Origin of the sequence: Verminephrobacter eiseniae EF01-2 (genome assembly GCF_000015565.1) — a bacterium.
Lineage (GTDB): Bacteria > Pseudomonadota > Gammaproteobacteria > Burkholderiales > Burkholderiaceae_C > Acidovorax > Acidovorax eiseniae.
The window spans coordinates 1,644,333-1,701,127 of sequence record NC_008786.1 but is presented as its reverse complement, the minus strand read 5'-3'; the positions used below and the strand labels follow the sequence as shown (position 1 = coordinate 1,701,127).

The following is a 56,795-nucleotide window of genomic DNA, read 5'->3' as shown; positions in this document are numbered from 1 at the left end:
GGTCACGGACAGCGGTGGCGCGGGCAAGAACCGTGGCGGCTGCGCCACCGTCTGGGAGGTCGAGCCCATCGACCACGCGATGACGGTCATCAGTTTCGGCGAAGGCCGCCACTATCCGGCACTGGGGGCGCAGGGGGCGCAGGGGGCGTCGGGTGGGGCAGCGCATGCCGGCTGCAAGCTCGGCCGCATCGAGCGCAAGCAGGGCGACGCAGTGATCGAGGTGCTGCGCAAGAACACCATCCTCAAGATAGCGCCGGGAGAGCGGGTGGCCACCGTGAACCCCGGTGGCGGTGGTTGGGGCCCGGCCTTGGAGCGCGAGATCGGCAAGGTCGTCCATGACGTGCGCAACGGCTATGTGTCGCTGGCCGCTGCCGAGCAGGAGTACGGCGTGATCGTCGATGTCGAGCGCTGGACCGGCCGGCGCGCCGGTGCGCGTCACCCGGCGCCCGGCGTCTGATTTTCCGGAGAGCAAGGCATGAACTATCGACTCGGCGTGGATGCAGGCGGCACTTTCACTGATTTCGTGCTGGCCGACGGCAGCGGCAATGTCCACCTGTTCAAGACCACCTCGACCCCCGAGGACGGCACCCGGGCGATCGCCGAAGGCTTGGCGCAGATTGCGCAAAAGCTGGGCCTGCCGATTGCCGACATCCTGGGCCAGACCGAACTGTGCGTGAACGGCACCACCGTCGGGCTGAACGCGCTGATACAGCACCAAGGCGTCAAGACCGGCCTGATCTGTACCGCAGGCCATGAGGATTCGCTGGAGATACGCCTGGGTCACAAGGAGGAAGGCTACCGCTACGACGACGCCTATCCGCCGGCGCAGATCCTGGTCGAGCGCCATCTGCGCGTGCCGGTGCGCGAACGGGTGCTGAGCGACGGGACGGTGCACACACCGCTCGATGAGCAGGATGTGCGCAATGCCTGCGAGTCGTTCCGGCGCGAGGGCGTGCAGGCGGTGGCGGTTTCGTTCCTGTGGAGCGTGGCCAACGATGAACATGAGCGGCGCGCGGCGCAGATCGTGCGCGAGCTGTTGCCCGAGGCCTATGTCTCGGTGGGCATCGAGGTGTTCCCGCAGATGCGCGAGTACACGCGCACTTCGACCGCCGTGCTCAACGCTTACCTGGGCCCGGTGCTTGGCGCCTATGCGACGCGCATCGACAAGTTCTTTCAGGACAGCGGCCTGCGGGTGCCGGTGCGCTACTTCCAGTCCAACGGCGGCATGGCCTCGCGGGCCGTGATGGTCGCGCGCGCCGTCAACGCGATCAACTCCGGGCCGGCCTCGGCGCCAATGGCGGGCCGGCATATTGCGCAGCCGCTGGGCTTGGCGAATTTCATCACCGTCGACATGGGCGGCACCTCGTTCGACATCACGCTGACGCACCAAGGCCAGACCCAGGTCACCAAGGACAACGATTTTTTGCGCTACCGCATCGGCACCCCGATGATCCAGGTCGAATCGCTGGGTGCCGGTGGCGGCTCGATCGGCTGGATCGACAGCATGGGCCTGCTCAATGTCGGCCCGCAATCGGCTGGCGCAAGCCCAGGGCCGGCCTGCTACATGCGCGGCGGCACCCGGCCCACGGTGACCGACGCGAATGTGGCGCTGGGCTACCTCAACCCGCAGGCGCTGCTCGGCGGGCGCCTGGCCATCGATGCTGCGGCCTCGCGCCAGGCGATTGCGACGCAACTGGCCGGGCCGTTGGGCATCACGCCGGAGAAAGCCGCATACGGCATCTTCAGCATCGTCAACAACAACATGGTCAACGGCATCCGCCGCGTGTCGATCGAGCGCGGCTACGACCCGCGCGACTTCGCGCTGATCGGCGCCGGCGGCGCGACCGCGCTGCACATCACCGCGCTGGCGCGCGAGATCGGCATCCGCACGGTGCTGGTGCCGAAACTGGCCTCGGGCCTGTGCGCCTTCGGCCAGATACTGTCGGACGTGAAGTACGACTACATGGCCTCGGCCCCGATGCGGCTCGACGAGCGCGCCGACATCGCGCTGCTGGAGCAGCGCTTTGCCGCGCTCGAGCGCCAGGGCGCGGCCGTGCTGCACCAGGAGGGCATCGCGCGCGAGCGCATCGCCTTCAGGCGCAGCCTCGATATGCGCTACGTGGGCCAGGTCCATGAATGCCCGGTGGACATTGGCACGCTGGCGCTTGGCGCGGCCAGCCTCGCGGCCATCAAGACCGCATTCCACCAAATGCACCGGCAACTGTTCACCTATGACGAGCCTGACAGCCTGATCGAGATCGTGAATATCGAAACCACCGTCCTGGGCAAGACCGAACCGCTGCGCCTGGCGCAGTGGCCCCGGGGCGGACAGCCGTCGGCGGCGATCAGGACGCACCGGCCGATGGTCTTCGGGGCCGATGCGGCGGCGCTCCAGACCCCCGTCTACGACGGCACGCGGCTTGGCGCCGACGACCTCATCGACGGCCCCGCCGTGATCGAGGAGCCGACCACGACGATCGTGCTGCAATCGGGCTGGCAGGCGCGGCTCGACGCCAGCGGCTGCTACGTGCTCAGCGCGCAGCAATGAGCATGGCCCGGGGGGGGGATTACTTGCCGCTGCGCGCTGGCCGTGATGAGCGCAGCATCTCGCTGGGCGCATGGCCGAACTTCTTGCGAAACGCATGGCTGAATTGGGCCTGGTCGCCAAAGCCCGCGCCATAAGCGATCTGCGCCACCGTGGTCTGCCCGTTGGCGCGGCTGAGCGCTTCATGGGCCGATTGCAGGCGCAATTCGCGGATCCATTGCGCAACCGATTGGCCGGTGTCCTCGAACAACTGGTGCAGATAGCGCAGCGAAATGCCGCTGGCCTGCGCAATGCTCTGTGGTGACAAAGCCGGGTCGGACAGATGCCGGTGCACATGGGCCTCGATGCGCGCCAGGTGCGCATCGCGCACTGCGGAGTGCGAGGACTGCAGCGCATCCGGGTGCTGCTGCAGGCTGAGCGCCAACAGGTCGATCAGCTGGCTTGCCATCAGCGACCGCACATGGCTGCCATGGTCTGCCCGGCAGTGGCGCGCGACCAGTTGCAGGTAATCATGGAACAGCCGGCCCAGGCCCTGCAGGCTGTCGTACTGGCGCGCGCAAAAACGGCTCGGCTCCCCGATGCGCGCCTTCAGCGCCGCGACCGGCAGCTTGAGCACCCACATCGCGTTGTCCTGGCCATGGCCGAAGTCATAGGGTTCCTCGCTCGATTCGAGCAGAAACTGGCCCGGCGCGCAGCGGGTGCTGCGGCCGAGCTGCGTGAATTCGACCTGGCTCTGGAACGGCATGGTCACCAGCATCTGGCGCTCTTGCGCGCGGCAATGCTGGCGCAGGCGGCGATAGGCCAGAGCGCTCGATTGCAGCAGCGATAGCTCGACGGTGCCCAGATCCCAGATGTCGATCTGCCCGTCGAACCGATGCTCGTCGCCAAAGGACAACTGGAGGTCGAAATAGGCATTGGCGATGGCCTCGCGCCAATAACCGGGTTCATGCTCGCGGGTGCAGAAGCGCTTGTGCATCGTGGCTCTCCGCCGGCCATGTGCTGCGGGGGTGCACGGCCGTGGCGGCATTGTGCCGCACCGCGCGATGCGTGCCCGGGCGGCCGGGCTGGTAGTAACCCGGGGCCGTCGGGGCGGACAAAGCGTGCCGGAAGGCGCCGGGTTCACCGCTAAAATCGGCGCATGTCTTTCGCCTCAGCGTCCATCAATCTGACGCATCATTTCCTGATCGCGATGCCGGGTCTGGAAGATGCCGCTTTCGCGCGCAGTGTCGTTTACCTGTGCGAGCACAGCGAACGCGGCGCGCTCGGGCTGATCATCAACAAGCCCACCGACATCACGCTCAAGGGGTTGTTCGACAAGGTCGATCTGTCGCTGCGGCGCGAAGACTTGGGCCGCGAGCCGGTGTTCCAGGGCGGGCCGGTGCAGACCGAGCGGGGTTTCGTGCTGCACGAGCCCATGCCCGACGAGGGCCGCAGCGCGACCGACGGATCGGCCTATGCGTCGACCATGGTCATCCCGGGCGGGCTGGCGATGACCACCTCCAAGGATGTGCTCGAAGCCCTGTCCACCGGCGCCGGGCCGCGCCGGGTGCTGATCACGCTCGGCTATTCGTCCTGGGGCGGCGGGCAGTTGGAGTCGGAACTGGCCGAGAACGCCTGGCTCACCGTGGCGGCCGACCTGTCGGTGATCTTTGACACGCCGGCGCCCGAGCGCTACGACCGGGCGCTGTCGCTGCTGGGCCTGGAGGTCTGGATGCTGTCGCCCTCGGCGGGGCACGCATGACCGGCTTGCCCGCTCAGCCCGCCGTTCAGACTGCCATTGCGCCCGCCATTCCTGCTGCCGCACCTGTTTCTGCACTCGCCCCTGCGCTCGTCCCGGCGCATGTGCGCACCTTTCTGGCTTTCGACTTTGGCCTCAAGCGCGTGGGCGTGGCCAGCGGCAACCGCCTGTTGCTGCGGGCGGCGCCGCAATCGACCATCGCGGCCGTGGGCGCCGCTCGCTGGGCGCAGGTGGCGCAGCGCATCGGGCAGTGGCAGCCCGATGCGCTGGTGATCGGCGTGCCCTTGCACCCCGATGGCGCAAGCCACGAGAACACCGCCTTGGCGCTGCGCTTCGGGCGCCAACTGCGCGGCCGCTTCGGTCTGCCGGTGTTTGAAGTCGATGAGCGCTACAGCACCACCGAGGCCATTGCCGGCGGCGCCAAGGATGCCGATGCCGCTGCGGCCTGCATCATCCTGGAGCAGTTTTTGAGGAGTCTCGAGTGAGCACGGCCGAACCTTCAGCACTGTCGGGAAGTTTGGTGCTCGATGCCGAGGCGCTGTACCGCGAACTGCTGCGCGGTGTGCGCGGTCTGCGCACCGACGGCACGCGCCTGGCGGGCATTGCCTCGGGCGGCGCCTGGCTGGCCGAGCGCCTGCACCAGGAACTGGGCTTGGCCGGGGCGCCCGGCGTGCTGTCTTCGGTGCTGCACCGCGATGACTTTGCCCAGCGCGGCCTGTCGGCTGGCACGCAGACCTTGCTGCCATTCGATGTCAACGGGGCCGATGTGCTGGTGCTCGACGATGTGCTCTACACCGGCCGCACCCTCCGGGCCGTGCTCAACGAACTGTTCGACTACGGGCGCCCGGCCAGCGTGCGCCTGGCCGTGCTGGTCGACCGGGGCGGTCGCGAACTGCCGGTGCAGGCCGACTTTGCCGCCGCCCGCGTGAGCCTGCCGGCGGCGCAGTCGCTGGCGCTGGCACGCGACGGCGGCGGCCGCTTTCACTTGCGGCTCGAAGGGGGCTAGAGCGTGCAGCACCAGCGCAACCCGCAGCTCAACGGCCAGGGCGAACTGATACACCTGCTGTCCATCGAGGGCCTGCCGCGCGACATCGTCACGCATATCCTCGACACGGCCGCCAATTTCGTCAGCGTGAACGACCGCGAGGTCAAGAAGGTGCCGCTGCTGCGCGGCAAGAGCGTGTTCAACCTGTTCTTCGAGAACAGCACGCGCACCCGCACCACCTTCGAGATCGCGGCCAAGCGCCTGTCGGCCGATGTGTTCAACCTGGACATCACGCGCAGTTCGGCCAGCAAGGGCGAATCGCTGCTCGACACCATCGCCAACCTGTCGGCCATGGCCGCCGATCTGTTCGTCGTGCGGCACAGCGAATCGGGCGCGCCGTACCTGATCGCCCGGCATGTCGCGCCCCATGTGCATGTGATCAATGCCGGCGACGGCCGCCACGCCCACCCGACGCAGGGCTTGCTGGATTTGTACACCATCCGGCACTACAAGAAGGATTTCAGCCAACTCACCGTGGCCATCGTCGGCGACATGCTGCACTCGCGCGTGGCGCGCTCGGACATCCATGGCCTGATCACGCTCGGTTGCGCCGAAGTGCGCGCAGTCGGCCCGCGCACGCTGGTGCCGGCCGACATGGCGCAGATGGGCGTGCGCGTGTGCCACCAACTCCAGGAGGGGATCGAGGGCGCCGACGTGATCATCATGCTGCGCCTGCAAAACGAGCGCATGAGCGGCGCGTTGCTGTCTTCGAGCCAAGAGTATTTCAAGAGCTTCGGCCTCACGCCCGAGAAACTGCAACTGGCCAAGCCCGACGCCATCGTCATGCACCCGGGGCCCATCAACCGTGGCGTGGAGATCGACTCGGCCGTGGTCGATGGCCGGCAGAGCGTGATCTTGCCGCAGGTGGGCTTCGGCATTGCGGTGCGCATGGCCGTGATGTCCATCGTCGCCGGCAATGAAGCCTGTGGCCATTGACCCATGCCTGCTATTGAACAGATGGCCGCCGGCGCAGATGCATCATGCGCCAATGGCCGCATTGGTGCCCCATCATGAAGATACTGATCCGGCATGGCCAGGTGCTCGACCCGGGCGCGGGCTTGGCGCAGGGCTGCGACATCGCGCTGGCAGCGGGCCGCATCGTGGGCCTGAACCGTGTGCCGCCGGGCTTCGTGCCCGACCGGGTGCTCGACGCCGATGGCTGCCTCGTGCTGCCCGGCCTGGTGGACCTGGCTGCGCGCCTGCGCGAACCCGGCCATGAGCACGCCGGCATGCTGGCGTCGGAGATGGCCGCCGCCGTGGCGGGGGGCGTGACCAGCCTGGTCTGCCCGCCCGACACCGACCCGGTGCTCGACGAGCCGGGTCTGGTCGAAATGCTCAAGTTCCGCGCCGGCAAGCTGCGGCAGTCGCGCCTGTTCCCGCTGGGCGCGCTCACGCGCAAGCTCGCCGGCGAGGAACTGACCGAGATGGTCGCGCTGACCGAATCGGGCTGCGTCGGCTTTGGCCAGGCCGAGGTGCCGCTGGCCAGCACCTTGGTGCTGCAACGCGCGCTGCAATACGCCGCCACCTTCGGCTACGGCCTGTGGCTGCGTCCGCAAGAGCTGCACCTGGGCCGGGGCGTGGCCGCCAGCGGCCCGCTGGCCACGCGCCTGGGCCTGCCGGGCGTGCCGGTGGCGGCCGAGACGATTGCGTTGCACACCATCTTCGAGTTGCTCAAGACCACCACCGGCGCCCGCGTGCACCTGTGCCGCATCAGCAGTGCCGCCGGGGTGCAACTGCTGCGCAGCGCCAAGGCCGAGGGCCTGGCCGTCAGCGCCGACGTGAGCATCAATTCGCTGCACCTGTGCGATGCGGACATCGGCTTCTTCGACAGCCGGGCCCGCCTGTCCCCCCCGCTGCGCCAGCAGCATGACCGCGATGCCCTCCGGGGCGCGCTGGCCGACGGCACCATAGACGCGCTGGTGTCCGACCACAACCCGGTCGATGAAGACGCCAAGACCCTGCCTTTTGCGCAAGCCGAGCCGGGAGCCACCGGGCTGGAGTTGCTGCTGAGCCTGGCGCTCAAATGGTCGCAGGACAGCGGCCTGCCCTTGGTGCGCGCACTGGCCAGCGTGACCTGCGGGCCTGCGCGCGTGCTCGGAGCGGCCCTGGGCCAGTGGCAAAACAGCCTGGGCCGGATCGTCGAAGGCGGCGTCGGCGATCTGTGCATTGTCGATCCGCAGGCCGTCTGGACGGTGCAGGACCAAGCCCTGCACAGCCAGGGCAAGCACACGCCATTTTCCGGCGACCGGCTGCCGGGCCGCGTGCGCATGACGCTGGTCGGCGGGCAAGTGGTTTTCGAGCGTCGCTGAGCCATGGTGCTGCCCAAGCGCAGATCATGGGTGCCGGGGCCGTTCGACAGGGCCTGGCCGATGCTGCATCTGCTGCGCGCCGGCTGGAAATATCCGCGCGCCGGCTGGCGTGCGCTGCGCCTGCTGGGCCATGTGCTCAAGGGGCTGTGCATCGTGGCGCTGCGCTTTCCCGCCCTGTCGCCGGAGCGGCAACATGCGCATGTGCAGGCTTGGTCTCTGCAACTGCTCACGCATGCCGGCGTCAGCCTGCGGATCGAGGGACAGCCCCCGCTGGGCGGGCCGGTGGTGCTGGTGGCCAACCACCTCTCGTGGCTCGACATCCCGGTGCTGCATGCGGCGTGCCATTGCCGCTTCGTCGCCAAATCCGACGTGCGGGCCTGGCCGCTGATCGGCCGGCTGGCAACGGCTGCCGGCTCCCTGTACATCGAGCGCAACTCGCGCCGCGATGCGTTGCGCATGGTGCGCTCGATGCAAACGGCGCTGCAGCAGCGCGAGGTGCTGGCCGTATTCCCCGAAGGCACCACCGGCGACGGCCGCGAGATGCTGGCGTTCCACGCCAATTTGTTGCAGGCCGCAGTCATCGCCCGGGCACCGGCCCAGCCCGTGGGCCTGCGCTTTGCCGACCAGGCCACCGGCACCATCAGCTTTGCCCCGAGCTACATCGGCGACGAAACCCTGCTGGGCTCGATCTGGCGCACGCTGTGCGCGCCGCCGATCGTCGCCATGGTGCGCTACGGCCAGCCCGAGCATGCCGGCGGGCGCGACCGGCGCGCCTGGACCGGCCAACTGCGCGCCAGCGTCGACCGCTTGCGGCGCTGAAACGCCGGGCGTGCCCTGCGCCCGCGCTTGTGGGCGCTTGTGGGCGAATCGCTGATCGATTCGCTGATCGCTGCGACTGCCCTGGAACAGGGTTGCATCGTGGTCACGCGCAATACAGCCGACTTCGCTCGCGCGGGGGTGGAAATCCATGGCCCGTGGGTGTCGGGCACTGCGGGCCGCTCGTCGATGGGCCGCAGCCCTTGGCGCCGGCAAGCCCGATGCACGCGCGGCCATGGCGCGCCCTCCCGAGCGCCCGGCGCCGTGAATTTCGGCGGACATATGGCTTGATATCCACCGGCGCTTGGTATATCTTCCGGTACATACTCACCCAACCACCTGCCTGCCGGAGGGGATCACATGCAGACCATGCGCACCTTGGCCGATTCCATGCGCGTCTCGTCGGCCTTCGGCGCTCCGGCTTGGCGGGCATCGAGGACATCACCATGACACGGACAGCCAAAATCTTCACCACAGGGCGCAGCCAGGCCGTGCGCCTGCCCCTCGAATACCGCTTCGACGAGAAGGAGGTCTACATCCGGCGCGATCTGGCGACGGGCGACGTGACCCTCTCGCGGCGGCCTGCGTCCTGGGCAGGCTTGTTCGCGCTGGATGCGACGACGGACGTTCCGGCCGACTTCATGGGCCAGGCCGATCGCAACCAGGGCGAGAACCTGCGCGACCCCTTCGCTGAGGCTTCGGCGTGACGACCTACTTGCTCGACACGAACATCGCAAGTCACATCATCAAGGGCGACATCCCGCGCGTGCGCGAGCGTCTCGTCGCGGTGCCCATGCACTGCGTTGCCGTGTCCGTGGTGACGCAGGCCGAACTGCTGTACGGCGTGGCCAAGCGTGGCCAGCCCCAGGGCCTGGCCACTCGCGTTCGTGAGTTCCTGGCCCGTGTGACGGTGCTTGCATGGACGCCTGAGATCGGCCAGATCTACGGCGCGCTGCGGGCCAGGTGCGAAGCCGGCGGGGTGCCGCTGGCCCCGATGGACATGATGATCGCGGCACATGCGAAGGCCCTTGAAATGGCGGCTGCGCGAGTGCAAGACAAGGCCATCCTCATCACCAGGGATCTTGCCTTCTGGCGCGTTCCCGGTGGACTGGTGCTGGACGATTGGACGCAGGAGGCTGCGCCGTGAAGCACGCTCGCCGCGCTGCCGACGGCATTCGGGGCCAGGCCGGCCTGCAAGAGCCACTGGCCAGGCCAGACCACAGGCGCCTCGGGGTGTGTTTCATGGCGCCCGTGGAAAAGTCACCACATGGTCTACCTGCGCGCGGATGCCGATCCACTCGCCCAATGCGTGGTCGTGGTGGCTGGGCACATGGGCCAGCAGGTGCTGGCCGCTGGCCAGGCGCAAGGTGTACAGAAACTCCGCGCCCCGGAACGACTTGCGCATGATCTGCGCCTGCAGCGGCGCCCGGTCGTCGTGCACGATGTCGTCTGCGCGCAGCAGCACATCGCATGCGCCCGGCGATGTCTGCGCCGACCGTTCGTCCAGTGGGGTGGGTGTTTGTGCCACCGAGTCGCCCAGTGGTGTCTGCGCCACCAGATCACCCAATGGTGTCTGCGCCACCAGATCACCCAGTGGTGTCTGCGCCACCACGTGCCCCCCGCGTTGCACCAGCGTCGCCGGGGCCAGCACGCCATGGCCGATGAAGTCGGCGACAAAGCGCGTGGCGGGGCGGTGGTACAGGGTGTAGGCGTCGGCCCACTGGTGCAATTGGCCTTCGTGCATCACGCCGATCACATCGCCCAGCGCAAAGGCCTCGAACTGGTCGTGCGTCACGAGCAGCGCCGTGGTGCCCGCCGCTTTCAGAATGCCGCGCACCTCGTGCGCCAGGCGCTCGCGCAGGTCGACATCGAGGCTGGAAAACGGCTCGTCGAGCAGCATCAGCCGGGGGCGTGGAGCCAGCGCGCGCGCCAGCGCCACGCGCTGCTGCTGCCCGCCCGAGAGTTCATGGGCAAAGCGGTTCTCGCAGCCATCGAGCCCCACCAAGCGCAGCACCTCGGCCACGCGCGCGGCCTGCTCGGCGCGGGGCAACCGGTGAATGCCAAAGGCCACATTGCGGCCAACGCTCAGGTGGGGAAAGAGCGCATAGTCCTGAAACACCATCCCGATGCGCCGCAGTTCGGGCGGCACGCTCAGCGCGGCACTGCCGACCAGGCTCCCGCTGAGCCGGATCTCGCCGCCGGACACCGGCGTCAGCCCCGCCACGGCGCGCAGCAAACTGGTCTTGCCGCAGCCCGAGGGGCCGATCAGCACACCGATATCGCCTGCGCGCAGAGCCAGCGTGAGCGCTTGCACCGCCGCCTGCGCATGGCCTGCATGGCGCACTTCGAGGCGGGACAACTCAAGAAACATGCCGGCATTTTATGGCCCCGGTTCGGCCGCAGGATGGGCTGATGCGTAGAATTCGCATTCTCACCCGCAAACGATCCCGCCCGCACCACCCGCATCCCCGAGCATGGCCCGGGGGCTGTCCGGGGCAGGGATGCACTTCGTTCCTTCCGAACCGCTTTCTGCCTTGCGCCGCACGCCCTTCGTCTTTCGCACCCTGGCGCTGCTCCTGTGCGCCGGCTTTCTGGCGTTGCCGGTGCTGGCGCTATTGGCCTCGTGGTTGCCTTGGCTGCCGGCAGATCAGGGCGGCGCGCAGGCGGGCGCGATCTTGCGCGCGATGGCGGCCACGGTGCTGCCCGGTTACCTGTGGACCACGCTGTGGCTGAGCCTGCTGGTGGCGCTGGGCGCGGCCTGCGTGGGCGCCGGCACGGCGCTGGTCGTGAGCTTGTTCGACTTTCCCGGCCGCCGCAGCCTGGAATGGCTGCTGCTGCTGCCGCTGGCCATGCCCGCCTACGTCACCGCCTATGCGTACACCGATTTCCTGCAATTCAGCGGCCCGCTGCAACAGGGCCTGCGCAGCAGCCTGGGTCTGCAAGGCCGCTTGCTGCCCGAGGTGCGCAGCCTGGGCGGCGCGGTGTGGGTGTTCATTTTTTCGCTCTACCCCTATGTGTACCTGCTGGCACGCACCGCCCTGGGCGAGCGCACCGCGCACCTGATGGAGGCGGCGCGTCTTCTGGGCGCGCCGCTGCCGCGCCGCATCTGCGCCGTGGCGCTGCCGTTGGCACGCCCTGCGGTGGCCGCTGGCGTGGCCCTGGTGCTGATGGAAACCCTGGCCGACTTTGGCGTGGCCAGCTACTTCGGCATTCAGACCTTCAGCACCGGAATCTATAAAGCCTGGCTGGCCATGGACAACCGCCTGGCGGCTGCGCAACTGGCCAGCATGCTGCTGGTGCTGGTGCTGGCGTTGCTGCACATCGAGCAGCGCGCCCAAAAGCGGATGCGCTTTGCCTGCGGTGACGCGCCCGCCGGCTCGCTGCAGGCCCGGCCCCTGGCGTTGCGCGGCGCGCGCCGTTGGGCGGCATGGGGGGCTTGCACGCTGCCGGTCGTGCTCGGCTTCGTCGCGCCGGTGGCCTTCATGCTGCGGCCTTTGCTGGCTGGCGGGGCGGATCTGCCCTGGGAGCGCTTTGGCGCATGGGCCTGGCACAGCCTGCGCTTGAGTGGCATCACCGCCGCGCTGGCGGTCGCGATGGCCTTCGTGCTGGCCTTTGCCGTGCGCCGCCAGCCCGACGCCGTGACGCGGGGCGTGGTGCAACTGGTCAGCGTGGGCTATGCCGTGCCGGGTGCCGTCATCGTGGTCGGGCTGCTGCTGCCTGTGGGCTGGTTGCAGGCCGTGGCGCCCCAGTGGGGCCTGGGCACGCTGGTGACGGCCACGGCTTTCGGGCTGGTGTGGGCCTATCTGGTGCGCTTTTGCGCAGTGGCGTTGCAGACCATGCAAAGCGGCTACGCGCGCATTGCGCTCAGTCTGGACGATTCGGCCCGCATGTTGGGCAGTGGCAGCCCCGGGTTGATGGCGCGCGTGCACTGGCCGCTGCTCAAACGCTCCAGCGCCGCAGCGGCCTTGCTGGTGTTCGTCGATGTGATGAAGGAGTTGCCCGCCACCATGGTGCTGCGTCCGTTCAACAGCGATACCCTGGCCGTGGTGACCTACCAACTGGCGCGCGACGAGCGCCTGGGCGAGGCCGCCTTGCCAGCGCTGGCGCTGGTGGCCGTGGGCCTGGTGCCGGTCATCCTGCTCAGCCGCGCGCTGCGTGGCAGGCAATGATCCTGCTGCCGACGACAGCGACGGGGCACTTGCGGGCCGGCGCTGGCGATGTTCCAATCAGGCCCCTTCGGGGGCAAGGGGGTTGCTCCCGCCGGCCCCGAAGGGGGTAACTCCAGACGCGCATTGCGGGGCGTGCGGGGCGCAAGGCGTTGCAGGTGGCACCGCCATGCGGCATTGCTTGCGGCGGGCGCTCCGGCCAAGGCATATTCCGGTGTGTTGCAATCGGGCAAGTCCGGCCCGCTGTGGGCTGGTCCTGGCGGCCTTCGCGGGCCATGCCGCAGCCTCGGTGCAAGCCGTGGCCCTGCGCTGCAGGAAATCGTTGCCTGGGACGCAGTTGGCGCCATGGTGGCGACGAATGCGTTCTTTCACGCCATTGGCACTTTTCATTTGAAGGACTTTATGGACTTCCTGGCTTCGCCTGAATTCTGGCTCGCACTCGGCCAGATCATCATCATCGACATCCTGCTCGGTGGCGACAACGCGGTGGTCATCGCGCTGGCCTGCCGCAAGCTGCCGCCGGCACAGAGAACCAAGGGCATCATTTGGGGCACGGCCGGGGCGATCGTGCTGCGCGTGATCCTGATCGCCTTCGCAATGACCTTGCTGGCGCTGCCCTTCCTGAAGCTCGTCGGCGCGCTGCTGCTGCTGTGGATCGGCGTCAAGCTGCTGGCCCCCGATGAGGACGGCCACGGCAATGTCCAAGGCAGCGACAAGCTGCTGGCGGCGATCAAGACCATCATCGTGGCCGATTTGGTGATGAGCGTGGACAACGTGATCGCCATCGCCGGCGCGGCCCAGAATGCCGGCGACCATTCGCTGCTGCTGGTCGTGCTGGGGCTGTTGATCTCGATTCCGATCATCGTCTGGGGCAGCCAGTTGGTGATCAAGCTGATGGAGCGTTTCCCGATGATCATCACGCTCGGCGGCATGCTGCTGGGCTGGATCGCCGGCGGCATGCTGGTGACCGACCCCGTGCTGGCCAATCCCGATCAATGGCAGTGGATGCCCAAACTGCCGCTCGACGACAGCAGCCGCGAAGTGAGCGCATGGGTCCGGTACGGCGCCAGCGTGGCCGGTGCGCTGCTGGTGTTGCTGGCCGGCCGGATCATTCTTGCGCGCCGCGCCGGCTCTGCGGCGGCTGGGTCTTGACGGCCGGAGCGGGCCATTGCACCCGCACCGTGCAGCCGCCGCCGGGCACGGCGCTGGCCGTGATCGCGCCCCCATGCCGCTGCGCAATCGCACGGCACAGCGCCAGCCCGGCGCCCAGGCCGGCAAATTCGCTCTCGCCGTGCAGGCGCTGGAACAGGCCGAACAGCAGGCCGGCCTGCGCGGGATCGAAGCCGACCCCGTTGTCCTGCACGGCAAATGCCACATGGCCGACCGCAGCGGGCAGGGCCTGCACGCTGATGCGCGGCTGCGCGCTCTGGCGTGTGAACTTGATGGCATTGCCCAGCAGTTGCGCCAGCAACTCTTGCAGCAGCGCCGGGTCGGCATGCAGCGTGGGCAGATCCGCGTGCACCTGCCAGTCGATGGCGCGGCCGCCGGTCTCGGCGGCCATCGGTCCCGCGCACGCCCGGGCCACGGCCTGGGGCAGCGCGACGGGCTGCACGCACAGCGGGGCGCAACGGGCGTGCAGCAGCGCCCGCAGAGTGTCGATCATCAGCCCCATGCGCCGGGCGGATTGGTCCATCGTGCCGACGAAGCCCAGCGCCTCCTGCACCGTGGCGGACTGTAGTACCGCAGGCGGCAAATCGCCCAACTGCTCGCGCACCAGCGCGCCGTAGGCGGTGACATGCCGCAGCGGTGCGCGCAGGTCATGCGCGACGGCGCGCAGCAACTCCTCCTGCGCGGCGGCCATTTCGGCCAGTTGCTGCTGGCTGCGGGCCAGCGCGGCGCGCAGCGCATCCAACTGCTGATGCGGCTCCTCGGCGGGTGTCATGGCTTGGCCTGCCGGGTCGGGCGCACCCAATCGGCCAGGCTGATCTGCTTGCCGCGCACCACGCTCAGCGCGCCAGCGGCGGTGCTTTTGGTAATGGTGCTGCCAGCGCCCACCGTGCCGCCAGCGCCAATGGTGACCGGCGCTACCAGCACGCAGTTGCTGCCGATGTGCGCATCGGCCTCGATCACGGTGCGGTGCTTGTTGGCGCCGTCGTAGTTGGCGGTGATGCTGCCCGCGCCGTAGTTCACGCGCTCGCCCACGGTGGCATCGCCCAGGTAGGCCAGGTGGTTGGCCTTGGCGCCATCGGCCAGGCGGCTGTTCTTGACTTCGACGAAGTTGCCGACATGCACCCGACGGCCCAGTTGCGCGCCGGGGCGCAGGCGCGCAAACGGGCCTACCAGCGCGCCCTCGCCCACCGTGGCACCGGGCTGTTCGCCGTCGATATGGGTGTAGGGGTGGATCACCGCCCCGGCGGCAATGCGCGCATTGGCGATGCAGCAATGCGCGCCGATCTGCACGCCTTCGCCCAGCTCGACGCGGCCGGTGAAGATGCAGTTCACGTCGATCTCCACATCCTGCCCGCAGAGCAACTCGCCGCGCACACCGCTGCGCGCATCGTCACGCAGGTCGAAGCGGGCCGGGTCGGCCAGCCGCAGGCCCTGCTCCATCAGCGCCCGGGCCTGGCGCAACTGGTACGCGCGCTCGAGCTCGGCCAGTTGCACCGGGGTGTTCACGCCGGCCACCTGCACTGTGTCGCTGATGTGGTGGGCCACCACCGGCACGCCGTCGGCCGCGGCCATGGCCACGATGTCGGTCAGGTAGATCTCGCCCTGGGCGTCGTGCGGCCCCAAGCGGGCCAGCCAGCCACGCAGCAGTGGCGCGGGCACGGCCATGATGCCGCCGTACACCTCGGTGATGGCGCGCTGGGCCTCAGAGGCGTCCTGGTGTTCGACGATGCCCTGCACGGCGCCAGAGACGCTGCGCACGATGCGGCCGTAGCCTGCGGGGTCGGGCAGCGTCACGGTGAGCAGGGCCAGTTGCCCGCCCTGGCCGCCGTGGCCGGCCGCGACTAACGCGACCAGTGCGCGCAGCGTGTCGGCCCGGGTCAGCGGCACATCCCCCGACAGCACCAGCACCGTGCCGTCATCGCGCAACTGCGGCAGGGTCTGCTGCACTGCGTGGCCCGTGCCCAGTTGCTGCTCCTGGCGCACAAACCCCAGATCGAGATGGCTGCCGGCATGGATGGCCTGTGCGCTGGCCGCTCGAACTTCTGCAGCGCCATGGCCAGTGATCACGATCACGCTGCGCGCTTGCAAATGCAGCGCCTGGTCCAGCACATGGAGCAACAGCGGGCGCCCGGCCAAGCGCTGCAACACCTTGGGGCGGCGGCTCTTCATGCGTGTGCCTTGGCCGGCCGCCATGATGAGGATGTCGATGGGGGTCATGGAATGTCCGGTTTCCGTGCGCGACGGGTCACGGGTCAATGGTTCGGCAATTATCGGCGAGCGCGGGCCGCACATGGAATGCCGTCCCGGACAGCTACGCAAACCATAGCGTAAAACATATATCAGCACAGCGCCAGAACCTCATTGACATATATCAGCACAGCACCAGAACCTCGTTGTGCGGCCCGGGGCAGGGTGGGATCGAGGCATCGGAATCGCCTGCCGGGCGATGAACGTCGCGCACTTATGTGACAGATGAAAGACCAAATTGGAGGCACAATTGGTAACTAAAGAATCAGATTCGCACCCGGAAAAATGCCCAAGCGACAAGCTGCAACGCATGACGCGCCGCAGGCCACCCCCCCTGCCGGCAGCGTTTGCTTTCGATGATGAAACACCAGCCACCACGATGGACTGCCATTGAATGATCCCGATGTCCGCATTCGCCTTCAGGAAGAACACCCCCGGTGTTTCTCGGCCCCGCATGCCCTGGTGGCGCAGACGACTTCTTGCGGCCGGGCTGTTGCTGCTCCTTGCCATCGCCGCTTCCTGGGTGAACGTAGGCGGTGAAACAGCGCCCGCCATCCCGGCGATCGATCTGGCCAGCACACCGCTGTATGCAGCGGTGGCGGTGGAAAAACCCGCCTTGGCGCTGGCGCTGGCGACAAATTATGCGGTCACGGGCGCCCAATACAACTTCCAGGAGGGCGCCAGCGGCACCGATGCCAGCTATACGACGGCCAAAGAGTATCTGGGTTATTACGATGAAAACAGTTGCTACCGGTATAACGATGCGCCCACGGAAACCCCCGTGGCAGCACAGACCCTGGCCGATTACAAGCGCTTCGACCGCATTGGCCCGGCCAGCGGTCGCCAATGCAGCGATGCATTCAGTGGCAATTTTCTGAACTGGGCGTCCGGCGCTGCCATCGACATGTTTCGATTGATGTTGACGGGTGGCGACCGATACATCGACACCCCGGCACTGACCATTTTGCAGCGCGCCATGTTGCCCGATGTCAAGGGTCAAGTCTATGCAGACCGTTGCCAGTGGAATACCCGTGATTTTCCGGCCAAACGCCTGCCCAGGAATGGCGGCGGCACGGGCAGTTATTGGGGCGCAGTCCCTGCCGCAATGATCACTGCGGCCAATGGCAACGATATCTTCGTTGCCAACACATTGGCCCGCATCTATTTCGGAACTTCCAGAACCGGCAACTGCGGCTATACCTTTGCCCACACCCTGGGAGCCATGCCCCGCGCCATCGGCCCGATACGCGACGCGCGTTTGCCACCTGCAGGCGCGGTGCATTGCGCGAAAGACCAGGAAGCCTGTGATTTTTCCGGTATCAAGGAAGTCTGGTATGGCGCAGGAAAGCGCTGGAAGGTGGCCGCAGTCTCGGTGGGCATTGCCTGCAGTGCCAAGGCATTTGGCGACCCGGGGGTTGCACAGCCCAGGAACTGCCTGGTGGCGGATTACTCCGGCGCCTGGACCCCGCCCGCGCCATCCATCGGCCCGATCAGCGACACGACGCAGCGCCTGCTTCCGCCAGGCACCAGGTATTGCGCCGGCGAAGATGAGCTGTGCAGCTTTTCGGGCATCCAGGAGATCTGGTATGGCAAAGGCAACCAATGGAAGGTGGCCGCAGCCTCGGACGGCGTTTTGTGCAGTGGCGCGGTATTTGGCGCTTCGGCGCTGCTGCGGCCCCAGGGACCCGGCCAGCAATGCCATCTGCGTGATTACACGGGAGCCTGGTCCCCGCCCGGGCCAGCGACCTCGACAAAATATCTCAATTCCGATGGTTTCTTTTACGCCCGGGTGCAGGTGTGCGCGGCCATCGCGGGGCGCTTGCAGGATCGGCGCAGTTACGACTTTTGCCAGCCATATCCAGCCGGCAACTACAAACCCGTCGGGGTGATTCAAAAATACAGCAATCAAATGCGCCTGGCCGTCTTTGGCTATTTGCTCGATCAATATGTCAACCGGGGCCATGAGCGCTATGGCGGCGTATTGCGCGTTCCGATGAAATATGTGGGCGCCAAAACCTACGATATCCACGGCCGCGACGACACCGCTGCCGGCGGCAACCCGAAGGCGGAATGGGACCCCCGCACCGGTGTGCTCCATCCCAACCCGGATGCGAATGCGGTGTCGGTCCATCGCGGCATCGGCGGGAGCGGAGAAGTCAGCGGGGTGATCAATTATCTGAACCAACTCGGCCGCGCCGGCCCCGAGCCCGGCGTGTACAAGTGGCTGAACCCGTTGGGCGAACTGTATTACGAGACATTGCGCTATTTGCAGGGACTCGGGCCCAGCCCCCATGTCATCAAAGGCACCATCACCAAGGCGATGGCCGGGGGCTTTCCGTATTACATGCGATGGCCAGACCCGTATGGCGCCGGGCGCACGAATGCGATGGATTACTCCTGCGTCAAAAGCAATATCCTGATCATTGGCGACAGCAACGCGCATGACCGATATCCTCTGCCGACCCCGGACGCCGGCAACAACATTCCCGACATCGCTGGCTGGCGCGACATCGTGCAGAAGTTCGAGCGCAACAGCGGCGGTACTTATGTCGATGGCCAGGGCAAAACCCGGGACATTGCCAATCCGAATACCCCGAACCGCAGCTTGCCGGCCTGGCCCGAGCAAAGCCAGATCATGGGTACGGCGTATGGGGCCCGGACGCATGATATTCGTGGCGCGGGCTGGACGGCGCGGCCCGGCAAGCAGCGCCCGGGACTGCGGGTGAACACCTTTGTTTTCGATACCAATTTCAGGGGCTATCAGAATGACGCTGCCGAACGCCGCAGCAAAAATCATTTGTTCATGGCCGCCAAATATGGTGGTTTTGCCACTGCCCCCGATCTTTCCGGTCGCCAGCCCCATAATACTTGGGGCAATCCGTTCAAGGACCAGAACGGCAATGACGACAATGATGTCTGGCAAAAAGCCGATGAGCCGGGCGAGGCCAGCAGCTACCATTTCGTCGACAGCGCCAAGGCGGCGCCCGCGCGTGGCCTGTTCCGCGCTCTGGATGGCATTTTCAGCCAGGCACCGAGCCGCATGCGCCATGTCGCCGGCGGCAGCCTGAACACGGGCCACCGGCTGACCCGGGATTCGGTGTCGTATTCGGCCAGCTTCGACACCAGCACCTGGAGCGGCGACGTGCTGGCAGAACCGATCCGCCAGAACGCACGCCATGCGCTGGTGGTCGGCGCGCCGCTGTGGAGCGCGGCGCAGCGGCTCGACGCCAGGCCCGCGCCAGCCACCGGGCGCCGGATTTTCGTCGGCAAGACCGATGCCACTTCCGGCCCTGCGGCGACCGAATTCATTTGGGATCAGATCGAGCCGGCATTGCAAGCGCATCTGAACCGGGCCAGCGCGTCGGCCGCCCCCGACAACCGGGGCGCCGAGCGCCTGGCTTACCTGCGCGGGGATCGCAGCCAGGAGGGCGCGGCCCGGTTCAGGGTGCGCGGTTCGCTGCTGGGGGATATCGTCAACTCCAATATCTCGTATTCCGGCGCGCCCGCCAAAGCCTTCAGCGGCGCCGGGTATGCGGCTTTTCGCCGCGCCCATGCAGCACGCAGGCCGGCGGTGTTTGCCGGCGCGAATGACGGCATGCTCCATGCGTTCGATGCCGGCACCGGCGATGAGCTGTTTGCCTACATTCCCAGTTGGCTGGGGCGCAATCTGTCTGCGCTGACAGACCCCGGTTTTGCCAGCCAGCACCAAAACTACGTCGATGCCCCCTCGGTGGTCGCACCAGCGCAGGTGGCCCATACCGGAGGCGCCAGCGATTGGAAAACGGTGCTGGTCTCCGGCACGGGCGGCGGCGGCTCGGGCCTGTTTGCGCTCGATGTGTCGGACCCGGCGCGTTTTGACGCCGCCCATGTGCTGTGGGAATTCACGCGCGCCGATGACCCGGACATAGGCCAGGTGGTGGGCGCGCCCAAAATCATGAAGTTCAAGACCGGCGGCCAGCACGCCGGCGACACCTACCGCTGGTTTGCCGTGGTCGGCAGCGGCGTGAACAACTATCGGCCCGACAGCGACAACCGCTTCAACCGTGACGGCCAGCCGGCGCTGTTCCTGTTGGCGCTGGACAAGCCCGTGGGCCAAGCCTGGGTGCGGGGGCGCAATTACTTCAAGCTGTCCGTGCCCACCGACTCCCGATTGGCGGCGACCCATGCCCCGGGTTTGGCCAATTTCAGCGCGCTGCACGGCGCTCAAGGCGAGGTGACGGACATCTACTTCGGCGACTTGCACGGGGCGCTCTGGCGGCTGCATTTCGCGGGCAAGACGACAGCGGACTGGAGCATGGACCAGTTGTCGTTTTTCTACCGCGGCACAGCAGAAAATCGCCGCGCCCATCCGCTGTACCTGGCGCGCACCGGCAAGTCCGAAGTGCAAGCCATTTTTGCCGCGCCGGCGCTTTTTGCCGGCCCCACCGTGCAGGGCGTGGAATCGTTCCATGTGCTGATCGGCACCGGCAAGTATCTGGAGCCGGCGGACAACTTCTCGAACACCACGCAAAGCGTGTACCTGCTGCATGACGACAACGACTCGGCGGGGGCCGCTTCGGGTCTGCCCGCTGGCAGTGGCAGCAGTGTCATCGGTGGGCGCGCACGCCTGCGTCGGGGGCGTGTCGATCAGGCCAGCCGGACAGTGACGGTCAGCGCCGCCGAGCGCGGGCATCCCGCTTCCGGCGCTGCTGCCGGGCGCTCGGGCTGGTACTTCGATTTGCCGCAGGCCGGCGAGCGCATCGATCAGGCGGCGCTGGATGTGGGCGCGCTGTCAGCGGTCATGCATTCCAAGGTGCCCGCCGTGACCGCCGCCGGCACCAGGGTCTGCTCGGGAATGGGCGGCGGCAATCAGTACCATCTGAACATCGCCGATGGCGCCGGCAACTATCTGCCTTCCGGCTCGGGCCTGCCGGGGCCGCCGGTGTTGCTGTCCAGCGATGCCGAAACCAGGGAGTCGTCGAGTGCCGGCCGGCGGATCCGCACCCGCACCTGGTATCGCTTGACGCAAACGCAGTCCGGTATCGACACCAGCGCCGCGCCGATCCGCCACGGCGAGCCGCTCGGACGACCGGGCAGGGGGGCCATTTCGGGCGCCAGGGAGCAAAAAAATGCCCGATCAGGGCCTTGAGGCTCGGGGGATGGTTCTTGTCTTGCCGGCTGCCCGCGCATCAGATTCATGCGCCCGGGCCTGCGCCCGGCCTCTCAGAACGGCATCCTGGGCAGGCCGTTCATGCCGCCCATCGTCTTCATCATTTTCATCAGCCCGCCGCCCTTCATCTTCTTGACCATGCCCTGCATCTGCTCGAATTCCTTGAGCAGGCGGTTGACCTCCTGCACATGCACGCCGGCGCCATGGGCGATGCGCCTTTTGCGGGTGGCCTTGATGAGTTCGGGCTTGCGCCGCTCCAGCGGCGTCATGCTCTGGATGATGCCTTCCTTGTGCCGCAGGTCCTTGTCGGCCCGGTCCATGTCCAGCGCGCCGGCCTTGGCCATCAGTTGCGCCGGGAGCTTGTCCAGCAGGCTGGACAGGCCACCCATCTGCTTCATCTGCCGGATTTGCGACAGGAAGTCATTCAGGTCGAACCCGTTGCCGCTCTTGACCTTGGCGGCCAGTTTCTGCGCCGCCTCGATGTCGACGCCGGCCGTGACCTGCTCGACCAGCGCCACGATGTCGCCCATGCCCAGGATGCGCCCGGCATGGCGCTCGGCATCGAACACATCCAGGCCATCGAGCTTTTCCGACACCCCGGCGAACTTGATCGGCACGCCGGTGATCTGCCGCACCGACAGCGCCGCGCCGCCGCGCGAGTCGCCGTCGAGCTTGGTCAGCACGATGCCGGTCAGCGGTAGCGCCTCGCGGAAGGCCCGGGCGGTGTTGATCGCGTCCTGGCCCTGCATGGCATCGACCACGAACAGGGTTTCGACCGGGTTCAGCGCCGCGTGCAGCGCCTTGATTTCTTCCATCATGGCCTGGTCTATGGCCAGCCGGCCGGCGGTGTCGACCAGCAGCACGTCGAAGTAATGCTTTCTGGCATGGTCGAGCGCGGCCAGGGCGATGTCCAGCGGCTTTTGCTCAGGCAGGCTGGGAAAGAACGCGCCGCCGGCCTGCCGGGTCACCGTCTGGAGTTGCTCGATGGCCGCCGGGCGGTACACGTCGCCCGAGACCGTCAGCACCTTCTTCTTGCGCTTTTCGATCAGGTATTTGGCCAGCTTGGCCGTGGTGGTGGTCTTGCCGGCGCCCTGCAGACCGGCCATCAGGATCACGGCCGGCGGCTGGGCGGCCAGGTTGATGTCGGCCACGCCCTGGCCCATGGTCGCTGCAAGCTCGCGGTTGACGATGCCCACCAGCGTCTGGCCGGGCTTGAGCGAGCCCAGCACCTCCTGGCCCAGCGCCTTGTCCTTGACGCGGGCGATGAAATCGCGCACCACGGGCAGGGCCACATCGGCTTCGAGCAGGGCCATGCGCACCTCGCGCAGCATGTCCTGCACGTTCGATTCGGTGATGCGGGCCTGGCCACGCAACTCCTTGACGAGGCGCGTGAGTTTGTCGGCAAGGGCGGAGGCCATGGCAGATGTTCCGGTAGGGCGAAGGGCTAAACTGTGCGCCATGATTTTACCCGGCGCTTCCCCCGTCAGTTGGCTGCTGGCCCTGGCCGCAACCCTGGCCTACGCCGTGCCGGCCGCGCTGGCAGCGCGCAGGAACATGGCTGCGGCAGCGCTGCTGGTGGCCTGGATACTGCACGGCGCGGTGCTGGTAGGGGGCCTGTGGGGCGACAGCCCGCGCTTCGGCTTTGCGCCCGTCTTGTCGATGACGGCCTGGCTGGTGCTGACGGTGTATGCGGTGGAGCAGCAATTGTTCCCGCAGTTGCAGGCCCGCTGGGCGCTGGCCGGCCTGGGCGCTGCGGCGATCTTGCTGGCCATGCTGTTTCCGGGCCAGCCCCTGCATGTGACGGCCTCGGCCTGGCTGCCGCTGCACCTGGCCCTGGGCATTGCCTGCTACGGCTTGTTTGCCGCTGCCGTGGTCCATGCCTGGCTCATGACCCGCGCCGAGCGCCATATCCGCCAGGGGCAGGACCCGCACGGCGGCCTGCCGCTGCTGACGCTGGAGCGGCTGACATTCCGTTTCGTGGGCGCCGGCTTCGTGCTGCTGACGGCCACGCTGCTGGCCGGCTGGCTGTTCGGCGAGGCGCTGTATGGCCGCGCCTGGCGCTGGGACCACAAGGCGGTGTTCTCGCTGCTGTCGTGGCTGACCTTTGCCGCCTTGCTGCTGGGCCGGGCACTGTTTGGCTGGCGCGGACGCAATGCGGTGCGCGTGCTGTACACCGGCTCGGCCTTGCTGCTGCTGGCCTATGCAGGTTCGCGCTTCGTGCTGGAAGTCGTTTTGGGCCGCAACACATGAAGTACCTGGTCTTGTTGCTGGTTCTGGCGCTGGCCATCATCATCTGGCGCAGCCGCCGCGCGCCGGATGCCGCTGCGCCCAAGCCCGGGCCCGCAGCGCAGGCGCCGCCGGACATACTCGCCTGCGCGCACTGCGGCCTGCACATTCCCCGGGCCGAAGCCCTGATGCTCGGCGACCAGGCTTTTTGCTGCGCGCAGCACCGGCAGCAGCACCAGGGCCCGGTCTGAAGCCATGCCCATGTCCGCCGGCCATCCTTCGTCCATGGTGGATGCGCCGTTCGTGCGCCTCTGGCACGGCTTTCTGACCGGGCGCGTGATGGTGGCGCTGGCGCTGCTGGTCCAGCAAGCCGCCGGGCAGGTCATCCACCAGGGCGTCGAGCCAGCGGTGCTGGCGGTCTGCGCGGCCTATCTGGTGGCCACCGTGCTGCTGCGCGCGCTGGCCCGGTGGGGGCCGCCAGCACCCGGCGCAGGCATCCAATGGCTGCCGACGATCGGTGTGGATCTGGCAGCCATCACGGCGCTGCAACTGCTGCACGCGGGCATGATGAACTACACGCCGCTGTTCGGCCTGCCGATCCTGATGGCCGCCGTGCTGGGCACGCTCACGCTGGCGCTGGGCACCACGGCGGGCGTGACCTTGCTGCTGCTCGGCTGGGCCTGGTGGATGAGCAACGGCAGCGCCGGTGACGACGTGCAGCGCTACCTGCAAAGCGCGCTGACAGGCTCCGGTTACTTCATCGTCAGCTACCTGGTGCACCAACTGTCCATCCGGCTGGCGCGCGAGCAGGAATTGGCGCAGCAAAACCGGATCGCCGCCTATGTGCAGACCCAGATCAGTGCGCTGGTGATACAGAACCTGACCGATGGCGTGCTGGTGGTCGATGAAAACCACATGGTCCGCGTTGCCAATCCGGCCGGGCTGCAACTGCTCGGCCGTGGCGCGCTGCCCGGACGACTGCCCTTCATGCTGGCCGCCAGCGCCCCCTGGCAGCCCTTGGCCACGCTGGCGGAGCGCACCTTTCGCAGCGAACAACCGCAGACCGCAGAAGCGGACCTGCTGCACCCGGGCCAAAGCCCTACCGGTCTGTATGTGCGCACCTGGCTGACCTCGACCCGCAAAGCCGCGCAGCAAACGCGCACCGAGCGGCTGTGCGTGATGTTTCTGCACGATTTGCGCGAGATGCATGCGCGCCTGCGCACCGAAAAGCTCGCCGCCATGGGCCGCATGTCGGCCGCCGTGGCCCATGAAATCCGCAACCCGCTGGCGGCCATCGTGCAGGCCAATGCGCTGCTCGAAGAAGACCTGCACGACCCGGCGCAAAAACGCCTGGCGCGCATGGTGCAGCAAAACGCCGACCGGCTGGCGCGCATTGCCGAAGAAGTGCTGGACATTGCCCGCGTCCAGCACCAGATCAGCCATGCCCCGACGGCCACCGTGCCGCTGGATGAAACCGTCGCCCAGATATGGCAGGACTGGCAGGCCCAGGACCCGGTGCTGCGCCGCGCGGTGGTGACGCTGGCCACGCACGACACCCAGGTCGAGTTCGACGCCGAGCATCTGCGCCGCGTGCTGGTCAACCTGCTGGACAACGCCTTGCGCCATATGGGGTCGGCAAGCGACTCGCTGGCGATCACGACGCGCGTTACCCGGGTGGGCCAGGCCAGCCTGCAAATCTGGAGCGACGGCGCACCGATGGACAAGTCCGTGCAACGCCACCTGTTCGAGCCTTTCTTTTCCTCGGAGAGTCGCTCCAGCGGACTGGGCCTGTACATTTGCCGGGAGCTATGCCAACGCCATGGGGCGGCCATCAACTACCAGCGGGTCAACCGCAACACCTTGCGCGGCGAGATCGGCGGCAACGCCTTCATCGTGGGTTTTCGCCGCACCACCCGCCCCGCCGACACCTCCACCTTGTTCGACACCATCGTGGTCTGAACCGCATCGCCATGAACGCCCCGACTGCTTGCATACTTGTCGTAGACGACGAACCCGATCTGCGCACCCTGTACGAACTGACCCTGCTGCGCGAAGGCTATCGCGTCGAGACCGCCGCCAGCGTGCAAGAAGCGCGCGAGCAGATCAAGGCCAATCGCTTCGATGTCGTGATCGCCGACATGCGCCTGCCCGACGGGTTCGGCATGGAACTGCTGCAAGACCTGCGCGAGCAACAACGCCGTGAGCGCTGCGTGGTCATGACCGCCTACGGCTCGGCAGAAAATGCGGTCGAGGCACTGCGCTGCGGCGCCTTCGACTACCTGACCAAGCCGGTGGATCTGCGGCAGTTCCGCTCGGTGGTGGCCTCGGCGGTGCAAGGCACCGGGGGCGTCGTGCCAGTCCGGCGCAGCGGCCCCAGCCATGGCCGGCAGCCATCGGCCAGCATCGAACCGCCGCCTGCGGCTGGAGCGGGCGCCGCGCTGGAGCGGCTGATAGGCGCATCGCAAGCCATGTGCAACGTCCGGCAACGGGTGGCCAAGATTGCACGGGGCATGGCGCCGGTGCTCATCCATGGCGAATCCGGCACCGGCAAGGAACTGGTGGCCCAGGCCCTGCACGCCAGCAGCCAGCGTGCCGACGGCCCGCTGATTGCCGTGAACTGCGGGGCGATCCCGGAAAACCTGCTCGAAGCCGAATTCTTCGGCGCCCGCAAAGGCTCCTACACCGGCGCATTCCAGGACCGCGATGGCTACTTTCAGGCGGCGCGCGGCGGCACATTGTTTCTGGACGAGATTGGCGACCTGCCGCTGGTGATGCAGTCCAAGCTGCTGCGCGCCATACAGGAGCGCAGCGTGCGCTCCCTGGGCTCGACCCAGGAGGAGACCGTCGATGTGCGCATCGTCAGCGCCACCCACCGCGACCTGGCCGCCGATGTGCGGGCGGGCCGCTTTCGCCAAGACTTGTACTACCGGCTGAATGTGATCGAGATCGTGATCCCCCCGCTGCGCGAGCGGCGCGAGGACCTGCCCGCACTGTGCAACGCGCTGCTGCAACGCATCGCCCAGGAATCCGGCATGCCGCTGCCCGCATTGACGGAACGCGCGTTGAACGCGATTGCAGCCCATCCGCTCAGGGGCAATGTCCGGGAACTGGAAAACCTGCTGCACCGCGCAGTGGCGCTGAGCGATGGCCAGGAGTTGCAGGTCGACTGGCCCACCGCCAAGGCGTCCGGCGCGACCCCCGATCTGCCGGCCCGGACATCGCAATCGCAGGACCCGCTCGCACGGAACAACGCCGGCTCCACGGTGCCGCTGCCGAGCGACTTGCAAGCCTGGCTCGACCAGCATGAGCGCGAGATACTGGTGCGCGCACTGCGCGAATCGCGCTTCAACCGGAGCGCGACCGCCGTCCGGCTGGGCATCAGCATGCGCCAGATCGGCTACCGCATCAAGCGCCTGAACATCGCCGTCCCGAACGATCAAGAGCCTCCAGAGCCACATGGCGGCATCGACTGAAGCCCTGCCGGATGCGGCCGGCCCATGGGAAGGCGGCTGGCACCGCTTCGCCCCAAGACTGCCGTCACCCAACCATGGCCCGCGCCCGGCACCAGGCAACCCGGTCGACCTGATCGTGCTGCACTCGATCAGCCTGCCGCCGGGCGAGTTCGGCGGCACGGCGGTGCAGCAACTGTTCACCAACCGGCTGGACCCGCAGGCCCATCCCTACTACCAAAACCTGCGCGGCCTGCAGGTCTCCGCGCATTTTTTCATCACCCGCAGCGGCCAGCCGCAACAGTTCGTCGACTGCGATCGGCGCGCCTGGCATGCAGGACAGTCGTCCTACCGTGGGCGCGGCCAGTGCAATGACGACTCGATCGGCATCGAACTCGAAGGTCTGGAGGGCCTGCACTTCGAGCCTGCCCAGTACCGGACATTGGCCATGCTGTGCCGGGACATTGCGCTGCGCTACCCGATAGCACATATCGCCGGCCACCAGCATATCGCGCCGGGGCGCAAGCAGGACCCCGGCCCCGGGTTCGACTGGGCGCAGTTGCAGCGCGCGCTGGGCTGGCCCCGACACTGCTTTCCGAAGGACTGAAGCGCCCTGCGTGCCGCCTGCGGCGTCCCTGGCGCGGCACGGCGGCGTCCGAAGCCTCTGCCCTGGCGCGTTGGCCTCTCCACACTACAGGTAGTGTCTTGAACAGCTCGCAGACACCATATATAGTGTCGCCGGGCACCAGGCCCGGCGCCTGACCCACCGCCACACGGTGATGCACATGCTGCGGGCGCGCTCGAACACCAGACCACGGAAAGAGGATTTTTCCCCATGCAAGCCGCTTTGCACAAGCCTGCCACCGCCCACACCCTGCCTGCCGATGTCCAGGCCAAGCCAGCGGCAGCCCCCGACCATGCGCTCGAGCATTACCAGATCATGCGCCGCAATGGCGCCGTGGTGCCCTTTCAGCCGCAGAAGATCGCGCTGGCGATGATGAAGGCCTTTCTGGCCGTGCACGGCACGCAGGGCGCGGCATCGGCCAGCGTGCGCGAAGTCGTCGACGGCCTGACCCAGACCGTCACCCGCGCCCTGATGCGCTCGCGCCCGGGCGGCGGCACCTTCCATATCGAAGATGTGCAAGACCAGGTGGAACTGGGCCTGATGCGCGGCGGCCACCACGAAATTGCCCGCTCCTATGTGCTGTACCGCGAGCGCCGCACCCAGGAGCGCTCGCGCCAAGGCAGCCCGCAGCAGCCCGCAGCCGCCTTGCTGCATGTGCTCGATGCAGGCGTGCGCGTCGCGCTCGATCCCGCGCGCCTGCAAGCGCTGATCGAATCGGCCTGCGTCGGCCTGGGTCCCGACGTGAAGGCCGACCCCATCGTGGCCGAAACCATGCGCAACCTGTATGACGGCGTGCCGATGGACGAGGTCTGCAAAGCCGCCATCCTGGCGGCGCGCACGCTGATCGAAAAAGACCCCGACTACAGCTACGCCACCGCCCGCCTGCTGCTGCACACCATCGTGCGCGAGGTGCTGGGCAGCGATGTGCCCCAGGCCCAGATGGCGCTGGCCTATGGCGACTACTTTCCCCGATTCATCAAGAAGGGCGTGGACAACGGCCTGCTCGATGAACGCCTGCTGCAATACGACCTGCAACGCCTGGGCGCGGCCATACGGGCCGAGCGCGACCTGAAGTTCGACTACCTCGGCCTGCAAACCCTGTACGACCGCTACTTCCTGCATGTCCGCAAAACCCGCATCGAACTGCCCCAGGTCTTTTTCATGCGCGTGGCCATGGGTCTGGCGCTCAACGAGGTCGAGCGCGAAGCCCGGGCCATCGAGTTCTATGAAGTGCTGTCGTCCTTCGACTTCATGTCCAGCACCCCCACGCTGTTCAACAGCGGCACGCTGCGCTCGCAGTTGTCGAGCTGCTACCTGACCACGGTGCCCGACGATCTCGACGGCATCTACGAGTCGATCAAGGAAAACGCGCTGCTGTCGAAATTCGCCGGCGGTCTGGGCAACGACTGGACGCGCGTGCGCGCGCTGGGCAGCTACATTGCCGGCACCAACGGCGAATCGCAAGGCGTGGTGCCGTTCCTGAAAGTGGTCAACGACACGGCCGTGGCGGTAAACCAAGGCGGCAAGCGCAAAGGCGCAGTCTGCACCTACCTGGAAACCTGGCACCTGGACATCGAAGAATTCCTGGAACTGCGCAAGAACACCGGCGACGACCGCCGCCGCACGCACGACATGAACACGGCCAACTGGATTCCCGATCTGTTCATGCACCGCGTGATGGAAAAAGGCCATTGGACGCTGTTCTCGCCATCGAGCGTGCCCGACCTGCACGAATTGTTCGGCGCCGACTTCGAGAAAGCCTATGTGGCCTATGAGGAGCAGGCCGCCCGTGGCGCGATCGGGCCGGCCCGGACGGTGCAGGCCACCGACCTGTGGCGCAAGATGCTGACCATGCTGTTCGAGACCGGCCATCCCTGGATCACGTTCAAGGATGCCTGCAACCTGCGCTCGCCCCAGCAGCACGCGGGCGTGGTGCATTCGTCGAACCTGTGCACCGAGATCACGCTCAACACCAGCGACAGCGAAACCGCCGTGTGCAACCTCGGCTCGGTCAACCTGTTGCAGCATTTGAAAGACGGCCAGATCGACCACGACAAACTGCGCCAGACCATCACGGTGGCGATGCGCATGCTCGACAACGTGATCGACATCAACTACTACGCCGTGCGCAAGGCGCGCGACTCGAACCTGCGCCACCGTCCGGTGGGCCTGGGTGTGATGGCTTTCCAGGACTGCCTGTACGAGTTGCGCATTCCATACGCCTCGCAGGCGGCCGTGGAATTTGCCGACCAGTCGATGGAAGCGATTTGCTACTACGCCTACTGGGCCTCGACCGAACTGGCCAAAGAGCGCGGCAAATACCTGAGCTACGAAGGCTCGCTGTGGGAGCGCGGCCAGTTGCCGCTCGACACCCTGGACCTGCTCGCCCAGGCCCGTGGCGATTACTTGCAAGTCGATCGATCGTCGCGGCTCGACTGGGATGCGCTGCGCCAAAAAATCGCGCAAGACGGCATGCGCAACTCCAACTGCGTGGCCATCGCCCCGACCGCCACCATCTCCAACATCGTCGGTGTCGATGCATCGATAGAACCATCGTTCGGCAATCTGTCGGTCAAGTCCAATCTGTCGGGCGAGTTCACCGTGATCAACGCCGGCCTGGTGCGCGATCTCAAGCGTCTGGGCCTGTGGGACGAGGTGATGATCATGGACCTCAAGCATTTCAAAGGCTCGCTGCACCCGATAGACCGCGTGCCGCAGGACATCAAGGCGCTGTACTCCACGGCCTTTGAAGTCGACCCGCAGTGGTTGGTGGAAGCCGCATCGCGCCGCCAGAAATGGATCGACCAGGCGCAGAGCCTGAACATCTACATGGCCGGAGCCTCGGGCAGAAAGCTCGACGAGACCTACAAATTGGCCTGGGTGCGCGGCCTCAAGACCACCTACTACCTGCGCACGCAAAGCGCCACCCATGTCGAGATGAGCACCGTGAACACCGGCCAGCTCAACGCCGTTTCCTCGGGCCCGCATGGCGACGCCTTCGGCGCAGCGGCCACATCCACGCCCATGTCCACGGCAGCCGCACAGGCGGGCGACCGGCCGGCCACCGACATCGCGTTTTGCGCCCTCGACAACCCCACATGCGAAGCCTGCCAATGAACCGCCGGGCTTGCCGCCCATCCGCTGCCCGGCCCATTGCCGCGAAGCAACAAAACCGTGCCGTGCAACGCCTGGGCGCTTTTCTTTTAGCAGCACTGCTTTCATAATCCAACCACTGGAAAATCTATGTTGACCTGGGACGAAGAAGTCAAGCCCTCAGCGCAGAACCGATTCGACGGCGGTCTGAGCAACAGCCGCCAGGCGAGGCAAGCGCCGCTGTCTTTCCAGACCACCACCACATCACGCCCGGCCACCGGCATCGCCCCCGCCAGCAGCGGCACCCGACACCAAGCCCCCGACGCAGCGCAGCGCCGTGTGAACGCGGCCGACAAGCGCATCATCAACGGCCAGACCGATGTCAACCAACTGGTGCCGCTCAAGTACAAATGGGCCTGGGAAAAATACCTGGCCAGTTGCGCCAACCACTGGATGCCGCAGGAAGTGAACATGACACGCGACATCGCGCTGTGGAAAACCCCGGGCGGACTGAGCGATGACGAGCGGCGCATCATCAAGCGCAATCTGGGCTTTTTCGTCACCGCCGACTCGCTGGCGGCGAACAACATCGTTCTGGGCACCTACCGCCACATCACCGCTCCCGAGTGCCGCCAGTTCCTGCTGCGCCAGGCTTTCGAGGAAGCCATCCACACCCACGCCTACCAGTACATCGTGGAGTCGCTCGGGCTCGATGAGAGCGAGATCTTCAACGCCTACAACGAAGTCCGGTCGATCCGCGACAAGGACCAGTTCCTGATCCCCTTCATCGAGGCGATCATGGACCCCCACTTTCACACCGGCAGCGCAGCCAACGACCAGACGCTGCTCAAGTCGCTGATCGTCTTTGCCTGCCTGATGGAAGGCCTGTTCTTCTATGTCGGCTTCGCGCAGATCCTGGCGCTGGGCCGCCAAAACAAGATGACCGGTGCTGCCGAGCAGTACCAATACATACTGCGCGACGAGTCGATGCACTGCAACTTCGGCATCGACCTGATCAATCAGATCAAACTGGAAAACCCCCTGCTCTGGACGACTGCGTTCAAGGCCGAGATCGAGGCGCTGTTTCTTCAGGCGGTGGAACTGGAATATCGCTACGCCGAAGACACCATGCCCCATGGCGTGCTGGGCATGAATGCCTCGATGTTCAAGGGCTACCTGCGCTACATCGCCAACCGCCGCGCCACGCAGATCGGGCTGGAGACGCTGTTCCCCCAAGAAACCAACCCGTTCCCGTGGATGAGCGAAATGATCGACCTGAAGAAGGAGCGTAACTTCTTCGAGACCCGGGTCATCGAATACCAGTCCGGTGGTGCGCTGTGCTGGGACTAGTGTCGCATCATCGATCATCTGTCGGTCCGCGCTGGCCATCGAAGCGCCTCGCGGCGTTGCATCGCTTGCCAATACGCTCGGTATTGGCCGCGCGATGCGCCTTGCGCTGCGCTCCGATGGCTGCGCGCAGCCTACGACATCTGATCGGTGACGTGACTCTAGTGTCGCGCCACCGATCATCTGTCGGTCTGCGCTGGCCATCGAAGCGCATCGCGGCGTTGCATCGCTTGCCAATACGCTCGGTATTGGCTGCGCGCTGCGCCTTGCGCTGCGCTCCGATGGCTGCGCGCAGCCTACGACATCTGATCGGTGACGCGACACTGGCGGCCGAGGCTTTTTGCCCCACCACCATGGGTTTGTACACCACGCCCTGCACGGACAGCGCTGTCGCGCGGTGCCGTGTGGGGCGTTTCCGTGTTCATGGGGGTAGTCCCCATGAATCGCTTGCTGTCCACAGCAGACAGCAGGCGCTCTTTGCTCATTGATCCCAAGGAGAACATGATGGCAACTGCGAAAAAACCGGCCACCAAAAAGGCCGCCCCTGCGAAGAAAGCGGCCACCGCAAAACCGGTAGCAACGAAGAAGGCGGCTGCACCAGCGGCCAAGAAGGCCGCCGCACCGGCAAAAAAAGCCGCTCCCGCCAAGAAGGTAGCCGCCGTAAAGAAGGCCATGCCTGCCAGCAAGGCAGCGGCACCGGCCAAAAAGGCCGTGGCAGCGAAGAAAGCAGCGCCGGCTGGCAAGACTGCGCCGGCAAAGAAGGTCGCCGCACCGGCCAAGAAAGTCGCGCCGGCGAAGAAGGCCGCCGCGCCGGCAAAGAAGGCCGCTCCCGCGAAAAAGGCCGCCGCGCCAGCCAAGAAAGCTGCTCCGGCCAAGAAGGCCCCCAAGGCGCCTGCGCCCGCTCCTGCGGCGGCACAGACGACGCTCAGCCCCCAGGCCGCCTGGCCTTTCCCTACGGGCAACAAGCCGTAATCCCGGCCTGCCAGGCACTGCGTGGATGGAGCGGATTGCACGCTCGACCCGGTGCTTGCGCACCGGGTTTTTTCTTGCCGGCTGGCATTACGCGACAGCGAAATCCAGCCGGTAGCCCTGTGACCCGCTGTGCGCAATCTTCAGCGCACCGACACGGTTGCCCAACGCGGCGCAGCGAACCAGAGGCCAGCCTTTTTCCAGACCAAACAGCAGGGCGCCACGCCAGGCATCGCCACAGCCGGTGGGGTCGACCACCAAGGTCGGCGGCACCGCCGGCACATGGGTTTTGGCGCCGTCGATCCAGACCTCGCAGCCCTGTGCGCCCAGGGTCACGACCAGGCCCCGCACCTTGCGCGAGATGTCGGCCAGACTGCGGCCCGTGCGGTCGCACAGCAGCTTGCCCTCGTAATCGTTGACGGTCACCCAGGATGCCTGCTCGATGAAATGGGCCAGCTCTGCGCCATCGAACATCGGCAACCCCTGACCGGGATCGAACACAAAGGGAATGCCTGCGGCGACAAACTGCGCCGCATGTTGCAGCATCGCCTCCCGCCCGTCGGGCGCAATGATCCCCAGGCTCACGCCGGCCGCAGGCCCGATGCGGTTGGCATGCGCCTGCACCATTGCGCCCGGGTGAAAGGCCGTGATCTGGTTGTTGTCGCGGTCGGTCATGATCATGGCCTGCGCGGTATGCCGGTCCGGCACCTGCCCCAGATAACGACAGCTGATGCCCAATGACTCCAGGCGTTGCAGGTAGTCGCTGCCGTCGCTGCCGAGCATGGCCATCGGCAGGGGCTCGCCGCCGAGCAACTTCAGGCTGTAGGCAATATTGCCGGCGCAGCCGCCAAAATCGCGGCGCAGCACAGGCACCAGAAAGGACACATTCAGCACATGCAACTGCTCGGGCAGTATCTGCTGGGCAAACCGCCCCTCGAAAGTCATGATGGTGTCGAACGCCAGGGAACCGCAAATAAGGACAGCCATAGTCGATCAGTCGGTGGGAAAAAACCCATTCGATCCTTGAATCATCCGTGCGCTTTGCCGGCCTCGCTTGCCGTGCATCCGTACTGTCTGCGCTGCGCGTTCACGGACGATTCAGAAATGGAATCAGGGATAGAAAGCGAGCAGCCGGTACCCCGTCACGCGCGCGCCGCCAGTGGTCACGATCACCGGCAGCGTTGCGCTCCACTCGCCATGTGCCGCCAGTTCTGCCGGGGCCGACAGGTCCACGGGTAGCAGCACGCGCCGCAGCACGGGCTGGTCCTGGATGTCGGTCAGCGTCAATTCGACCGCCGGCATGGCCAACGGGATGGCGGCCCGGCTCTTGACCGTCAGGGCCAGTTGGTAGCTGTCGCCCCGGCCCTTGTTGAACGAAGAACTGTCGATGACCACATCGGCAATCTGGCGCTGCGGGGCCAGCGTGCACTGCAAGGGCCGGCACAGTGCCATCAGCCACGGCCGCGCGCGGGCGTCGATGGCCGCGATGCGATCACGCTCATGAACCACGATCTGCACGGCCAGCCCCAGGCCAGCCAGCCCGATCAGCAGCAGCAAAACGGCGCGCACCACCGGTTGGCGCCAGAAGGCCTGGCGCCGTGCAGCAAGCACAAAGCCGGGCTGCGGCTCGGGCGGTATGTCGTGCTCGCCGGGCCGGGTTGGCCGTGCCGTCGTTGGGCGCTCATCGGGCGCCAATGCCGACGCGGCAGGCTTTTTGATCGGCGGCGGCAACGGGGCAGCGGCCTGTTTCGGGGGGACCGAGGGCGCATCGGACCTGGCTCTGACAGGCGCCGTGCGGGGCGCAAGCGACGGGTGCGCAGCCTTCGCGGGCTTGGGCAAAGGAGGTGCCGCCGCCGGTTGCGACGCCATGGCCGCCGTTGGCTGTGGCGCCACAGCAGCCACCGGTTGCGGTGCCATCGCAGTCGCGGGTTTCGGCGCCATGGCAGCCGCCGGCTGCGGCATCACGGCGGCCGTCGATGGCTGCGCTGCGGCGACCACCGCCGGCTGCAAATACGCCGAGGCGTCGAACACCTGCTTGCATTGGCCGCAGCACACCCATCCTTGCGCGATGCGCAATTGGTCTGCGACCACCTTGAATGCAGTGGCGCAGTTCGGGCAGCGAGTGATCTGGCTCATCAGCGTGGCATTGTAGGGGGCGCCTGCGGCGCGGCGCGGCTCAATGCCTGCGGGCGGTCATCAGGATCCAGCCGTCTTCGGCGTCGGTCACGGTCAATGCCAGCCAGGGCGCATAGGCCTGTTTCAGCACCTGCGCCTGCCGCTCCAGAATGCCGGCCAGAACCAGTCGACCGCCGGGCGCCAGATGGCCACAGAGCAGGGGCGCGAGTACCCGCAGCGGCGTGGCAAGAATGTTCGCCAGCACCGTTTGATACTCCCCCCGGGCCTGCTCGGGCAGACCGGCATGCAGTTGCACCGCGTTGGCCTGCGCGTTCCGGGCCGTGGCCTGCACCGCTGCCGGGTCGATGTCGACCGCGTCTACGTCCCTGGCGCCGAACTTGGCCGCAGCCAGCGCCAAAATGCCTGAGCCGCAGCCATAGTCCAGCACCCGGCCCAGTGGCTGGCCTTCGGGCGCGCCCTGGCCGGCGATCCAGCGCAGGCACATGCGCGTGCTGGGGTGGGTGCCGGTGCCGAAGGCCAGGCCGGGGTCGAGCCGCAGGCTGTGCACCGCCTGCGCCGGCAGCGCATGCCAACTGGGCACGATCCAAAATTGCGCCGTGATCTCCACCGGGGCAAACTGCGCCTGCGTCAGCCGCACCCAGTCCTGCTCGGCCACCGGCGTGATGCCCAGCGGCTGGCAGCCGGCAAAAAAATCCTGCACCCCCAATAGCTGCTGCGCCTGGCGCGCCGCCGCTTCGGTGGAAAACAGCGCGCACACGCGGCTGCGCTGCCAGCCAGCCCGGGGCGGGGGCAGGCCAGGCTCGCCGAACAATGCTTGCTCGGCGCCGGTCCGGGCGTCGGCATCCTCGACCGAGACGCTCAGCGCGTCGAGCGCCTGCAGCGCATCGCTGACCGGCTCGATCCGCGCCTCGGGGCACAGCAAACCGAGCTCGAACAGCGCAGGTGTTTCGGACAAGATGCTCACCGCTGACGCTGCGACAACCACTCTTCCAGGTAATGGATATTGGTGCCACCGGCCATGAACTTGGCATCGATCATCAGCTCGCGGTGCAGCGGCACATTGGTGCTGATGCCTTCGATCACCGTCTCCGACAGCGCCGTGCGCATGCGCGCCAGCGCCTGCTCGCGGGTGTCGCCATGCACGATGATCTTGCCGATCATCGAGTCGTAGTTGGGCGGCACAACGTAGTTGGTGTAGGCATGCGAGTCCACGCGCACCCCCGGGCCGCCGGGCGGGTGCCAGGTGGTGATGCGCCCCGGCGAGGGCGTGAACCGGTACGGGTCTTCGGCGTTCACGCGGCATTCGATGGCATGTCCACGGATCTGGACCTGGCGCTGGGTCATGGGCAGTTTCTCGCCGGCGGCCACCATGATCTGCGTCTTGACGATGTCCACGCCGGTGATCCATTCGGTCACCGGATGCTCCACCTGCACGCGGGTGTTCATTTCGATGAAGTAGAACTCCTCGTTTTCGTACAGGAACTCGAAGGTGCCCGCGCCGCGATAGCCAATCTTCTTGCAGGCCGCCACGCAGCGCTCGCCGATCTTTTCGATCAGTTTGCGCGCGATGCCCGGTGCCGGCGCCTCTTCGATCACCTTTTGGTGCCGGCGCTGCATCGAGCAATCGCGCTCGCCCAGATAGACCGCGTTGCGGTGCTTGTCGGCCAGGACCTGGATTTCGATATGGCGCGGGTTCTGCAGGAACTTTTCCATGTACACCGCAGGATTGCCGAACGCGGCACCGGCTTCGGCCTTGGTCATCTGCACGGCGTTGACCAGCGCCGCCTCGGTGTGCACCACGCGCATGCCACGGCCGCCGCCGCCGCCGGCGGCCTTGATGATCACCGGGTAGCCCACGGCCTTGGCGATGCGGCGAACCTGCACCGGGTCATCGGGCAGTTCCCCCTCGGAGCCGGGCACACAGGGCACGCCGGCGCGGATCATGGCCTGCTTGGCAGACACCTTGTCGCCCATGCTGCGGATCGACTCCGGCGTCGGGCCGATGAACTGAAAGCCGCTCTTTTCCACGCGCTCGGCAAAGTCGGCGTTCTCGGACAGGAAACCGTAGCCGGGGTGGATGGCTTCGGCATCGGTGACTTCGGCGGCCGAGATGATGGCCGGCATGTTCAGATAGCTCAGCGGCGACGGCGCAGGGCCGATGCAGACCGCTTCTTCGGCCAGTTTGATGTACTTGGCTTCACGGTCTGCCTCGGAGTAGACCATCACCGCCTTGACCCCCAACTCGTGGCAGGCACGCTGGATGCGAAGCGCGATTTCGCCACGGTTGGCGACAAGAATTTTCTTGAACATGGGCGCCTTATTCGCTTATTCGATGACGAACAACGGTTGCCCGTATTCGACGGCCTCGCCGTTTTCGCCGAGAATGCGGGTGATCGTGCCCGACTTGTCGGCCTCGATCTCGTTGAGGATTTTCATGGCCTCGATGATGCAGATGGTCTCGCCCTCCTTGACCTGGCTGCCCACTTCGACAAAGGCCTTGGCGCCGGGGCTCGACGATCGGTAAAACGTGCCCACCATGGGCGACTTGACGATATGGCCGGCGGGCGCCGCAGCCACTGGCGGGGCGGGCAGTTCCGCCACCGGGGCCGCAGCGGCGGCGGGCGCAGGGGCCGGCATGGCGGCCGGCGCATGTTGCGAGAGCATGGCGGCGCCGCTCTTGACGATGCGGACCTTGCCTTCGGCCTCGGTGATTTCGAGTTCCGAGACATTGGACTCGGACACCAGGTCGATCAGGGTTTTGAGTTTTCGCAGATCCATGGGCGCTCCGACGGCGGTGACTGAAGAGGGCGCGAATTTACTCCAATCCCGCCCTATCGCCGTCATCCGTGCGCATTTTTCGTGAACTTCAGGCGGCCCACTGCCGCAACTCCTGCGCCGTCAGCGGCCCCGATTTGCGTTCTCGCACCCGCCCCTGCCGGGCGTCCAGCACCACGGTAAAGGGCAGGGCGCCGCTCGGATTGCCCAAAGACCGGCTCAGATCGGCGCCACCCAAACCCGCCAGTCCGACCGGAAATTCCAGCGGCGTGTGCTGCAGGAAGCGGCGCACGGATGCCGGTCGATCAACGGCCAAACCCAGCACTTGCCAGCCCCTGGCGGCATGTTCACGGTAAAAGGCATTGAGCATCGGCAGCTCTTGCACGCAGGGCGGGCACCAGGTGGCCCAAAAGTTGATCAGCAGCGGCCGGCCGGCAAAAGACTTCAGCACCAGCACCCGGCCCTCGGGCGTATCGAATTGCAGACCCCACAGTGCCTGCTCGGCACCGGACGGCCCGGCCCATGGCGCAAACCGCCAGCAGGCCAGGCCGCCGAGCGCGGCAGCGCCAGCAACGCCGGCATACAGCAGGCGGCGCCGCGCAGCAGATGCGGGCGCGCATTCGGGCGATTCAGATGCTTCGGGCGCTCCAGGCGGGGTCATCACACCATCGGCTCCTGTAGCAGGCGGCGCACGGCCGCCATGTCAGCGCGCGGGGGCCGGCCTTGGGTGTCGGGGCGCAGGGCGCCGCGCAGTTCATCGAGGTCATGGATCAACAGATGCACGCCGACCATCTCATGGAGCACGGGCGATGGGCAGCTCAGGCTCAGGGCCTCGACCGATCGCCGATGAAAGCCCGGCACCGTGCGCGGTTCGTAGTCCACATGGTGATCTATCAGCGCTATCTCGGCGGATTTGGGATCGTCACAAAACAGGTGCAAATAGATATCCGACGAGCGCGTGGCCGTGCCATACCAGACTGAGCCCCCCAGATAGGGGCGAAAGACCGCCATGCGCTCCATCCAGACCAGTGCCAGTTGCCGCAGCGCGCGCAACTCGCGCGGCTGCGTGTCGGCGCAGGACAGCCGGATGAACTCCCGCACTGCCGCCTCGACCTGATCGTTGTCGGGCAGCGGTGTGCGGGCCGGCAGTCCCATCTGGCGCAGCGCCCTGCGCTTGGCAGGCCCCCATTCAAGCCCTTCTTGCACCACCAGGCGGGCCGCAGTGTGGGCAATGTCGGCGCTCAACGTGGTGTGCATGGCAGTGGGGGACAGCGCAAGAAAGCGCCATTGTGGCTTGCGCCGCTGCACCCGACCATAAAATCTGCGCCCATGCACATTCACATACTGGGCATCTGCGGCACCTTCATGGGCGGTCTGGCAGCGCTCGCGCACGCGGCGGGCCACCGGGTGACGGGTTGCGACGCTGGCGTCTATCCCCCGATGAGCGAGCAGCTCAGTGCACTGGGCATTGATTTGATCGAGGGTTTTGGCGCCGACCAGTTGGCGCTCAGGCCCGACATGTTCGTGATCGGCAACCTGGTCAGCCGCGCCCGGCAGCCCGACGGCAGCCCGAAGTTCCCGCTGATGGAAGCCATCCTGGATGCCGGCCAGCCCTACACCAGCGGCCCCCAGTGGCTGGCCGAGCAACTGCTGCCGGGGCGCCATGTGCTGGCCGTCGCGGGCACCCACGGCAAGACCGGCACCAGTTCGATGCTGGCCTGGATACTGGAATGCGCGGGGCAGCAACCGGGCTTTCTGATCGGCGGCGTGCCGCTGAACTTTGGCCTGTCTGCCCGGCTCGGCGCGCCGCAACGCCCGCTCCCGGCCCCTGCCCCGCTGGGCGCGACGCCGCTGTTCGTGATCGAGGCGGACGAATACGACACCGCCTTCTTCGACAAGCGCAGCAAGTTCGTGCACTACCGGCCCCGCACGGCGGTGCTCAACAACCTCGAATTCGACCACGCCGACATCTTTGCCGACCTGGCCGCGATCGAACGCCAGTTCCACCACTTGGTGCGCACCATGCCGGCATCGGGCCGCGTGGTCGTCAACGGACTGGATGCAAGCCTGGCCCGCGTGCTGCAGATGGGCTGCTGGAGCCAGGTGACCCGTTTCGGCGTGGACACGATGAGCGCCTTCGGCGCGGAAGGGACAAGCGCCTTCGGCGCAGAAACGATCAGCGCCTTCGGCGCCGAAGGCCCCCCCCAGTCCTTCGACGTAACGCACCAAGGCCAAAAGCTGGCCCGCGTCGAATGGGCGCTGACCGGTGTGCACAACCAGCTCAACGCGCTGGCCGCCATCGCCGCCGCGCAGCATGTGGGCGTGGACCCCGGGCAGGCCGCAGCGGCCCTGGCCACATTCCGCAACGTCAAACGGCGCATGGAACTGCGCGGCATCGTCGGCGGCGTTGCCGTGTATGACGACTTTGCCCACCACCCGAGCGCGCTGCGCACCACCCTGGACGGGCTGCGCCGCAGCCTGGGCGCCGGAGCGCGCATCCTGGCCGTGTTCGAGCCGCGCAGCAACACCATGAAACTGGGCACGATGAAAAGCCGGCTGCCATGGGCGCTGGAACCGGCCGACCTGGCGTTTTGCCTCACCGCAGGACTGGATTGGGACGCCGCACAGGCGCTGGCCCCGCTGGGCGTAGGCCCCGGCCTGCGCGCGCAGACCGCCCCCGATAGCGCCACGCTGCTGGCCCAGGTCACGCAAGCGGCCCGCCCCGGCGACCATGTGGTGTGCATGAGCAATGGCGGCTTTGACGCAATGCCCGCCAAGCTGCTGCAAGCACTACAAAAACAATAGCTGCCGGCGATTGCCCCACCAGCGCCGGTGGCTGATCTCGTGCTTCAGAGGTCGGGCATCAATCGTCGGCTGCGTGCGTCCGAGCCACAGGGCCGCAGGGCAAGAACGGCCCGTTGCAGGTCTTTTCTGCGCCGGTCAGAGATATCTATCTGGCGGCGCTCCGCTTCAAGAGCGCCTCCCGCGTGACCATGCCCGGAGCGTTTTCGGCGCGGCCACTCTGAGCACCCAAAGCGCTCAGGCCCCCAACTCTGCCGCCATCATGCGCTCGATCACGCGGCGCGACTGCACGCCGCCGGCGTCGATGTTGAGCGTCAGCAACTTGCGCTCGGGGTAGTGCAGCAGGTTTTGCTGCTGCATTTCCAGCATCTGCCGGTCTTCGGCAAAGATTTTGCCCTGGCCCTCCCGGATCCGGGCCGTGAGGGTCGGGTCTTGCGGGTTGAAGTGGCGCGCCATGCCCCAGAAGTAGTGGATCGAGGTCTCGGTCTCGGGGGTGATGAAGTCCACCACGATGCACGCAACCTTCTTGTCGGCCGCAGCCTCATGGCCACCGAGGCCCGCCAGCGCCACGCCCACCTCAATCAGCACATGGCTCGGCGGCGTGAAGTGGCAGATCTGCCAGCGGTCTACCGGCTGGTCGTCGGGCAATCCGTTCATGCGCAGCGCCATCTGCCAAAAAGGCGGCGCCTGTATGCCTGGCATGAAGCGGCTGGTGATCACCTCGTCGCCCGCCATGTGCGTCTTGCAAGGCGCCTCGTCGATCTCCTTTTGCCCGATGCTGCTGGCATGCACATAGGTCTCGTGCGTCAAGTCCATCAGATTGTCGATCATCAGCCGATAGTCGCAACCGATGTGGTAGCGGCCGCCGCCAAAAGCCCACTCGGGGTTGTCGGCCCAGTGCAGATGCACGATCCTGGCGGGGTCGGCCAGCGCGGCATCGCCCGGCCAGACCCAGATGAAGCCGTAGCGCTCGACCACCGGAAAGCTGCGCGTGCGCGCAAAACCCTGCACCCGCTGGCCGGGCATCGACAGCGCCCGACCGTCGCACCCCACCCGCAGGCCGTGGTAGCCGCAAGTCAGTTCGCCGTCGCACACCCGGCCCAGTGACAGCGGCGCGCCGCGGTGGGGGCAGAAGTCTTCCAGCGCGGCGACCCGATCCGGCGCGGGGCGATAGAAAACGATGGGCTGGCCGCACACCTTGCGGCCCAAGGGCTGCTCGGCAATCTCGTCGGGCGTGCAGGCGACATACCAGGCGTTCTTTGGATACATGTTTGTCTCTCCGGTCGTGGGGCAGAACCTGCCATCGGCCCTGTATGCCCGATTGTGCAAAAGCCCCCGGCGGCTGTACACACAAGAAACCGGAACAACAGATATCGCGGCTTGGCATACTGCGCAAGCCCCCGTCCTGCACAGCGCTGCGGCGCCTGCCGCGCGGGTTTCGAACGGCCCGCCACCCCTGCCCTGTCGACCGCAGTGGTTATCAAAATAATAGCTGATGGCGCTTTGTTCATAGGCATCAGAGCGTAAAGCTGCTTGCACTGACGGACATGCATTCGATAATGCGCTGCATGACCGAACTGATCCTGATCCGCCACGGAGAGACCGACTGGAACCGCGAACTGCGCTTTCAGGGGCAGGTGGATGTGGCCCTCAATTCCCTGGGCCATGAGCAGTCCCGCCGCCTGGCCGAACGCCTGGCCGCAGAGCGCCCGGTGGTAGACCACCTGATCTGCAGCGACCTGGTGCGCACCCGGCAGACAGCGCAGCCGAGCCTGCAGGTGCTGTTTCCGCAGGCCTGCATCGAAACGCTGACCGACAGCAGCTTGCGCGAGCAGGACTTTGGCGTGGTCGACGGTATGCGGGTGGACGACATCAAGGCCGCGCACGCCGACGCCTGGGCCCGATGGCTGCGCTTCGATGCCGACTCCGGCATGCCCGGCGGCGAGACCACGCGCCAGTTCCACACCCGCGTGATGGGCGCCGTGCGCCGCATCGCGCAGCAACATGCGGGCAAGACGGTGCTGGTCGTGACCCACGGCGGCGTGCTGGACATGATCTGGCGCACCGCCCATGGCCAAGGGCTGGCCGGCCCGCGCCAGAGCGACATCCCCAATGCGGGCCTGAGCCGCGTGCGGGTCGATGGCGATGCGCTGCAAGTGCTGCACTGGGCCGACACCCGGCATCTGGCGGATCTGCCCGCACAGCCGGTGTACGACCAAGCCAGACTGCTGGTGCGCTGATGGCGGGCGCCGCCGCCGTTCAGCCGCCGCCGATCAGCGCCAGATAAGCCTTGCGCGTCTGCGCCGACACCGACGCGATCAACTGCCCATGCGGTGTCTGATGGTGCGCCAGCATGCGGGCCGTGGCCACCGCCTTGGATTTGCAAAACCAGTGGCAACTGTGCTGCATCAAAAACAGCTCGGCCGTCATCATGTAGGCCCGCTCCTTGGGCGACAGATGATCGGTGTTGTGCACCACATGCGCAATGCCACGGGCGTGGATGGACAGCACCCGGCGCATGTCGAAGGTCCGTCCGGGGAAAATCTTTTCGGCAAACGGAATCGGCAGCGCCAGGCGGCTGACATGGGTGTGGGCCTTGTCCACTTTGGCAAAGTCGGCGGCAAACAGGTCAAACTGCTCGCTCAGCTGTGACTCGGTGGTGCCGAGCAGACTCCAGATCTGGCTGCGCCGCTCATCGGTGCTTTCACCCAGGGCGCGCAGATAGCCATCGGTCAGGGCTTGCATCAGCTGCTCGATCTGGTAGTTGGCCAGATGGCGGCCCAGCAGCACGATGCGCTTGCGCTGCTCCTTGGCGTTGAGCATGAAGGTGCCGGCGGCAATCAGGATTGCCAGGATCAAGAGGTCCATGCGGAGGTCATTGGTTCAAGTGTTGGCATCTACTGCGACCGCTGCCGCAGCGGGCAGCGCCTGAACCGGTGATTCTAATTTTTATACCCCGGCACCGCTGCGCCCGTTCGGGGACTCCCCATGGACCCTAAGCCCTTCTCTGAAGCGCAACCTGACCTGTGAATACGGTCCTCAGTCGCGATTTCTCATACAGCAGACCAGACGCTGCCAGCACCCCGAACAGTGCATAGCCCGCACCGACCACACCGCCGAGTGCGACGATCCACTGGCGATCACGCTGTCACCCAGCATGGCCGATCGGATGAAGTTGCAGGTAAACGAGATGGTGGGTGTCATTTTTTGCGGCGTTGCGTCGTAGCCGATCACCCCGCCCATGACCCTGAGGTTTCCCCACAACTCCGCACCGCAGGCCAGCTCAGGCTTGAAGGGGGTTGTAAGCGGTGTCGGACGATGTTGGCTTTGTATGATGACAGTTCACGAACGAGGGATAAACTTGACGGCCAGAACGCAAAGCAACGATTGGGCAGATGACGAATTTGGAGAGGCCGACTTCGGGGATGCCCGGCTCACACAACGCCTGGCGGTGCTGGCCAGAAAAATATCGCAGGACACGAGCGAGTTCAATTTGACGCATTTGCCGGCCACCGAAGGACTGGGGCTGGGCACCGGCGGTAACCGACATGGTTTCATGATTCACAGCCAATTGGCCGTCAGCCCCGAGGGCCTGCCCCTCGGTGTGCTGGGCATGAAGACCTGGGTTCGAGCAGCCGAAGAATCGGGCAAGAGGACAAAGCGCAAGAAACTGCCCATTGCGGACAAGGAAAGCGTGAAATGGCGCGCAGGCCATGAACGACTGGTAGCCCTCGAGGCCCACTGCAAAGACACGCACATCGTTGGCATCAGTGATCGGGAAGGCGACATCTACGACGTATTCATGGCGCAGCGCATCGAAGGTGTCGACTCGCTGGTCCGGGCGGCCTGGAACCGGCGGGTTGAGCATGAAGAGCAGTACCTGTGGCAAACCGTTCTGGGCACACCCGTGCCGGGAGAAACCGACTTGCTGGTGCCGGCGAGTGCGAACACCCGGAAACCGGCACGCACTGCACGGCTGGCGCTGCGCTGCACGAAGGTGCGCTTGCGCGCTTGTATTTGTGGATAAACCTCGGCTCCCAATCACTCCCCGGAAACCTCACTTGGCCAAAGCCTCCACGATCCGCGATATTGCTGCGTTGGCAAAGGTGTCCAAGGCAACCGTCTCACGTTATCTCAACGGCACCCTCGACTTGCCGCAAGAAACCAGGCGGCGCATCGACGACGCGGTGCTTGCGCTCAATTATCGGCAAAACAGTCTGGCACGTCGCTTGAGCATCGGCAGCAGCGAGATGATCGGCTTGGTCATGCCGGATGTCGCCAATCCCTTCTTTGCCGAACTGGCCGATGCGGTTGAGCAAGCGGCATTTGAAGGCGGCTTTGGTCTGGCCTTGTGCATCACGCGCAACCAACTTGCGCGCGAAGCGCTCTATCTGGGTTGGCTCGACACACAACACCTCGACGGCCTGATTTTTGCGACCAATCGCCCAGACGACGGCTCGCTTGGCAAACTGATCGGCGAGCGCAGCAACATCGTCCTGATCGATGAGGATGTGCCGGGAGTGGACATCCCGAAGGTCTTCGTCGACAACATCGAAGGCGGCTATCTGGCCACGCGGCATTTGCTCGACGCCGGTCACACCCGCATTGCGCATGTCACCGGGCCGGCAGCGCTGTTCACCGTGCGCGAACGCCTGGCGGGCTATCGGCGCGCGCTTGACACCGCGCACATTCCGTTCGACGCCTCGCTGGTGCTGTTTGGAAGCTACGAGCGCCGCTTCGGTCAGACCGCTGCGGCAGAGCTCGTCGCCCGCGACGATGCCCCGACTGCCATATTCGCGGGCAGTGATTACCTGGCGGTCGGCATGCTGGAGACGCTGCGCGACTGCGGCCTGGACGTGCCAGGCGACATGTCGATCGTCGGCTTCGACGACATGGAATTTGCCAGCCTGCTGATGCCGCCGATCACCACGCTCAAGCAATCCGCGCGTGAGATGGGCAGCGCTGGCGTCGCCATCCTGCTGGCCATGCTGGCCGACCACAGCCCTGCCCCGGCAACGGGAGCGCCGGTTCAGCGGCTGCCGGTGCGCCTGATCGAACGCGCTTCCGTGGCGCCGCCGCGCAAGAAACCCCTGTCAAACGCCGATTGAGGGAAACGATTGACATCCACATGCGCTCCGCATAAGCTGATGGTAAACCGGTTTACAAACATGCTGCGATGCCATGCCGGTGGTGCAGACGGCGCGGCGTTCCCGGACGTGCGTGCCACACATCCAGAAAGGGGATTTCGATGAGTGCAGTTCCATCCTTGCGCCGGACCACCGTTGCCGCTGTGGCTTTCCTGGCGCTATCCATCTTCGGTTCAGCGGGCTTTGCGGCAGACCGGAAGAAAATTGCGCTGGTGCAAATCAATCAGGAAGCGCTTTTTTTCATCCAGATGAACCAGGGTGCTCGAGCGGCGGCGAAAGCAGCCGGTGTCGATCTGGTGATCCATAACGCCAACAATGATCCGAGCGCTCAAACCAACGCCATCGAGACCTACATTCAGCAAAAGGTCGATGCCATCTTGGTTGCTGCGATCGATGTCAACGGTATCAAACCGGCCATCAGCGAAGCCAGGAAGGCCGGCATTCCAGTCGTCACCATCGACGCCATCGTGGATGGCGACAACGCCGCGCAGGTCGGCGTGGACAACTACAAGGTTGGCGTGGATATCGGCAAGCACACGGCAAACTACATCAGTAAAACGCTTGGCGGCAAGGCGCAGGTCGGCGTCGTGGGCGCGCTGAACTCTTTCATTCAGAACGTGCGTCTGGACGGCTTCAAAGCCGGGCTGGCAAGCGTGCCAGGCGCGAAGATCGTATCGATAGTGGATGGCCAGAACGTGCAGGATCAGGCACAGACGGCGGCTGAAAACCTGATTTCCGGCAATCCTGGCTTGCAGATCGTCTACGCGACCGGCGAACCCGCATTGATCGGCTTGGTGGCCGCAGCCCAAGGCGCTCGCCTGAAAATCGTCGGCTGGGATTTGAGCGCGCAGGCGATCAAGGGCATCGATGCCGGCCTGGTCGCCGCCGTCGTGCAGCAAGATCCCGAAGGCGAAGGGCGCGCCGCAGTCGGCGCAGCCATCAAACTGATCAACAAACAGGCGGTTGAAAAGAACATCTCGGTGCCGGTCACGATAGTGACGAAAGAGAATGTCCACCAATACCGGGCGATCTTCAGGTAAGGCCGCGAGGTCGCGGTTTTTGAAGGAAATGCGCATGAGCAACGCGGCAGTGAGCAATGAGGCAAAGCCTGCGCGTGTGCGCATGGAGAACATCACCAAGAGTTTCGGTGCCGTGCAGTCGTTGCGCGGGGTGAATCTGGAAGTGGCGCCGGGTGAAGTGCTCGGACTGGTCGGCGACAACGGCGCAGGCAAATCGACGGTATCGAAAGTGCTGTCAGGCGCGCTCATTCCCGATAGCGGGCGCATTGAAATCGACGGCCAGCCGGTGCACTTCAGCGGCCCTGGCGAGGCGCGCGCGCACCACATCGAAATGGTCTATCAGGACCTGTCGCTATGCGACACCATCGACATGGCAGGCAATCTGTTTTTGGGGCGCGAACCAATGCGGCGCGTACTGGGCGTGCCGCTGCTCGATCACGCCAGGATGCACCGCGACGCGCAGGAGATGCTCCGCGGCCTTGGCATTCGCATTCCCAACACCCGGCTCGATGTCGAAAACCTGTCCGGCGGTCAGCGGCAGGCGATTGCCATTTCGCGCGCGGTCTCCTTCGACCCGAAAGTGCTGATCATGGACGAACCGACCGCCGCGCTCGCCGTGGCCGAAGTCGAGGCGGTGCTTGAACTGGTGCACACCGTCAGCCGACGTGGTGTGAGCGTGATTCTGATCAGCCATCGTCTGCAAGACCTGTTTCTCGTCTGCGACCGCATCAGCGTGATGTACGAGGGACAAAACATAGCAGACCGAAAAATCGGCGAGACCAATCTGGAAGAAATCGTCGACCTGATCGTCGGGCGTAAATTCAGTGCGCGTTCGGCGCGCGCCCTGGCCTGATCATGACAGCGCGGCCATTCCAGCATCTGCGGCATCTGCGCCATGCCGGCGTGGCCAGCATCGCCGTCTTCTTCATCTGCTGTGTGCTTGCCTTCAGTGTGGCCACCGATACCTTCCTGAGCGCGGGCAATCTGCTCAATGTGCTGCGGCAGAGCGCGCCACTGCTGATCGTGGCCACCGCCATGACGCTGGTGATCACCACCGGCGGCATCGACCTGTCGATCGGTTCGACGCTTGCGCTGGTTGGCGCGCTCGCGGCCATTGCGTTGCAGGCCGACGTGCCAGACATCGTCGTGCTGCTCGGCGGCGTGCTGCTCGGCGCATCGATCGGCGCGCTCAACGGCTACTTTATTGCCTGGGCCGGCATGCCAGCCTTCATCGTGACGCTGGGCACCTTGTCGGTCGTGCGCGGCATCGCGTTGCTCATCACGCAAGGCTATTCGGTGCCGGTCAGGGACATCGGCTGGTTCGTTCAACTCGGACGCGGACACCTGTTCGGCGTGCCGCTGCCCGCGCTGATCGCCATATTGACGCTATGCGCCGGATGGGTGGCGCTGCGCCACATGCGCTTTGGCCGCTACGTGGTCGGCATCGGCACCAACAGCGAGGGTGTGCGCCGCGCCGGCGTCAAGGTGCGCATCGTGACGCTGAAAGTCTACATCCTCAGCGGCGCGGCGGCGGGGTTGGCCGGTCTCATCACCACGGCCCGGCTTGGCAGCGGCTCGTCCAACCAAGGCGTCGGTTTCGAGCTTGCCGTGATCGCTGCGGTGGTGCTCGGCGGCACCAATCTGTTCGGTGGCCGCGGCACCATCGTCGGCACCTTGCTCGGCGCACTGAGCATCGCCGTGCTCGGCAATGGCCTGATCCTGATCCACGTATCGCCGTTCTATACGCAGATCATCCAGGGCGCGATCATGCTTCTGGCAATCTGGATGAACACGCGCATTTTCACCTCGCAGCCAAAACAATGAACTCCCTCTTCCGCCATGCTGAGCCATTGCCGGTTGGTGTCAAGAGCGGTCATGTGATGACGGTGCTTGGCCCCTTGCCCGTCGAACGGATGGGCGTGACGCTCATGCACGAACACATTTTGCTCGATGCATCCGGCAAGTGGCAGCCATCGTCGTGCTGCGCAGAGCGCCATATCGGCGAGCAGAAAGTGCACATCGGCATTCTCGGTGCGCTGCGGATGAATCCACTCATGAACCGCGACAACTGCCAGCTTTTCGACGCCGAGCTTGCGATCGATGAGTTGATGCGCTTTCGCGAACTGGGCGGCGATACCGTCGTCGACCCGACCAACCTCGGCATGGGCCGCGATCCATCGGCATTGCAGAAAATTGCGCGGCGCACCGGACTGAACATCGTGATGTCAACCGGCTTTTATCTGGAGCCTTCGCACCCCGCCTATGTCAGCCAGAAATCGATCGATGAACTGGCGGCACAATTGATTTTCGATGTCGGTGGCGCAGACGCAAAGCCCGCTGTGGTCGCCGGACTGATCGGCGAAATCGGCGTGTCGGCAAGTTTCACCGCCAACGAAAAAAAATCGCTGCGCGCCGCCGCGCGCGCTGCTGCCGCCACCGGCGTGCCACTGTCCATTCATCTGCCGGGCTGGGCGCGGCATGGGCATCGTGTGCTGGACATCATCGAAGCAGAAGGTGCCGATCTGAACCACACCGTGCTGTGCCACATGAACCCAAGCCACATGGACACGGCATATCAGCACGCGCTCGCGCGGCGCGGCGCATGGCTCGAGTACGACATGATCGGCATGGAGTATTACTACGCAGACGAGGATGCGCAATCGCCGTCGGACCAGGAAAACGCCCGCGCGATCAAGGCATTGATCGATGCCGGCTTCATCGACCGGCTGCTCATGTCGCAGGATGTCTTTCTCAAGACCATGCTGACCTGCTACGGCGGTCACGGCTATGGCTACATTCTGAAATATTTCGTGCCGAGGCTGCGTCGCCACGGCGTGACGGATGAACAGATCGAAACGCTGATGATCACCAATCCGGCCAAGGTTTTTTCTTGACACTGCGCCGCAATCCATTTCACAGGAGAGGTAATGACCCAAGCCATCTTGCTCGCAGGGGAAAGCTGGACCAGCATGTCGACACACATCAAAGGTTTCGACCAGTTTCCGACGGTGACACACCACCATGGCGCAAAGCTCTTTCTCGACGCGATGAAAGACAGCCGCTACTCGGTCAGGCACATGCCCAACCACGAAGCCCAGGAAGATTTTCCGGCCACGCTCGCAGGTCTGCTCGCCTATGACGCCATCCTCTTGTCCGACATCGGGGCCAACACGCTGCTGCTGCATCCCGACACCTGGATGAGGAGCCAGCGCACCCCGAACCGCCTGAAGCTCTTGCGCGAATACGTGGCGGCCGGCCGCAGCCTGATGATGATAGGCGGCTACCTGAGCTTTCAAGGCATCAATGGCAGTGCGCGCTTTCACAATACGCCGGTCGAAGAAGTGCTCCCGGTGACCTGCCTGCCCTATGACGACCGCGTCGAAGTGCCGGAAGGCTTCGCGCCGCAGATTGTCGCCGCGCATCCCGTGGTCAGCGGGCTGGGCAGCACATGGCCGCACCTGCTTGGCTACAACGAAGTGCAGGCCAAACCCGGGGCTACCGTCATTGCGACCGTCCCCGATACCGGACATCCGCTGCTCGTGGCAGGCGAATACGGCAAGGGGCGCACGTTGGCCTGGATGAGCGACATGTCGCATCACTGGCTGCCGCCGGAATTTTCCGACTGGAGCGGCAGTGCCAGACTCTGGCTGAACTGCCTCGACTGGCTGACCTCAAGTGCGCCTTGATCGCGCGATGAACACCGCGGCACGGGTCTGCGTCGTTGGCAACGCAGCGATCGATCTGAGCGTGCAGGTCAACGCCCTGCCACTGCCCGGCGAGACGGTGCTCGCGGTGGAGAGCCGCTCCGATTTCGGCGGCAAGGGCGCCAATCAAGCCGTGGTCGCAGCCCGGGCCGGGGCCGAGACGCAATTGTTTGCGGCGCTTGGCTGCGACGCCGACGGCGACCGCATTCTGGCGCGCCTGATTGACGATGGCGTCAACACGCAGAACGTGGTGCGGCTTTCCTGCGCCAGCGACCTATCGATCGTCACCGTCGATGCCCGTGGGGAGAACACCATCGTTACCCGCAACACCGCCGCCGCCGACTACCGACCAGACCTGCACACGCTGCTGGATGCGACCCATGCCGGCGACTGGATCGTGCAACAGGGCAACCTGAGCGCGCCAGTGACCGCAGAGGTGCTCGATACTGCGCGGCGCAAGCAACGGCGCACCCTGCTCAATCCGGGGCCAGTGCGCTTCGATTGCCGACCGATGCTCGCCCATGTCGACATTCTTGTCGTCAATCAGGTCGAAGCGGCCGCACTGACCGCACTCGACAACCCGGCGCATGCTGCCGCAGCGCTGCACGACGCAGGCGCGCGCGAGGTACTGATCACGCTTGGCGCGCAGGGTGTGCTCTGGTGCGACGAGCATGGGGCAAGGCTGGCTGCGGCAGTGCGCGCCCAGGCCATCGATACCGTTGGCGCTGGCGACGCTTTCTGCGGCACGCTCGTCGCTGCGCTGGCACAAAATCTGACCATGCCCATTGCGCTGCGTTGGGCATTATCAGTTGCCGCATCGAGCGTGACGCGGCGAGGCAGCCAAGCCAGCTTTCCCGATCGCGCAACCATGCGCGATTTACGAAACGCATCAGCCGACGCTGAATGAATCCCCGCGCTGCTGCGAGGAATCAATCAACCAGAGAGGGTATTGAATCAAAATGGAAACTTCATTGGCTGTGGGACGCGGCAGCACCGATTGCGTCGAAAAGATTTTTGGACGCGCGCGCGGGGTCGTGATCGGCGTGATTCACTGTCCAGCCTTCCCCGGGGCGCCGCGCTATCGAGACATGTCGGCAGCAGCCCTGTATGAAACTGCACTCGCCGATGCCCTTGCATATGCGCGTGGCGGTGTCGATGGACTGATCGTCGAGAATCACGGCGACATACCCTTCTCGAAACCTGAAGACATCGGTCATGAAACCTCGGCGTTCATGGCCGTGACCGCCGACCGCATCGCGCGAGAAACCGGCCTGCCGATCGGCATCAACGTGCTGGCCAACGCCGCGATGGCGGCGCTGGCCATTGCTGCGGCCAGCAATGCCGCGTTCGTGCGCGTCAATCAATGGGCGAATGCCTATATTGCGAACGAAGGCTTGATTGAAGGCGCAGCAGCGAGCGCGCTGCGCTACCGCGCCCGGTTGCGGGCGACCGGGGTCCGTGTATTTGCGGATGCACACGTCAAACATGGCGCTCACGCGATTGTGGCAGACCGCTCGCTCGAAGAACTGGTGCGCGACGTCGAATTCTTTGATGCAGACGCGATCATCGCCACAGGCCAGCGCACCGGCGACGCCGCCAGCCCGGATTATCTGAAGCAAATCCGGGCGGCGACGGCATTGCCCTTGCTGATTGGCAGCGGCTGCACGGAACACAACATCAGCGAGATACTCTCGATCGTCGATGGCGTGATTGTGGCAAGCTCCCTGAAGGCGGGCGGCCAATGGTGGAATCCTGTTGATGAAGCAAAGGTTCGGGCATTCATGCGCGCCGCCCGTTAGTCGTGCCATCGAATGGCACTGCACGAACAGGCGCCGACGGAAATCCTGATGCTGAATTTTTGGTGCAGCTCAAATACGAGGTGGAATCGGGCCGCAGGGCAGTGATCAGGCGCTGCTGCGCCTGTCGAAAAAGCCCACCCAACACGCAGTGATGATTGTCAATTTCTCATCTCGACGCAGACAAATTACACGCAAATCGAGCTTGCCGATCCGCTGCAGATCGAGCCCCAGTGAGCCAATCACACGGCCATCCCCACTTCAATGAATCGCCGATGAGCGGAACACCACCCCTGACCCGGCCCGCCCCTGACCCGCTCCAGAGCGGTGCGGCCATCGGCGCAGCGCCCGCAGGCCCGATCCATGCTCCCTGGCCGGCTCAGGGTAGTTCTTTGTTCACCGTCGGCGCCGACGGATCGCGCGGGCCTATGGTGCCCAGGCGGCTTTTGAGCGACTGGGGCTGTCCCGTGAACAGCGCGGCGTAGACGGTGGTGTTGGCCAGCACCTTCTTCACATAGTCGCGCGTCTCGGCAAAGGGGATGTTTTCGATCCAGATGGCGGCGTCGAGCTCCGGGCCGTTGCGCCAACTGCGCGGGCGCCCCGGGCCGGCGTTGTAGGCGGCGGCGGCCAGCGGCATGGAGCCGGCAAAGTCGTCGAGCGCGAGTTTCAGGTAGGCCGTGCCGATGGTGATGTTCGTGTCGCGGTCGGTGAGTTGGCCGGGGCTGAAGTCGGTCAGCCCGATCTTTCTGGCAGTCCAGCGGGCCGTGGCGGGCATCACCTGCATCAGGCCCGCAGCGCCCGCATGCGAGCGGGCATCGATCACGAAGCGACTTTCCTGGCGCGTCAGCCCGTACACATAGGCCGGATCGATGCCTGCGCTGCGGGCACGATCGAGCACCGCCTTGCGAAACGGCGTGGGGTAGCGCTGGCCGATGTCGATCGCGCCCTTGGTGCGTTCGCTGGTGTTGATGCAGCGGTCCCAGACCTCGTGCTGGCAGGCGAAGTCGGCGGCCGCGAGCAGTTCACGGTCCGGCATGCCGCCGCTTTGGTACAGGCTGGTGCTGTAGTTCCACTCGCGCACGCCCTCGCTGCGCAGGCCCAGCAAGATGGCGTACAGCCCCCGGTTGAGCCCGGGGTTGGCGCGGGCGGCGGCCTTTTCTTCGGCGCTCAGCGGCGCCGGCGCCGGCGGCAGCGTGATGCGCTGGCCCAGTTCTTCCTGCGCCAGTTGCTCATAAAAGCCCCTTGCGCCCCAGGCGCCGGCAATGTCTTGCAGCAGTTGCCGGGCGGCGGCGCGTTCGCTGTCGCCGGGTTTGTCGGCCAGCAGCGCACGCGCTTTCCAGTAGCGCCAGGCGTTGTCCTGGCGGGCCTCGGGGCGCATCGCATCGACGGTCTTGAGCACGGCCCTCCAGCGGCCTGCGCGCAATGCCGCGCGCACCTTCCAGCCCAGCAGATCATCGCTCAGGTCGCTGTCCCGGGTGACGTTGGCGAAGTAGTCCGGCGCGGCGCCGGACAGATTTTGCGCAGCGGCTTTGCCGATCACGCCCCAGGCCCAGTTGCGCTGCTCGGGCGAGAGTTGCACGCCCGGGCGGTTGCCGAGCTGTTGCGCCGCGCCGTCGGGGTTGCCGTTGGCCAGCCGGATCAGGGCCAGCAGCAGCAGTTCCTGCTGCCACTGGCCGCGTTCCGTGGCCCGGTTGCGCAGGTACTTGCCGGGGCTGTCGAGCAACTCCTGAATCTGCTCCAACGCCTGCGGGGCGACGATCTCGACCGCATTGCGCACCACCTGCGGCCGGTTGGCCGCCATGCCCAGGCGGGCCTTGCGCCAGATGTCTGGCGCGCTGAGCTGGTTGGCGCCGTACAGCGTGCCGGCCGCATGGGTGCAGCCGTCGTCGGCGTCGCGCAGCGCATACCAGTTGCTGCGCACGGCGGCGGCCACCGAGGCGCTCGCCTGGCCCAAGAGATGCTCGATCAGCAGCGCATGGCAGCGCACTTCGCGGTCGTCGGACATGCGGTAGTAGGGGTGTTGCTCGGCAAACCGCCCCCAGTCGCGCCGCTGGCCCAGCAGCAGCAGCCAGTCGTTGCGCATGCGGTCTTCTTGGTAGCTGCCGGCGTAGCGCTGCATGAACGCCTGCACCTCCTGCTCCGAGGCTTCCTCCAGACGGGCCTTGAGCTCCCAATACGCCGCCCAGGGCTCCAGCGCATGGCCGCGCGCGGCGGGCAGGAGTTGCTCCAGCTTTTTGCGCTCGCCTTGTTGGAATGCCTGCTGCATCTCCAGCAGGATCTCGTCGCCCTTGTTTTGCGCCCACACCAGGGGCACGCTGCCGGCCAGCAGCGCGCCGGCGACGAGCGGTGTCAGAATTCGATGCCATTGCATGGGGGAATTATCTGATGGACAAAGCAGCCCTTCGGCGCGCGTTGATCGAAGAACGCCTGAACCTGCCCGACCGCCTGCAACGGGCCGATCTGTTGCAGCAGGTCATGCGCATCTGGCTGGTGAACCGGCCCGACACCGTGATCGGCGCCTACTGGCCGATCAAGGGCGAGTTCGACCCCCTGCCCGCGCTGCACCGCTGGCAGGAAGACGGCGAACTGCAGGGCCAGCCCCTGCGCCGCCGCATCGGCTTGCCCGTGGTCGACAAGCAGCACAAGACGCTGAGCTTTCATGCCTGGCACCCCGGCTGCCCGATGGAAGAAGACGCTTACGGCATCCCCAAGCCCAAGGGCACCGGGGCCGTCGTCCCCACGCTGCTTTTCGTGCCCTGCGTGGGCTACGCAGCGGGCGGCTATCGGCTCGGCTATGGCGGCGGGTTCTACGACCGCACCCTGGCCATCTTGCAGCCCAAACCGTTCACCGTCGGCCTGGGGTTCACGCAGGGCTATCTGGACGACTTCGAGCCTGAAGCCTTTGACCTGCCGCTGGACGCCATCCTGAACGACAACGGGGTAGTCTGGCCCATATAGGCAGGAGTACGTTTTGCCTGATTCCATCATCGGCACACATCGGGGCTGGCGCATATGGCACCCGACGGCCACCATGTTCTTGGCCCACGGTGTCCTTTTCGGGGTCTGGGCTACGCAAATACCCGCCTTCAAGGAAAGGCTGGGGCTGGAGCCTCTTGCGCTCAGCCTGATCCTGTTCATGCTCGGCGGCGGCAGTGTTCTTGCCATGGCGGGCAGTGCATGGCTGATCCATCGCATCGGTGTCGTCCATTTGATGCGCATCACTGCCACTTTGCTGTGCGGCTTTGGCATTCTCATTCCGCTGGCGCCTGACGTCATCACCCTCGCCATTGTCGTTTTTCTGTTTGGCGCCTCAGGCGGCAGCATGGATGTGGCCATGAATACACATGCCTGCGATGTCGAAAGGTATGCGGGCCGCCCCTACATGTCTTCCTTCCATGGCATGTGGAGTCTTGGCGGCTTGGCCGGCGCAGGTGCCGGCGCACTGCTGATGCGCGCATTTTCCCCCGCCATCGAAGCCTCGATGATTTCCGTGGCCATGCTCGCGCTGTTTCTGTGGGGGCTGCGAGGGCTTCTCCCGCAGCAGGAACCTGTCGGGCACGCCTCTGAAAAAACGCGCTTCACTCTGGCCGGGCCGGCTCTCATCTTAGGCATCGTGTCGATTTTTGCTTTCGGCGGCGAGGGCATCGTGCTCGATTGGGCGGCGGTCTACATGAAGCAAAGCCTTGCCGCCGGCAGCGAGCTTGCGCTCATGGGCTATGCGGCCTTTGCGGGTTCCATGGCGATCATGCGCCTGGCCGGCGACGTCATCCGCCATCGATTCAGCGCCCGCTCGCTGGTCTGCACCGGGGGCCTGTTCGCAGCGTTCGGGCTGGTGATTGGCCCGCTGAGCAAAGACCCGGCCATCATGATTGCCGGCTGCGCCATCGCCGGCGCAGGTCTTGCCAATATCGTGCCGGTCCTGTTCAGCCTGGCGGGCGCCCTGCCCCGTCCGGGGGTGCAAATTGCCGCTGTTTCAACCATGGGATTCGGCGGCTTGCTCGCCGTGCCGCCGTTGCTGGGCATCATCGGCCAGCATTACGGCTTGGGCACAATCTTTTATGCCGGAGCAGTTGGCGCCGTTGCCATTACCATTCTTGCCTTGTCAGGCATCGATTCATCCCCTGCAAGCCGCGCTGCCGCAGATGCATGAGGGCGTCCCGGATGAACGACACCGCCCGTCCCTGCCCCGCGCAGCCCACCCCCGTGCCCATACTCTGTGCCATATAGTGCGGTGGCAGCGCCGGTCGCGCCGACCGTGCTTTTCCACTTCCCCTGCACAGGTACCCCATGCTCCAGCTTCATATCGGCAGCAAGAACTATTCCTCTTGGTCCATGCGCCCCTGGGTGCTGCTGCGCCAGGCCGGCATCGCCTTTGACGAAGTCCTCGTGCGCTTCGACAGCTTTGCGGCGGACTCGCAATTCAAGCGCAGCATCAACGCCATCAGCCCGGCGGGCAAGGTGCCGGTGCTGGTCGATGGCGCGCTGGTGGTGTGGGACAGCCTGGCGATTGCCGAGTACTTGG

General features: G+C 65.9%; 51 protein-coding genes (2 of these 51 cut by a window edge). 36 read left to right on the top strand and 15 right to left on the bottom strand.

Translation table 11 applies throughout. The features are described from left to right. Positions 1 to 457: the final stretch of a caprolactamase subunit beta gene (gene capB, locus VEIS_RS07405; RefSeq protein ID WP_011809287.1), read on the top strand. It extends 1,310 nt beyond the left edge of the window; 457 of the gene's 1,767 nt are visible here — the last part of the coding sequence; its start codon lies beyond the left edge, outside the window; its stop codon occupies positions 455 to 457. 18 nt (positions 458 to 475) lie between these two features. Next, positions 476 to 2,548, top strand: coding sequence for a caprolactamase subunit alpha (capA, locus tag VEIS_RS07400; RefSeq protein WP_011809286.1), 2,073 nt, complete (start codon positions 476 to 478; stop codon positions 2,546 to 2,548). A gap of 19 nt (positions 2,549 to 2,567) precedes the next feature. Here the strand turns inward: capA and VEIS_RS07395 are convergent, their stop codons facing one another. Then, on the bottom strand, positions 2,568 to 3,521 hold the full coding sequence (locus tag VEIS_RS07395; protein ID WP_011809285.1) for an AraC-like ligand-binding domain-containing protein: 954 nt from the start codon (positions 3,519 to 3,521) through the stop codon (positions 2,568 to 2,570). A gap of 162 nt (positions 3,522 to 3,683) precedes the next feature. Here VEIS_RS07395 and VEIS_RS07390 point away from each other — a divergent pair, with 162 nt between their 5' ends. From VEIS_RS07390 to VEIS_RS07350, 8 genes are all read left to right on the top strand, one after another. Then, positions 3,684 to 4,286 (top strand): YqgE/AlgH family protein, encoded by a 603-nt coding sequence (locus VEIS_RS07390; protein WP_011809284.1) that lies wholly within the window; start codon positions 3,684 to 3,686, stop codon positions 4,284 to 4,286. Further along, a complete protein-coding gene (gene ruvX / locus VEIS_RS07385; RefSeq protein ID WP_011809283.1) occupies positions 4,283 to 4,768 on the top strand; it encodes a Holliday junction resolvase RuvX in 486 nt (161 codons plus the stop codon). The genes VEIS_RS07390 and ruvX overlap by 4 nt, the downstream gene beginning before the upstream one ends. Further along, the gene (gene pyrR / locus VEIS_RS07380; protein ID WP_011809282.1) at positions 4,765 to 5,289 is read left to right on the top strand and encodes a bifunctional pyr operon transcriptional regulator/uracil phosphoribosyltransferase PyrR; all 525 of its coding nucleotides are present in this window, start codon (positions 4,765 to 4,767) and stop codon (positions 5,287 to 5,289) included. Before ruvX ends, pyrR begins: the two co-directional genes overlap by 4 nt. A gap of 3 nt (positions 5,290 to 5,292) precedes the next feature. Further along, positions 5,293 to 6,264, top strand: a complete 972-nt coding sequence (locus VEIS_RS07375) for an aspartate carbamoyltransferase catalytic subunit (RefSeq protein ID WP_011809281.1) — start codon at positions 5,293 to 5,295, stop codon at positions 6,262 to 6,264. Between the two features lie 74 nt (positions 6,265 to 6,338). Then, positions 6,339 to 7,637, top strand: coding sequence for a dihydroorotase (locus tag VEIS_RS07370; protein ID WP_011809280.1), 1,299 nt, complete (start codon positions 6,339 to 6,341; stop codon positions 7,635 to 7,637). A gap of 60 nt (positions 7,638 to 7,697) precedes the next feature. After that, positions 7,698 to 8,456: a lysophospholipid acyltransferase family protein gene (locus tag VEIS_RS07365; RefSeq protein WP_011809279.1), complete on the top strand. Its 759-nt coding sequence runs from the start codon at positions 7,698 to 7,700 to the stop codon at positions 8,454 to 8,456. Between the two features lie 443 nt (positions 8,457 to 8,899). Then, entirely contained in the window at positions 8,900 to 9,160 is a 261-nt protein-coding gene (locus VEIS_RS07355) for an antitoxin (RefSeq protein ID WP_011809277.1), read from the top strand. Beyond that, positions 9,157 to 9,600, top strand: coding sequence for a type II toxin-antitoxin system VapC family toxin (locus tag VEIS_RS07350; RefSeq protein WP_011809276.1), 444 nt, complete (start codon positions 9,157 to 9,159; stop codon positions 9,598 to 9,600). Before VEIS_RS07355 ends, VEIS_RS07350 begins: the two co-directional genes overlap by 4 nt. A 93-nt stretch (positions 9,601 to 9,693) precedes the next feature. On the opposite strand, the gene VEIS_RS07345 is transcribed toward VEIS_RS07350, so the two are convergent. After that, positions 9,694 to 10,824: an ABC transporter ATP-binding protein gene (locus tag VEIS_RS07345; protein ID WP_011809275.1), complete on the bottom strand. Its 1,131-nt coding sequence runs from the start codon at positions 10,822 to 10,824 to the stop codon at positions 9,694 to 9,696. A gap of 130 nt (positions 10,825 to 10,954) precedes the next feature. Between VEIS_RS07345 and VEIS_RS07340 the strand changes: the two genes are divergently transcribed. Next, positions 10,955 to 12,622 (top strand): ABC transporter permease, encoded by a 1,668-nt coding sequence (locus VEIS_RS07340; protein ID WP_011809274.1) that lies wholly within the window; start codon positions 10,955 to 10,957, stop codon positions 12,620 to 12,622. 399 nt (positions 12,623 to 13,021) lie between these two features. Then, positions 13,022 to 13,771: a TerC family protein gene (locus VEIS_RS07335; protein ID WP_011809273.1), complete on the top strand. Its 750-nt coding sequence runs from the start codon at positions 13,022 to 13,024 to the stop codon at positions 13,769 to 13,771. Here VEIS_RS07335 and VEIS_RS07330 read toward each other — a convergent pair. Together VEIS_RS07330 and glmU are read right to left on the bottom strand one after the other, a co-directional pair. Then, on the bottom strand, positions 13,728 to 14,561 hold the full coding sequence (locus VEIS_RS07330; protein WP_011809272.1) for a sensor histidine kinase: 834 nt from the start codon (positions 14,559 to 14,561) through the stop codon (positions 13,728 to 13,730). The genes VEIS_RS07335 and VEIS_RS07330 overlap by 44 nt on opposite strands. Beyond that, positions 14,558 to 16,006 carry a bifunctional UDP-N-acetylglucosamine diphosphorylase/glucosamine-1-phosphate N-acetyltransferase GlmU gene (glmU, locus tag VEIS_RS07325; RefSeq protein WP_041949877.1) on the bottom strand — a complete coding sequence of 483 codons (1,449 nt, stop codon included), beginning with the start codon at positions 16,004 to 16,006 and terminating at the stop codon, positions 14,558 to 14,560. The genes VEIS_RS07330 and glmU overlap by 4 nt, the downstream gene beginning before the upstream one ends. A gap of 433 nt (positions 16,007 to 16,439) precedes the next feature. Between glmU and VEIS_RS07320 the strand changes: the two genes are divergently transcribed. Beyond that, positions 16,440 to 21,164, top strand: a complete 4,725-nt coding sequence (locus VEIS_RS07320) for a pilus assembly protein (RefSeq protein ID WP_232287874.1) — start codon at positions 16,440 to 16,442, stop codon at positions 21,162 to 21,164. 74 nt (positions 21,165 to 21,238) lie between these two features. Here VEIS_RS07320 and ffh read toward each other — a convergent pair whose 3' ends face one another. Then, complete coding sequence (gene ffh / locus VEIS_RS07315) at positions 21,239 to 22,603, bottom strand: signal recognition particle protein (protein WP_011809269.1); 1,365 nt, start codon at positions 22,601 to 22,603, stop codon at positions 21,239 to 21,241. Positions 22,604 to 22,643: 40 nt separating this feature from the next. On the opposite strand from ffh, the gene VEIS_RS07310 reads away from it, so the two are divergent. The 9 genes from VEIS_RS07310 (at position 22,644) to VEIS_RS25760 (ending at position 32,897) form a co-directional block, all read left to right on the top strand. Beyond that, on the top strand, positions 22,644 to 23,435 hold the full coding sequence (locus VEIS_RS07310; RefSeq protein WP_041949876.1) for a cytochrome C assembly family protein: 792 nt from the start codon (positions 22,644 to 22,646) through the stop codon (positions 23,433 to 23,435). Continuing rightward, on the top strand, positions 23,432 to 23,662 hold the full coding sequence (locus VEIS_RS07305; RefSeq protein ID WP_011809267.1) for a PP0621 family protein: 231 nt from the start codon (positions 23,432 to 23,434) through the stop codon (positions 23,660 to 23,662). Before VEIS_RS07310 ends, VEIS_RS07305 begins: the two co-directional genes overlap by 4 nt. Positions 23,663 to 23,672: 10 nt before the next feature. Next, the gene (locus tag VEIS_RS07300; RefSeq protein WP_011809266.1) at positions 23,673 to 25,370 is read left to right on the top strand and encodes an ATP-binding protein; all 1,698 of its coding nucleotides are present in this window, start codon (positions 23,673 to 23,675) and stop codon (positions 25,368 to 25,370) included. Between the two features lie 11 nt (positions 25,371 to 25,381). Further along, positions 25,382 to 26,884: a sigma-54-dependent transcriptional regulator gene (locus tag VEIS_RS07295; protein WP_011809265.1), complete on the top strand. Its 1,503-nt coding sequence runs from the start codon at positions 25,382 to 25,384 to the stop codon at positions 26,882 to 26,884. Next, on the top strand, positions 26,868 to 27,467 hold the full coding sequence (ampD, locus tag VEIS_RS07290; protein WP_011809264.1) for a 1,6-anhydro-N-acetylmuramyl-L-alanine amidase AmpD: 600 nt from the start codon (positions 26,868 to 26,870) through the stop codon (positions 27,465 to 27,467). The genes VEIS_RS07295 and ampD overlap by 17 nt, the downstream gene beginning before the upstream one ends. A gap of 228 nt (positions 27,468 to 27,695) precedes the next feature. Further along, positions 27,696 to 30,602, top strand: a complete 2,907-nt coding sequence (locus VEIS_RS07285; protein ID WP_011809263.1) for a ribonucleoside-diphosphate reductase subunit alpha — start codon at positions 27,696 to 27,698, stop codon at positions 30,600 to 30,602. Positions 30,603 to 30,728: 126 nt separating this feature from the next. Next, on the top strand, positions 30,729 to 31,928 hold the full coding sequence (locus tag VEIS_RS07280; RefSeq protein WP_011809262.1) for a ribonucleotide-diphosphate reductase subunit beta: 1,200 nt from the start codon (positions 30,729 to 30,731) through the stop codon (positions 31,926 to 31,928). Between the two features lie 161 nt (positions 31,929 to 32,089). Beyond that, positions 32,090 to 32,413, top strand: a complete 324-nt coding sequence (locus VEIS_RS28375; protein ID WP_157048430.1) for a hypothetical protein — start codon at positions 32,090 to 32,092, stop codon at positions 32,411 to 32,413. 13 nt (positions 32,414 to 32,426) lie between these two features. Continuing rightward, positions 32,427 to 32,897 (top strand): histone, encoded by a 471-nt coding sequence (locus VEIS_RS25760; protein WP_407831814.1) that lies wholly within the window; start codon positions 32,427 to 32,429, stop codon positions 32,895 to 32,897. Between the two features lie 87 nt (positions 32,898 to 32,984). Here VEIS_RS25760 and VEIS_RS07270 read toward each other — a convergent pair whose 3' ends face one another. The 7 genes from VEIS_RS07270 to VEIS_RS07240 form a co-directional block, all read right to left on the bottom strand. Further along, positions 32,985 to 33,881: a carbohydrate kinase family protein gene (locus tag VEIS_RS07270; protein WP_011809260.1), complete on the bottom strand. Its 897-nt coding sequence runs from the start codon at positions 33,879 to 33,881 to the stop codon at positions 32,985 to 32,987. A gap of 123 nt (positions 33,882 to 34,004) precedes the next feature. Continuing rightward, a complete protein-coding gene (locus tag VEIS_RS07265; RefSeq protein WP_041949874.1) occupies positions 34,005 to 35,030 on the bottom strand; it encodes a zinc-ribbon and DUF3426 domain-containing protein in 1,026 nt (341 codons plus the stop codon). Positions 35,031 to 35,070: 40 nt separating this feature from the next. Continuing rightward, positions 35,071 to 35,967, bottom strand: a complete 897-nt coding sequence (gene prmA, locus VEIS_RS07260; protein ID WP_041950627.1) for a 50S ribosomal protein L11 methyltransferase — start codon at positions 35,965 to 35,967, stop codon at positions 35,071 to 35,073. A 23-nt stretch (positions 35,968 to 35,990) separates the two neighbouring features. Next, complete coding sequence (accC, locus tag VEIS_RS07255) at positions 35,991 to 37,340, bottom strand: acetyl-CoA carboxylase biotin carboxylase subunit (RefSeq protein WP_011809257.1); 1,350 nt, start codon at positions 37,338 to 37,340, stop codon at positions 35,991 to 35,993. Between the two features lie 15 nt (positions 37,341 to 37,355). Beyond that, positions 37,356 to 37,808: an acetyl-CoA carboxylase biotin carboxyl carrier protein gene (accB, locus tag VEIS_RS07250; RefSeq protein WP_011809256.1), complete on the bottom strand. Its 453-nt coding sequence runs from the start codon at positions 37,806 to 37,808 to the stop codon at positions 37,356 to 37,358. 88 nt (positions 37,809 to 37,896) lie between these two features. Further along, complete coding sequence (locus VEIS_RS07245) at positions 37,897 to 38,466, bottom strand: TlpA family protein disulfide reductase (RefSeq protein WP_011809255.1); 570 nt, start codon at positions 38,464 to 38,466, stop codon at positions 37,897 to 37,899. Further along, a complete protein-coding gene (locus VEIS_RS07240; RefSeq protein ID WP_011809254.1) occupies positions 38,466 to 39,062 on the bottom strand; it encodes a hypothetical protein in 597 nt (198 codons plus the stop codon). The genes VEIS_RS07245 and VEIS_RS07240 overlap by 1 nt, the downstream gene beginning before the upstream one ends. Positions 39,063 to 39,134: 72 nt before the next feature. Between VEIS_RS07240 and mpl the strand changes: the two genes are divergently transcribed. After that, positions 39,135 to 40,610: a UDP-N-acetylmuramate:L-alanyl-gamma-D-glutamyl-meso-diaminopimelate ligase gene (gene mpl, locus VEIS_RS07235; protein WP_011809253.1), complete on the top strand. Its 1,476-nt coding sequence runs from the start codon at positions 39,135 to 39,137 to the stop codon at positions 40,608 to 40,610. Positions 40,611 to 40,844: 234 nt separating this feature from the next. Here mpl and VEIS_RS07230 read toward each other — a convergent pair whose 3' ends face one another. Further along, positions 40,845 to 41,876: an aromatic ring-hydroxylating oxygenase subunit alpha gene (locus VEIS_RS07230; RefSeq protein WP_011809252.1), complete on the bottom strand. Its 1,032-nt coding sequence runs from the start codon at positions 41,874 to 41,876 to the stop codon at positions 40,845 to 40,847. 299 nt (positions 41,877 to 42,175) lie between these two features. Here VEIS_RS07230 and VEIS_RS07225 point away from each other — a divergent pair, with 299 nt between their 5' ends. After that, on the top strand, positions 42,176 to 42,847 hold the full coding sequence (locus tag VEIS_RS07225; RefSeq protein WP_049774044.1) for a histidine phosphatase family protein: 672 nt from the start codon (positions 42,176 to 42,178) through the stop codon (positions 42,845 to 42,847). A 19-nt stretch (positions 42,848 to 42,866) separates the two neighbouring features. Here the strand turns inward: VEIS_RS07225 and VEIS_RS07220 are convergent, their stop codons facing one another. After that, positions 42,867 to 43,475: a hypothetical protein gene (locus tag VEIS_RS07220; protein WP_011809250.1), complete on the bottom strand. Its 609-nt coding sequence runs from the start codon at positions 43,473 to 43,475 to the stop codon at positions 42,867 to 42,869. Positions 43,476 to 43,848: 373 nt separating this feature from the next. On the opposite strand from VEIS_RS07220, the gene VEIS_RS07215 reads away from it, so the two are divergent. The 9 genes from VEIS_RS07215 (at position 43,849) to VEIS_RS07175 (ending at position 52,276) form a co-directional block, all read left to right on the top strand. Next, positions 43,849 to 44,634, top strand: coding sequence for a transposase DNA-binding-containing protein (locus VEIS_RS07215; RefSeq protein ID WP_011809249.1), 786 nt, complete (start codon positions 43,849 to 43,851; stop codon positions 44,632 to 44,634). Then, positions 44,549 to 45,715 carry a LacI family DNA-binding transcriptional regulator gene (locus tag VEIS_RS07210; protein ID WP_232287924.1) on the top strand — a complete coding sequence of 389 codons (1,167 nt, stop codon included), beginning with the start codon at positions 44,549 to 44,551 and terminating at the stop codon, positions 45,713 to 45,715. The genes VEIS_RS07215 and VEIS_RS07210 overlap by 86 nt, the downstream gene beginning before the upstream one ends. 140 nt (positions 45,716 to 45,855) lie before the next feature. Further along, positions 45,856 to 46,794, top strand: a complete 939-nt coding sequence (locus tag VEIS_RS07205; RefSeq protein ID WP_011809247.1) for a substrate-binding domain-containing protein — start codon at positions 45,856 to 45,858, stop codon at positions 46,792 to 46,794. Further along, positions 46,763 to 47,626: an ATP-binding cassette domain-containing protein gene (locus tag VEIS_RS07200; protein ID WP_232287873.1), complete on the top strand. Its 864-nt coding sequence runs from the start codon at positions 46,763 to 46,765 to the stop codon at positions 47,624 to 47,626. Before VEIS_RS07205 ends, VEIS_RS07200 begins: the two co-directional genes overlap by 32 nt. Before the next feature lie 2 nt (positions 47,627 to 47,628). Next, a complete protein-coding gene (locus VEIS_RS07195) occupies positions 47,629 to 48,597 on the top strand; it encodes an ABC transporter permease (RefSeq protein ID WP_011809245.1) in 969 nt (322 codons plus the stop codon). Next, a complete protein-coding gene (locus tag VEIS_RS07190) occupies positions 48,594 to 49,667 on the top strand; it encodes a phosphotriesterase family protein (protein ID WP_011809244.1) in 1,074 nt (357 codons plus the stop codon). The genes VEIS_RS07195 and VEIS_RS07190 overlap by 4 nt, the downstream gene beginning before the upstream one ends. A 33-nt stretch (positions 49,668 to 49,700) precedes the next feature. Beyond that, complete coding sequence (locus tag VEIS_RS07185; RefSeq protein ID WP_011809243.1) at positions 49,701 to 50,459, top strand: glutamine amidotransferase; 759 nt, start codon at positions 49,701 to 49,703, stop codon at positions 50,457 to 50,459. Between the two features lie 7 nt (positions 50,460 to 50,466). Beyond that, positions 50,467 to 51,384 carry a ribokinase gene (locus VEIS_RS07180; RefSeq protein WP_011809242.1) on the top strand — a complete coding sequence of 306 codons (918 nt, stop codon included), beginning with the start codon at positions 50,467 to 50,469 and terminating at the stop codon, positions 51,382 to 51,384. A 52-nt stretch (positions 51,385 to 51,436) separates the two neighbouring features. Further along, a complete protein-coding gene (locus tag VEIS_RS07175; RefSeq protein ID WP_011809241.1) occupies positions 51,437 to 52,276 on the top strand; it encodes a BtpA/SgcQ family protein in 840 nt (279 codons plus the stop codon). 376 nt (positions 52,277 to 52,652) lie between these two features. Here VEIS_RS07175 and VEIS_RS07170 read toward each other — a convergent pair whose 3' ends face one another. Further along, positions 52,653 to 54,644: a lytic transglycosylase domain-containing protein gene (locus VEIS_RS07170; protein ID WP_011809240.1), complete on the bottom strand. Its 1,992-nt coding sequence runs from the start codon at positions 54,642 to 54,644 to the stop codon at positions 52,653 to 52,655. 14 nt (positions 54,645 to 54,658) lie between these two features. Between VEIS_RS07170 and VEIS_RS07165 the strand changes: the two genes are divergently transcribed. The 3 genes from VEIS_RS07165 to VEIS_RS07155 form a co-directional block, all read left to right on the top strand. After that, the gene (locus VEIS_RS07165; RefSeq protein ID WP_011809239.1) at positions 54,659 to 55,231 is read left to right on the top strand and encodes a 5-formyltetrahydrofolate cyclo-ligase; all 573 of its coding nucleotides are present in this window, start codon (positions 54,659 to 54,661) and stop codon (positions 55,229 to 55,231) included. A 13-nt stretch (positions 55,232 to 55,244) separates the two neighbouring features. After that, a complete protein-coding gene (locus VEIS_RS07160) occupies positions 55,245 to 56,423 on the top strand; it encodes an MFS transporter (RefSeq protein WP_011809238.1) in 1,179 nt (392 codons plus the stop codon). 137 nt (positions 56,424 to 56,560) lie between these two features. Further along, positions 56,561 to 56,795 carry the 5' portion of a glutathione S-transferase family protein gene (locus VEIS_RS07155; protein WP_011809237.1) on the top strand. The gene runs 455 nt beyond the window's last position, so the window shows 235 of its 690 coding nt (coding positions 1-235); its start codon is at positions 56,561 to 56,563; its stop codon lies off the right edge, out of view.

What these genes read in the sequence shown, in the direction of transcription:
- capA (WP_011809286.1), top strand. Translation starts at nt 476, where the DNA reads ATGAACTATCGACTCGGCGTGGATGCAGGCGGCACTTTCACTGATTTC.
- VEIS_RS07395 (WP_011809285.1), bottom strand. Translation starts at nt 3,521, where the DNA reads ATGCACAAGCGCTTCTGCACCCGCGAGCATGAACCCGGTTATTGGCGC.
- VEIS_RS07390 (WP_011809284.1), top strand. Translation starts at nt 3,684, where the DNA reads ATGTCTTTCGCCTCAGCGTCCATCAATCTGACGCATCATTTCCTGATC.
- ruvX (WP_011809283.1), top strand. Translation starts at nt 4,283, where the DNA reads ATGACCGGCTTGCCCGCTCAGCCCGCCGTTCAGACTGCCATTGCGCCC.
- VEIS_RS07370 (WP_011809280.1), top strand. Translation starts at nt 6,339, where the DNA reads ATGAAGATACTGATCCGGCATGGCCAGGTGCTCGACCCGGGCGCGGGC.
- VEIS_RS07365 (WP_011809279.1), top strand. Translation starts at nt 7,698, where the DNA reads ATGCTGCATCTGCTGCGCGCCGGCTGGAAATATCCGCGCGCCGGCTGG.
- VEIS_RS07355 (WP_011809277.1), top strand. Translation starts at nt 8,900, where the DNA reads ATGACACGGACAGCCAAAATCTTCACCACAGGGCGCAGCCAGGCCGTG.
- VEIS_RS07345 (WP_011809275.1), bottom strand. Translation starts at nt 10,824, where the DNA reads ATGTTTCTTGAGTTGTCCCGCCTCGAAGTGCGCCATGCAGGCCATGCG.
- VEIS_RS07340 (WP_011809274.1), top strand. Translation starts at nt 10,955, where the DNA reads ATGCACTTCGTTCCTTCCGAACCGCTTTCTGCCTTGCGCCGCACGCCC.
- VEIS_RS07335 (WP_011809273.1), top strand. Translation starts at nt 13,022, where the DNA reads ATGGACTTCCTGGCTTCGCCTGAATTCTGGCTCGCACTCGGCCAGATC.
- VEIS_RS07330 (WP_011809272.1), bottom strand. Translation starts at nt 14,561, where the DNA reads ATGACACCCGCCGAGGAGCCGCATCAGCAGTTGGATGCGCTGCGCGCC.
- glmU (WP_041949877.1), bottom strand. Translation starts at nt 16,006, where the DNA reads ATGACCCCCATCGACATCCTCATCATGGCGGCCGGCCAAGGCACACGC.
- VEIS_RS07320 (WP_232287874.1), top strand. Translation starts at nt 16,440, where the DNA reads ATGTCCGCATTCGCCTTCAGGAAGAACACCCCCGGTGTTTCTCGGCCC.
- ffh (WP_011809269.1), bottom strand. Translation starts at nt 22,603, where the DNA reads ATGGCCTCCGCCCTTGCCGACAAACTCACGCGCCTCGTCAAGGAGTTG.
- VEIS_RS07310 (WP_041949876.1), top strand. Translation starts at nt 22,644, where the DNA reads ATGATTTTACCCGGCGCTTCCCCCGTCAGTTGGCTGCTGGCCCTGGCC.
- VEIS_RS07305 (WP_011809267.1), top strand. Translation starts at nt 23,432, where the DNA reads ATGAAGTACCTGGTCTTGTTGCTGGTTCTGGCGCTGGCCATCATCATC.
- VEIS_RS07300 (WP_011809266.1), top strand. Translation starts at nt 23,673, where the DNA reads ATGTCCGCCGGCCATCCTTCGTCCATGGTGGATGCGCCGTTCGTGCGC.
- VEIS_RS07295 (WP_011809265.1), top strand. Translation starts at nt 25,382, where the DNA reads ATGAACGCCCCGACTGCTTGCATACTTGTCGTAGACGACGAACCCGAT.
- ampD (WP_011809264.1), top strand. Translation starts at nt 26,868, where the DNA reads ATGGCGGCATCGACTGAAGCCCTGCCGGATGCGGCCGGCCCATGGGAA.
- VEIS_RS07285 (WP_011809263.1), top strand. Translation starts at nt 27,696, where the DNA reads ATGCAAGCCGCTTTGCACAAGCCTGCCACCGCCCACACCCTGCCTGCC.
- VEIS_RS07280 (WP_011809262.1), top strand. Translation starts at nt 30,729, where the DNA reads ATGTTGACCTGGGACGAAGAAGTCAAGCCCTCAGCGCAGAACCGATTC.
- VEIS_RS25760 (WP_407831814.1), top strand. Translation starts at nt 32,427, where the DNA reads ATGATGGCAACTGCGAAAAAACCGGCCACCAAAAAGGCCGCCCCTGCG.
- VEIS_RS07270 (WP_011809260.1), bottom strand. Translation starts at nt 33,881, where the DNA reads ATGGCTGTCCTTATTTGCGGTTCCCTGGCGTTCGACACCATCATGACT.
- VEIS_RS07265 (WP_041949874.1), bottom strand. Translation starts at nt 35,030, where the DNA reads ATGAGCCAGATCACTCGCTGCCCGAACTGCGCCACTGCATTCAAGGTG.
- accC (WP_011809257.1), bottom strand. Translation starts at nt 37,340, where the DNA reads ATGTTCAAGAAAATTCTTGTCGCCAACCGTGGCGAAATCGCGCTTCGC.
- accB (WP_011809256.1), bottom strand. Translation starts at nt 37,808, where the DNA reads ATGGATCTGCGAAAACTCAAAACCCTGATCGACCTGGTGTCCGAGTCC.
- VEIS_RS07245 (WP_011809255.1), bottom strand. Translation starts at nt 38,466, where the DNA reads ATGACCCCGCCTGGAGCGCCCGAAGCATCTGAATCGCCCGAATGCGCG.
- VEIS_RS07240 (WP_011809254.1), bottom strand. Translation starts at nt 39,062, where the DNA reads ATGCACACCACGTTGAGCGCCGACATTGCCCACACTGCGGCCCGCCTG.
- mpl (WP_011809253.1), top strand. Translation starts at nt 39,135, where the DNA reads ATGCACATTCACATACTGGGCATCTGCGGCACCTTCATGGGCGGTCTG.
- VEIS_RS07230 (WP_011809252.1), bottom strand. Translation starts at nt 41,876, where the DNA reads ATGTATCCAAAGAACGCCTGGTATGTCGCCTGCACGCCCGACGAGATT.
- VEIS_RS07225 (WP_049774044.1), top strand. Translation starts at nt 42,176, where the DNA reads ATGACCGAACTGATCCTGATCCGCCACGGAGAGACCGACTGGAACCGC.
- VEIS_RS07220 (WP_011809250.1), bottom strand. Translation starts at nt 43,475, where the DNA reads ATGGACCTCTTGATCCTGGCAATCCTGATTGCCGCCGGCACCTTCATG.
- VEIS_RS07215 (WP_011809249.1), top strand. Translation starts at nt 43,849, where the DNA reads ATGACCCTGAGGTTTCCCCACAACTCCGCACCGCAGGCCAGCTCAGGC.
- VEIS_RS07205 (WP_011809247.1), top strand. Translation starts at nt 45,856, where the DNA reads ATGAGTGCAGTTCCATCCTTGCGCCGGACCACCGTTGCCGCTGTGGCT.
- VEIS_RS07200 (WP_232287873.1), top strand. Translation starts at nt 46,763, where the DNA reads ATGTCCACCAATACCGGGCGATCTTCAGGTAAGGCCGCGAGGTCGCGG.
- VEIS_RS07195 (WP_011809245.1), top strand. Translation starts at nt 47,629, where the DNA reads ATGACAGCGCGGCCATTCCAGCATCTGCGGCATCTGCGCCATGCCGGC.
- VEIS_RS07190 (WP_011809244.1), top strand. Translation starts at nt 48,594, where the DNA reads ATGAACTCCCTCTTCCGCCATGCTGAGCCATTGCCGGTTGGTGTCAAG.
- VEIS_RS07185 (WP_011809243.1), top strand. Translation starts at nt 49,701, where the DNA reads ATGACCCAAGCCATCTTGCTCGCAGGGGAAAGCTGGACCAGCATGTCG.
- VEIS_RS07180 (WP_011809242.1), top strand. Translation starts at nt 50,467, where the DNA reads ATGAACACCGCGGCACGGGTCTGCGTCGTTGGCAACGCAGCGATCGAT.
- VEIS_RS07175 (WP_011809241.1), top strand. Translation starts at nt 51,437, where the DNA reads ATGGAAACTTCATTGGCTGTGGGACGCGGCAGCACCGATTGCGTCGAA.
- VEIS_RS07170 (WP_011809240.1), bottom strand. Translation starts at nt 54,644, where the DNA reads ATGCAATGGCATCGAATTCTGACACCGCTCGTCGCCGGCGCGCTGCTG.
- VEIS_RS07165 (WP_011809239.1), top strand. Translation starts at nt 54,659, where the DNA reads ATGGACAAAGCAGCCCTTCGGCGCGCGTTGATCGAAGAACGCCTGAAC.